Origin of the sequence: Klebsiella sp. NPDC088457, from assembly GCF_044900465.1 — a bacterium.
Taxonomy (GTDB): domain Bacteria; phylum Pseudomonadota; class Gammaproteobacteria; order Enterobacterales; family Enterobacteriaceae; genus Klebsiella.
In genome coordinates this window covers 56,702-114,372 of record NZ_JBJDNH010000008.1, presented here as the reverse complement: position 1 = coordinate 114,372, position 57,671 = coordinate 56,702, and the positions used below count along the sequence as shown (strand labels likewise).

The following is a 57,671-nucleotide window of genomic DNA, read 5'->3' as shown; positions in this document are numbered from 1 at the left end:
CGCGCTTAGGGCTGGCGAAATAAACAAAAAACCCCGCCATCGCGGGGTTTTTCACATTAGTTACGTAATCGCGGTGCCTGCAGCTGCTGGCGAATCGTTCTGGCCAGCTCATCCATGGACGGCTGCTCCGGGTGTTCATCGCTGGCTTCGCTGCTCAGCTGCGCTTCTGCAAGATAAGTGTGGATCGGCTGGCCGTCCTCATCTTCCATGACCACATGATACCAGGGCGACGCCCGCAGTTCGTCATTGGCGGCAATTTCATCCTCTTCCGGTTCCGCGAGCGAGTATTCTGGATCGATATCAACGACCACGCCGAGGTAGCCCAACAGCGTATGGCGGACCTGCTGGCCGATACCGAATTTGCTGGCAATCATAGGCACCTCCTGGGAAACATATTACCTGCTATATGCGGGCAATGTTCCGCTTTTCAAGTTACATGATGCGACAGGCAAACCCTTTCAGATACAGCCCTTCCGGGTAGGTTGCAATCACCGGGTGATCGGCAGCCTGACGGAACTGTTCTATAAATTGTACATCACGTCCGGCATCAATTGCGGCATCGGCAATGATTTTCTGAAATAAATCGGTCGCCATTAAGCCAGAGCAGGAGAAGGTCAGCAGGATGCCGCCGGGATTCAGCAGCTGGATAGCCAACATATTGATGTCTTTATAGCCGCGGCAGGCGCCCATCAGCTGGCTCTTGTTCTCAACAAATTTCGGTGGATCCATGACGATAACATCGAACTTCTCCCCCTGATCGCGATATTTGCGCAGCAGTTTAAAAACATCGTCGCGGACAAATTCGGCTTTCGACAGATCCAGTTTATTCAGCTCAACGTTTTGTCTGGCGACGTCCAGCGCTTCCTGCGACGTATCGACGCTGATGACCTGGCGGCAGCCGCCGATCAATGCAGAGACGGCGAAACCGCCGGTATAGGAGAAGCAGTTCAGTACCCGTTTGTCGGCAACGTAGCGGCGGGTCGCCAGGCGGCTATCGCGCTGGTCGAGGTAGTAACCGGTTTTGTGACCGCCCTGAATATCGACCAACAGCTGCATGCCGTGTTCGGCGATCGGCAGCAGCGCCGGCGGCAGTTCGCCGGTAACCAGGCCCTGCGCCAGCTCCAGACCTTCTTTTTTACGTACCGCGACATCGCTGCGATCGTAAATGGAGCAGGCCGGGAACAGGGTTTGTAGTGCGCTGACGATGGCTGCGCGCTGGTACTCGGCCCCGGCGCTCAGCAGCTGCAGCACGAAAAAGTTGCCAAAACGGTCAATCGTCACCCCCGGAAGCCCGTCGGACTCACCGGCAATCAGGCGGTAGCTGTCAAGACCGTCGCGCGCCGCCAGCCATTCACGCCAGCTCTGCGCCTGTTGCAGGCGGCGCTCGAAAAAGGCGTTGTCGATAGCTTCGTGACGATCGAAGCTCCAGACGCGCGCGCGAATCTGTGAAGAGGGTGACCAGGCGCCGCGGGCCAGCCATTTCCCCTGAGAATCAACGATGTCGATGGTTTCACCGGAGCGGGCTTTCCCTTCCAGACGGGCGACGGCGCCGGAGAAAATCCAGGGGTGACGACGCAGCAGAGATTTCTCGCGTCCTTTGGTTAACACTAAGCGGGGATAAATGGAGTCTGTCATGGGGCTACCTTTAAGCAACGGGAATGTCGGCACCGAAAAATGGCGCGTAGGTTAGCACAAGTGACCGGCGCAAGCATCATTCCGCCTGCGTCGGCGGGTGAGCGTTTCGGCACAAAACGCAGGCGCTTCGGCACAATAAAAACCTGCGCTCGATCTTACAGTGTTTCCTCACCCAACGGAGGAAAATACGATGAAAACAGGATCCTGGTTAGCGGCTATCATGATGGCGATGAGCGGTACCGGCGCGGCGGCTGCACCGTTTCGCGTCACCAGTAGCGACATGCGTGAAGGTGGCACTCTGGCGATAGCACAGCGGTTTAACGGTTTTGGCTGCAGCGGCGACAATATCTCACCGCAGCTGGCCTGGGAAAATGCGCCGCCGGGAACCCGGAGTTTTGCGGTGACCGCTTATGACCCGGATGCCCCCAGCGGCAGCGGCTGGTGGCACTGGACGGTAGTCAATATCCCGCCAGCGGTTTCTCAGCTGGCGGCTGGTGCCGGGGATAAAAATAGCGCTACACTGCCTGTCGGCGCGGTTCAGGGGCGGAATGATTTCGGCTATGCGGGATTCGGCGGAGCGTGCCCACCTGCCGGGGACAAGCCTCACCGTTACCGCTTTACGGTGTGGGCGCTGGATACGCCAGCATTACCGATAGATGCCCAGGCCAGCGGCGCGTTAGTTGGCTTTCAGCTGCACGGCCATGCCATCGCCAGCGCGCAGCTGACGGCGATGGCGGGGCGCTAAACGACCTCAAGAGAACGAAGATGCGGAACATTCATTTTCATCACAGCGCGTTATCGGCGGCAGAAATTACCTCCCGACGATTATATAAACTGCATCGCGTCAGGCTGTTTTCACCGGCGCTGTGTCGGGTTAATCGCGGGAGTAAGATTATCGTACAGGGCGTCAGCCAGATGCTGGCGACGCCACAGCAGCTGATCATTCTGCCCGCTGACGTCGAACTGGAAGTGATTAATCAGCCTGATAGCGGGATGTTTTGTTCCGATCTGCTTTCGCTGACGGCAGACCTGCTGGCGGATTTTAAAACCCGCTACATGAGCGAGCCGCAGCCCGGCCGCCTGACTTCATTATGTGCGCCGATAACCCCTGAGCTGGCGTTTATGTGGCAAAACGTGTTGCAGACGGTTCGCGGCGGATTATCGGCGGCGATGCAGCAGCATCAGACGATGGGGTTACTGCTGGCGTTACAGCAGGCAGGGTACGCCGGGCCGCTGTTGAGTGAAAGACAGCAGGATCTGACTGGTCAGGTCCGGCAGATTATTATGCTGTCGCCCGCCGAAACGTGGAGCGTTTCCCGGGTGGCGAAGATGTTGTTTGTGGGGGAGTCGACGCTACGCCGTCGTTTACGTCAGGAGTCGCAAAGCTTTCGCCAGATCGTCGAAGAGGTGCGCATGGCTCATGCACTAGGTCAGCTGCAATCGACGTCGCTGCCGATAGGCGAGATCGCTCTCAACAGCGGCTATCAGTCCGGTTCTCGATTCAGCGCGCGTTTTCGTCAGCACTATGGTCTGCTGCCGAAGCATGTACGTTGACGAGAATTTGCTATTCTCAGCGTAAGGGGTTGCCCGGAAAGGGGGGAATATGGCGACAGTATGCACAATGGCATGGGTTTATGGTTCCGTGCAGGGCGTTGGGTTTCGCTACTCGACGCAGCGGGAAGCGCTACGTTTGGGGCTGACGGGTTACGCGCGTAATCTTGATGATGGTAGCGTGGAGGTGCTGGCCTGCGGAGAGGAGGAGCCGGTCGCGGCGTTAGTGGCCTGGCTGAAGGCCGGCGGACCGCGCAGCGCGCGGGTTGACAGGGTGAATACCGAGCCCCATCAACCCAGCAGAGAGTGGCAAAAGTTTGCCATTCTTTATTAGATGCACTTTACCGGTTTAGGCAGGCCGGCAATTTTTGTCGCCTGCTTCGCCGGGCCTTTCGGGAACAGGCGGTAGAGATAGCGACTGTTGCCTTTCTCTTCGCCAAACTTGCTCGCCATCGCCTTCACCAGCATACGGATCGCCGGCGAGGTGTTGAATTCCAGATAAAAGTCGCGCACAAAGCGCACCACTTCCCAGTGTTCAACGGAAAGGGTAATCCCTTCCTGCCCGGCGATGACCGCGGCCATTGCTTCGCTCCACTGGGTGGTATCCTTCAGATAGCCTTCGCTATCGGTCTCTATTTCGTTGCCTTCAAAGATAAACATAATTCGTCACATACCGCTCAAACTGGCGGCAGTGTAGCAAAAAATAAGGCCCCGCATAAGCAGGGCCTGAGAAGAACAGGAGAGCGGTTAGTCTCTGCTGGCGAAGCCAAGGATGCTCAGCAGGCTGACGAAGATGTTGTACAGCGATACGTACAGGCTCACCGTTGCACGGATGTAGTTCGTTTCACCGCCGCGGATGATGTTGCTGGTTTCAAACAGGATAGCGCCTGAAGAAATCAGGATAAACACCGCGCTGATCGCCAGATGCAGAGCCGGCAGTTGCAGGAAAATGTTCGCCACCATACCGATCAGCACCACCACTACGCCCGCCATCAGCATACCGCCGAGGAAGGACATATCTTTACGTGTGGTCAGCACATAGGCCGAGCAGCAAAAGAACACCAGAGCGGTCCCCCCCAGCGCCAGACCGATCAGATCGCCCATCCCCGCTGACAGGTAAGCGTTGAGCATCGGCCCGAGGATATAGCCCAGGAAGCCGGTAAAGGCGAACGCCGCCAGAATGCCGGTCGGTTTATTCGCCAGTTTGTAAGTCAGGAACATCAGACCATACATACCGACCAGGGTCAGAATCAGTCCCGGAGAGGGCAGCATCAGTACCGTGCTTGCCGTTGCCGTAATGGCGGAAAATGCCAGCGTCAGACTGAGCAGGAAATAGGTGTTCCGCAGCACTTTGTGCGTGCTGAGCAGCGATGAACGGTCACGCGACGACGTAATAATACGATCCATGAGTCACTCTCTTATGACAGATGTAATTAATAATGAAGCATAAAAAAACCACGCCTGAAGCCATAGGGCTTTTACCCATCTTTACGTAGACCTCAAGGTAATGATGCAGCATATTATTCTAATAAATGATGGTAAGGCGGTGTGTTTGTGCGTTTAGCGTCAGGAACCAGATCGGAATCTGATAGGTTACTGAAAAATATTGCGTTATCGCCATTCTGTGGCTAAGTGTGGAGAGGGTACAAATGAAGTGTAACAAAGGCAAGGGATATGAAATTACAAAAATACAATCACCTCACACGCGCATTACTGGCCATCGGGTTACTCGGTACGACGTTCACGGCTTTCGCCGCGCAGGTGCCGCCGGGAACGGTGCTGGCAGAGAAGCAGGAACTGGTCAGAAATAACGGCAGCGAACCGGCATCTCTGGATCCGCATAAAGTGGAGAGCGATGTTGAGTTCAATATCATCAGCGATCTCTTCGAGGGGCTGGTCAGCGTCTCGCCGCAGGGCGAAATTCAGCCGCGGCTGGCGGAGAAGTGGGAAAATAAAGATAACACCGTCTGGACGTTCCATTTACGCCCCGGGGCGACCTGGTCAGACGGGACCGCCATCACCGCGCGGGATATTGTCTGGAGCTGGCAACGTCTGGTTTCCCCGCTAACCGCATCGCCTTATGCCAGCTACCCGGGCAATATGCATATCGTCAATGCGCAGGATATTGCGCAGGGCAAAAAAGCGCCGGAGACGCTGGGTGCCAGGGCTATCGATGACAGCACCTTTGAAGTGACATTAACCCAGCCGAACGCGGCGTTTTTAGCGATGCTGGTGCACCCTTCGCTGGTCCCGATTGATAAAGTGCTGGTGACCCACTTTGGCGAGCAGTGGACCAAACCGGAACATATTGTCACCAGCGGGGCGTATAAACTTTCCGCATGGGTGGTCAACGAGCGGATTGTGGCCGAACGTAACCCGCGCTACTGGGATAATGCTCATACCGTCATCAATAAAGTGACCTGGCTGCCGATTCATTCGGAAGCGGCTGACGTTAACCGCTATAAAGCCGGTGAAATCGACATCGTTTATACGGTGCCGATTAACCAGTTCGCTCAGCTCAAAAAGACCATGGGCGATCAGCTGAACGTTTCGCCGCAGCTGGCGACCTACTATTACGAGTTCAATACCACCAGAGCGCCCTTTAACGATCCGCGGGTCCGACTGGCGCTGAATATGGCGCTGGATAAAGACATCATCGCTGAAAAAGTGCTGGGGCAGGGGCAGCGTCCGGCGTGGTTGATCAGCCAGCCTGATATTGGCGGCGTAAAACTGCAAAATCCAGATTATGCCAGCTGGCCGCGCGATAGACGTATAGCCGAGGCCAAAAAGCTGCTGAGCGAAGCCGGGTACAGCGACAGTCATCCGCTGGTATTCAATCTGCTGTATAACACGTCGGAATCACATCAGCGGGTGGCGATTGCCGTCAGTTCGATGTGGAAGAAAAACCTCGGCGTAGAGGCGAAGCTGCAGAATCAAGAGTGGAAGACGATGCTCGATACCATGCATACGCATAATTTTGATGCGGTGCGCTACGCGTGGATTGCTGATTATGACGATGCCGCCACCTTCCTGAATAACTTCCGCACCGGCGATAGTGAAAACACCAGCCAGTACAGCAACCCGGCCTATGATGAAGCGTTAAAAAGCGCGGCTAAGGCGCCGGATGTTGTTACCCGTGGCCAGTTCTATCAGCAGGCCGAGGATCTGCTGGGGAAAGATGTCCCGGCGGTGCCGGTTTATCATTATGTTCGTACCCACCTGGTGAAGCCGTGGGTGGGAGGATTTACGCCGGATAAGCTGGGCTACTATTTCACGAAAGATATGTACATCAAAAAACATTAACCATCACCCGCCCGATTGGCGTTGATTTTTTACGCAAACTGCCTGTATTTCAGACGAATAACGCATTTTTGGTTGATTTTAAGGCAGTTGAACAAAATCGGGCTTTACAGGCTACGCCGAGGTGTTTATAGTGCGCCCCATACCGGAAGCGTGGCCGAGCGGTTGAAGGCACCGGTCTTGAAAACCGGCGACCCGAAAGGGTTCTAGAGTTCGAATCTCTACGCTTCCGCCAAATAAAAGAAGGGGTTACCGAAAGGTAGCCCCTTTTTGCTTTTTGTCGTTTAACCCATGAGCTAACGTAATCTGCAGGTGTAGTAAAGCCGCTACCTTGACAGGGGATTATGTTCCGTCGGTCGATAGTTCATTCCCGGGAAAAAAACCTCTTCACTTGCGACTTCCCTCCCGCGGTGGTATCTCCTGGCTATTGCCAGCGTTCATCCACTGGTTATTTCCCGGTTCTTTTCCCCTCATCTCCGTATTTAATGTGAAACTTATCACAAAATGAATACGCCGATTTTTTGGCAAAATACACACTTTTTAAAAAATAGAGCCTGACAAAAAAGATAAATAAAAACATATGGTTAAAAAATTTGGCTTTAAAAACGCTCTAAATATTAGTGATTATGATCACAATTTTTTATGTATTTTTAACCTGTCAATAACCTTTTGAGCCCTGAAATCTCACAAATATGTGATGGGGTTCAAAAAAAATAATATGCCCACTATTAGAATCGATTTCACCTTAAGAGCTGAGTAAATAACCTGAGGGCACCATGAAAATTGGTTTGGTAATTAGTGGTGGCGACGTCAGCGGCATGAATAATTTTCTTTTTCAGATCAATCGAATGACTGAAACAGAAATTGTTATTTTTGATAGTGGTATTAATGGTTTGATCGGCAACTGTGCCAAGGAAATATCAACCAGAGATTTAGTCGATTTTTCAATCTCCGCCGTGCCGTTAGTTTCTTCCGGCAGAAAAGAGGATAAATGCAGAAAATCTGACTACGAAAAAATAGTTAAAAATATTCGTAGTAAAAAACTGGATTGTCTGATTATGGGAGGCGGCGATGGTTCATTTCAGTTTCTAAAGAATCTGAGTGGCTACGGTATAAATTGTTACGGAATCGGTATGACGATTGATAATGATATTGCCGGTAACAGTTATACAGTGGGGTTTTCTACCGCCTGTGAACAGGTTATTGCTGAGGTCGCCAAACTACGTAATACCGGGCGCGGGCTGCCGGGGCGTGTATTTATGATTGAGCTGCTAGGGGGATACTGCGGCGAACTGACGCTTCAGGCCGCGCTGAAAAGTAATGCCGATATTGCCTTAATTCCTGAAGCCATATGGGATATCGACGAGCTGGCCAGTCGTATTAAATGTAAAATAAAACAGCAGAATAGCGTGATAATCCTCTGCTCAGAAGGCTACACCAAAGAATATACCCCAGGATTCCAGGGGGCGATTGATACTATGATTGGCAAAATCGAGCACAAGATTGGTATTCGTATCAGAAAAACGATTTTAGGATATGGTTTAAGAAGCGGGATGCCAACCGGCGAGGAAATTATTGAAGGTGCAATATTAGCTGAAGAAGTGGTGAGATGTATCAACAGCGGTCTGACTAATAAAATCATAGTTATTAATAACAACAATAGAGCGATTCCGCTCGATCTTGAAGATTCTGAAAGACGTTTAGTAGATCAAGAAAGCGACATCTACAAACTGGCTAAACTAACTCAACTTATCTGAGGTATTTAAAATGCTTAAAGTACTCTGCGTATGTGGCTGTGGCCTTGGCTCAAGTTTTGCTATTGAGATGAGCGCGAAAGCAGTATTAAAGAAGTTACAGATTGATGCCGATATCGATCATACGACGGTTTCTGAAGCATCATCTTTTAAATATGATTTCATTCTTACACAAAAAATGTTTGCCGATATTTTAAATGCCGACGCCAGCGAGGAACAAAAGAAAAAAGTTATCATATTAAATAAACTGACGGATAAGAATGAGATAGAAGAAAAAATCCTTGCTTATATGAAAAACAAGTAATCGTGAGGTGTTACATGGACGCTATTATTCATTTTATAGTCAAAGATTTTTTAGGGCAGGCTTCGATACTGATTGCGCTTATTGCAATGCTGGGTCTGATCTTACAGAAAAAATCGCTCGGGAAAACGGTTGAAGGGACCTTTAAAACCCTGCTTGGCTTCCTGATCATGATGGCCGGGATCAATATCATCGTCGAGGCGCTGACCTTCCTCAATGATATCTTCACCCAAGGCTTTGGTATGAAGGGGTATATCACCGACGTCGCTGCGATTGCCGGGGTGGCTAACCGTGAGCTGGGCTCGGAAGTCGCGCTTACACTGCTGGTCATTTTTGCCGTTAACATCCTTATCGCCCGTATTACACCGTTTAAATATATCTTCCTGACCGGTCAGGCTCTGCTGTGGATGGCAACCATTGGTACCGTCATTGGTTATAAAGCCGGGTTAAGTGGGGCCTCTCTGATTCTAACCGGTGGAATCTTTGGCGGCATCATGGCGGTGCTGATGCCGGCAATCGCGCAGCCTATCGTGCGTAAGATCACTGATTCGGATGATATTGCATTGGGACACTTCTGCACCATTGGCTATCTGGTGCAGGCGGCAGTGGCCAAAGTGGTCGGTAAGAACTCCCACTCAACCGAAGATCTGCAACTGCCTGATAACTTTAAGTTCCTGCAGGATACCTACCTGTCGATGGCGGTGATTATGGTGCCGATGTATATCATTCCTGCAATCTTCGCCGGTTCGGGTTATATCGCGCAGTTCGCCGGGGATACTAACTACATTATGTACTCCTTTATGCAGTCAATGCAGTTTGTTGCCGGTGTATTCGTGCTGTACAGCGGTGTACGTTTACTGCTGAACGAACTGGTACCAGCCTTCCGTGGTATTGCCATGCGCCTGGTGCCGAATGCCAAACCCGCTCTGGACTGCCCGGTACTGTTCCCCTACGCGCCAAACGCGGTCATCGTTGGCTTTCTCGCCACTACCGTGGGGTCAATTATCGGCATGATCGTCTTTCCGATGTTCGGTCTGGCGATGATCCTGCCCGGCCTGTTAACCAACTTCTTCGCCGGAGGGGCTGCCGGGGTGTTTGGTAACGCGATGGGTGGCAGAAAAGGGGCCATTATCGGCGGCGTGGTACACGGGTTATTTATCACCCTGCTGCCCGCCATTCTGGTGCCGCTGTTGGAGTCCTTCGGCTTTAAAGGTGTGACCTTCAGCGACTCTGATGTCATCAGTACGGGGCTGGTATTAGGCCATGCTTTCCAGAATGACTGGTCATTCGTCATCGGCTTTATTGTCTTCGTCGTCCTAATTGTCTGGTTTGCTAACAGAAAACTGAGCAAGTAATCGTTAATTAAATTAACTGATATCCCCCGGCAGAAATAACGTAGTAACGCACCAGGAGGCAATATGTTTTCATCATTAAAAAAACTCTTTAATTCAGGTAAGGTGCAGGGGAATACCCATGACGCTGAGGCCGAGAAAGTCAAGCTTGAGTTATCACAGTTAGAAGCCGCACTGGCTGAAAACCCGGCGGATAATGCAACGCAAAAACTGTTAATGGTGAAATATAACCAGGCCATCAAAATTTACGCTGCCAGCAAGGACTACAGAAATTGTGTTGATGATGTTTTCGTTAAAATTGACGAATTAAGGAACACTATCCGCAAAAATATATGAGGTTGTATGAGTATTAAAGACTTTCTCTCGGAGAACCATTGTATTCAGGTCAGCATTGAAGTTCATTCATGGCATGAGATAATTGAAATAGTGGCGCAGCCATTAATTACCGGCGGGTTTGTCACCCGTGATTATCCCACCGCGGTAATTAATAATACGGAGGAATTTGGTGCCTATTACGTCTTTGATGAAGGTATTGCTATTCCTCACGCAAGACCAGAGTGTGGGGTAATAAAGAACTGTTTCAGTATGGCAACGTTAAAAGTACCGATATCAATTCATGGCAGCTCGCCGGTAGATATTGTGGTGATGTTTGCTGGGGTCGACAGCAATACCCATATTACCGAAGGCATTGCCTCGATAGTGGAACTGCTGGAAGATGAGACGACATTAGCGCAAATCAGAAACGCTACCTCTGTAGATGAAATACTGAGGTTATTATGAGGAAACTGATTTTAGTGAATGGTATTCCCGCGTCAGGGAAAAGCTCGGTGGCAAAAAATATTTCTCTGCATTTTAATGCGCCAGTGTTGAGTATCGATGAAATTAAAGAGCCCTTTATGCTTCAGTTTGCCGATATTATTGACCGACCATTAAATCGTAAGCTCGGGTATGCCGCATATGAAGCTATGTTCAGGATTGTCAGGAGCGCGCCGGAAAATTCGCTGTTTATATTAGATGCCTGGTTTGGTTTTCGCGACAGGTCAGTTCTTGAAGAATACCTTGCGATGGCTGGATGCCAGAGTGTTATTGAAATATGGAATAAGATCTCGGCGGAAAATGTGGCTGAGCGCTATAAATCACGGTGCTCCTGTCGGGTGAAGGGGCATCCGGGAGAAGAGTATATTCCGGAATTAATGCGACTGGCTGAGAAAGCACAGCCAATGGCGTTAAGTGATGTCTATATCGTTGACCAGAATAACCTCAGCGATGGCCACGATCTGATGACATGGATTGGCCAGCGTCTGCACTGCAATTAATTTTAATACTGTTAATCTCCTATAAGAGGGTATATATGATGAATATAATGACTACCGCTGAGCGTCGCGGCTATCAAATGATTTGCGATGCTACAGGTTCAATGATGGTTGTCGCCTGCGATCAGCGCGGAGGAATGCGGACGTTATTAGCGGCAACCCCTGAAGCGCAAAAAGAGATCAGTAACGAAACGCTGGGTAAAACGAAATATGATATTACCCGCTATCTTGCCTCTGAAGCGGGCTGTGTATTAGTCGACCCTCTCTGTGCCGTACCGGGAATTGTCGATGAAGGCGTACTGCCACGTAATACCGGTCTGCTGGTCGGCCTGGATGCGTCCGGCTGGGAAACCTCAGAGCAGGGATATCGCATCTCTACGATGGTGGAAGGGATTAATGCGCGCAAAGTTCGCGAACTGGGCGCTACCGGCGGGAAAATTATGATCTACCTGCGTTCCGATATACCGGATGCCAATACCGCCAACCTTGCGACGCTGAGGGAGGTCATTGCCGACTTCGCGCGTGAAGACCTGCTACTGGTCGTGGAGTTCCTGACCTACCCGTTGGAAAATGAAAGTAAGGAAGAATACCAGCGTAGAATTCCGCAGCTGATTCAGGATGGCTGTAAGCTATGCATTGAGTGCGGTTCAAAGGTACTGAAAATCCCTTATCCGGGAACGGAAGAAGCTTGCGCAGCGGTGACGGAAATCTGTGGCGATATTCCGTGGGCGGTACTGTCTGCCGGAGTCGACCATGCCACCTTCCTGAACCAGGTAGAGATCTCCCTGCGCAACGGCGCATCCGGAGTGATTGCCGGACGCTCGCTTTGGAAAGACTGCATTTCTCTTGACCGTGATGTTTCAAAAGAGAAACTGTCTTCAATAGCGGTTTCCCGTCTGCGCGATATCCAGCAACTGCTGGTCAAATACAGAAAGCAGGTACAGGCTGCTTAAATCTTAGTCTGTGCGGTCGCCTGCCGCCACCGGCGGCGACCGGATCCTAACGGGAAAAATAAAGATGGCCAGAGCACCTGAACTGGTAATATTTGACTGTGATGGCGTGCTGATTGATTCCGAGATTATTGGTATCAATCTGACTCTGCGGCTGCTGGAAAGCCACGGAGTGACGATGGGGTTTCACGAGTTTGCCAGCGAGTTCAGCGGACTTTCATGGGACGAGCTGATCGATAAGGTTCGCGATCGGCAGGGCGTTGCCGTGCCGGCTTCGATCAACGGTACGTTCTATGCGTTGTTGCAGGAGGAGTTTGCACAAAAATTGACGCGAACCGACGGTACATTGGAGGTTCTCCGTTCGCTGGACTTTCCAAAATGCATCTGCTCCAACTCCTCCAGCAGCCAGATTGACTATGCGTTGACCCTGGTTGGCCTGAAGCCGCTTTTTCCTGGCGGCGTTTTTTCCGCCGTCGATTTAGGGCCTGGACGCGCCAAACCCCAGCCTGATATATACCTGCATGCTGCAAGAGTGATGAATGCGGCCCCAGAAAATACGCTGGTGATTGAAGATTCCGTCCATGGGGTAACCGCAGCCAGCAGGGCGGGCATGGCGGTTATTGGCTACATTGGGGGGGCGCATACTTATCCTTTGCATGGTGAAAAACTGCGGGCGGCCGGCGCAGGGGTAATTATTCAGTCGATGTATCAGCTCCCGGCGGAAATTGCCCGCTTTATCAGCCAGCGCGATATCCGCTGAGTGGGGTTTAATGAACGGACAATTCACGTCACGTTGGCGCGGATCTTACATCACCCACCGTGGTTTTTAGCGACTTTCGCTAATGCTTCAGGAATAAGTACATCCATTTTACTTTCCAGTTGTTCATAGGCCTGCCGCGGTTTTCCGTAAGGGTCCGGTAAATCGGCATGCTGTCCCTGGGCATACTCGGTTAACGTGAAGACATGATCCCGCGCCTGAGGATATTCAGCCAGAATCTTCTCTTTATGCGCGGCGGTCATCGTTAATACGACCTGTGAGTCTTTAATATCGTCGGCCGTCAGCTGCTTTGCTCTGTGCGCGGAAACATCAATACCGCGTTCTTTTAATACGGCGACGGTGCCTGCCTCAGGCTGGGTTTCCTGGGGATTAACCTTCACGCCCCTCGACTGAACATGGATATTAAGATGTTCAGCCTGAATAAGATGAGAGGCTAACGCTTCGGCCATTGGGCTACGACCGGTATTGCCCGTACAGACGAAGGTGACCAGGGGGGCAGCGGCAAAGGAAAGGGTACTGAACAGCGAAAGCCCTGCTGCAAAAAACATGCTAATTTTTTTCATATTCATCCCAGGTAAAATCAATTAAAAGAGCACGGAATAAAAAGCGGCCTTATAACATCTGCCTGCGATTAATATCATATCGTTATAAAAAAGATAAAAGATCGGTAACGTATAGTTGATGCTTTGTTTATGACTTTTTCTTATTTCTCTGCCGTGTCACTTCATCGCCATAACATCGCGGATTCCCGGCGAGAGTTTCAGATTAGGCATACTTTGACATGTTTCGCCCATCGTCCACGATATCCAGAAGCATTGTCAGGCGATCGGCTTGATCCACGGTGAAAAACGCTACCGCGCACGCCTGGATGGGAATCTCATGTTGATTATAGGCGACGGACATCTTAACTTACCCCAACGTAAAGATTGTCATCTGACGATTGTGCACACCGTGCATTTTCATCTGCATCCGTTTGAGCGTTCCAGGAGAACATGTGGCAAAAACAGTTGAACAGCAGGGAACCCAGTACGAGTTGCTGAAATCTATTGCCGAGGGCATTGCGGCCCTTTTCTTCCCGAGCGTGGAAGTGGTTATTCATAATGTGACTACCGGTAAGGTGGCCTACATTGCGAATAACCTCTCCAGACGGAAACCGGGCGATGATGCTGGCCTGGAAGAGATGGAAATGAGCAGCCTTGAACGGCTGACCGGACCTTACGAAAAGCTCAACTGGGATGGTAAAAAGATGCGTTCTGTCAGTATTGCCGCAGGTCGCGAGGGCCATACCGATTATCTTCTATGTATCAATCTGAGCACGGCCATTTTTGAAGAAGCCAAAAATGCTCTGGAACTCTTTCTTTCTGCCTCCCGACTGAGGCCCCAGCCCGCCGAGTTGTTCAAAGATGACTGGCAGGAAAAGATCAATACATTCCTGCATGACTGGATACGTCAGCAAAATACCACGCTGGCGTTACTGACCAGAGAGCAAAAGAAGCGTTTAGTTATCGCTTTACACCACGAAGGGGCGTTCAGGGCGAAGAATGCGGCTGACTATATTGCCAGCGTGCTCTCTCTGGGCAGAACGACCGTCTATAAATATCTTCGTGAACTGAAAAAGTCATAATCCGCCTGCAACGACCCCGTTAAATCCCTTTCACCCTGACAATCTCCATAGGGATTTCTTATTCCTCCCGGCGACTGGTTTTTGTCAGAGGCCCGCTAATTTTTATTTAATTCAAATTATTCAATGGCTTGATGTTTATTTTCGCCAGTATTTATGTTTAATCCGGGCGGCAGTCTGCCTCTGCTATGCCGGGTTTATACATTGTAAACAATTTGTGCATAGTGTACTTTTTAGTTCATGTAGTGCGAATTTTCACCATCGCCAGCCAGACTGGCCAGCTGGATACGCTATGAAACCTGTCGGAATTCCCGTTGTTAGCGCCGAAAAAACGGCGCAGATACTTCCCCGGATTGATGTTGTCGGCACGCTGCGTCAGGCGTTTATCGGTCTGGCCAGGGGCGCCGTGGTGCAACCGGCACAAAACGTGGTGCTGTTGCCCGATAACCAGGGGGATTTCATCAACTACCTGGCGGTGGATATGACCAGCAAGGTGCTGGGTGCAAAAATATCCCCATATCTTGTCACTGCCGGCAGACCGATTATCACCGCCTGGACACTGCTGATGTCGACAGAAACCGGTATGCCGCTGATGCTGTGCGACGCCTCGCTGCTGACTATTGAGCGAACGGCGGCCACGACGGCGCTGGCGATAGATTATCTTGCGCCGCAGACTGCAAAGAAACTGACGCTGATCGGCACCGGTCCCGTTGGCCTGGCCCACCTGCGGCAGGTCGTAAACCTCAGGCAATGGGAGGCGATCGGGATCTATAGCCGTAAATCCTCCCTGGAAGCGGATGCGTTAGCCGCGGATTTGGCACTCCCCGCCGGGCGTATCAGCGTGCACACGTCGCTGGATGAGGCGGTACAGGATACCGATGTTCTGATGCTATGCACCTCTTCCGCCACGCCGGTGATTGACCCATCGCAATTGACCAGACCTTGCCTGATTACCTCGATCGGCACCAATGCGCCGGGGGCGCACGAGGTCCCACCTGAATCGCTAGCCGGCATGGAGGTCTACTGTGATTACCGGCAAATCACCCCTTTGCAGGCCGGGGAAATGGTGCTGGCGGCGTCCGCTGCGGGCTGGAACCACAACGACATCAAAGGCGACCTGGCAGAACTGTGCAGTGGCGCCTGCGAGAAACCCACTTTTCGGCAGCATGTCTTCTTTCGCTCGGTTGGGCTGGGTCTGGAAGACGTCGCGATTGCCTGTCAGCTGATGAACAACCTACAAGCTCAGGATAAATAAGATGCAAATAAGAACTTTTGGCGTAGAGCAGTGGATGAATGAGTGGGAAACGCGCTGTGAATATAACCTGGCGGAGACCTGCGTTGAATCGCTAACGATGCGGGAACTGCTGGCCATGAGCGGCAGAACCGAGGATGTGCTGCGCGATATGCTCGATATCAAAATGACGTACGGGGAGATAACCGGTTCCAGCCGTCTGCGCGGCATCATTTCTCAGCAATATGAGAAGCAATCTGCGGAGAATATCCTGATGACCCACGGCGCGATTGGCGCCAACGCGCTGGTCTATGAAACCCTGGTTGAGGCGGGGGATACGGTAATTTCCGTTTTGCCCACCTATCAGCAGCATTATTCCATCCCCGCCAGCTATGGCGCCGAAGTGAAAATTCTCCCCCTCCGGGAAGAAAATCACTTTCTCCCCGATCTGAACGAACTGCGCGGGCTGGTTGATCATAAGACCCGTCTGATTGCCATCAACAATCCGAATAATCCGACTGGCGCGTTGATGGATGCTGCTTTCCTGCGGCAGATTGTTGACATCGCGCGTGAAGCCGGCGCCTGGCTGCTGTGCGATGAGGTCTACCGCGGCACCAATCAGCGCGGCGATGGTTATACCGCGGCCGTGGCCGATCTCTATGAAAAAGGCATCAGCACCGCCAGCATGTCAAAAGCCTATTCGCTGGCCGGATTACGTCTGGGCTGGATCGCCGGGCCTGTTGAGCTGCTAAAAGCCGTTGAAGTTCATCGTGATTACAACACGATCAGCGTGGGGATCCTGGACGATTATTTTGCTTCTCTCGCGCTGGAAAATCGCGACCAGATTCTGGCGCGCAATCAGAAAATGCTGCGCGAGAACCTTGAGATCCTCGATCGGTGGGTACAATCCGAGCCTTATATTAGCTATATCAAACCCGATGCTGGCACCACGGCGTTACTGAAATATGATTTGCCGCTCAGCTCGCGGGAATTCTGTATCAGCCTGCTGGAAAGATATGGGGTCATGTTCACCCCGGGCGACGCCATGGATATGGAAGGCTATCTGCGAATCGGTTTCGCCAATAATCAACAGATATTGCAAAAAGGCTTATCGCGGGTCTCTGCATTTATTAAAGAAATAGCGCAAGAACGTGCCGGAGAGTAAAGGCGCATCGCTGAAATAACCCTTACACAGCAAACCGTCATGCTCATTGATTTAAAATGAGCATAATCTGGAGTGATGGTATGAAAAGAATTTTAGCTTTAGGTGTTATGTGTTGCTCATTATCGTCGATGGCCGCAGTCACGGAGCAGATTCGCTATGGTGTGGAACCCAATTACGCGCCTTTCGAATATAAAACTCAGGACGGTAAACTGGCTGGGTTTGATATTGATATCGGGCATGCGCTTTGTGAAAAAATGAAGATTCAATGTTCGTGGGTGGAAGTGCCTTTTGATGCGCTGATCGCCGCTCTGGATGCGAAAAAATTCGATGTGATTAACTCTGATTTTAGCGCGACGGCGAAACGGGCGCAGATCATCAATTTTTCGCATATGTTGTACGATGTTTCTCGTCGGCTGGTGGCGCGCAACGGAAGCAATTTACAGCCGACGCCGGCGTCGCTGCGCGGGAAAACCATCGGCGTGACTCAGGGCACCATTGAAGAAATCTTTATCAAGAAGCACTGGGTTCCTCAAGGGGTTAATATTCAGGTGTATCAAAATCAGGATCTGGCCTATGCCGATCTGGTGAACGGCCGCGTGGATGCGTTACTTCAGGGCACCCAGTCGGCGGAAACGGCGCTGCTGAGCCGGCCGCAGGGCAAGGACTTTGGCTTCTCAGGCCCGCCGGTAATCGATGAAGAGACGCTGGGCAAAGGGGTATCCTTAGGCTTCCGTAAGGAGGATACCGCGCTGCTGCAGCGTTTTAATCAGGCGATTGCTGAACTGCACGCCGACGGCACGATCGAAAAAATCAGCCGTAACTATTTCAAGGAAGGGGTGATTTTCTTCCCTCATAATAAGGTCGATGGCGATGCAACCCACTAAATATACCCCGGTGTTACAGGAAATAGCCCGTGAGGTCCGGCCGATCGTATTGCGCTATTTCAGAAGCGAACTGTCGGTAGAGATCAAAGAGGATAACAGCCCGGTTACCGAAGCGGATAAACGCGTTGAGATAAAAATCCGCGAAATTGTCGCGCGTCATTTCCCGCAGGATGCGATCTGCGGTGAAGAGTTTGGCGGCGAACCCGGCGACGCCGCGACCTGGATAATCGATCCGGTCGATGGCACTAAGGCTTTTGTCTGCGGCTTTCCCCTGTTTGGCACGCTAACCGGAATAATGAAAAATAGCCGTATGGTCGCGGGAATGATCTCTGTTCCGGTCACCGATGAGCTGTGGCTGGCTGAAGAGTCAGGCGCCACCACGCTGAATGGTGTGGCGGTACAAACCAGCCGCTGTCGGTCGCTTAGCGCAGCGAGGATATGCACCACCTCACCCGATGATTTTGCTGCCGCGGCCTGGCCGTATTATCAACGGTTAGCCGCCGCCTGCCAGATGCAGCGCATGGGGGGAGGGTGTTATGCTCACGCGATGCTGGCCAGCGGTCATGCCGATTTGGTGGTGGAATATGGTCTGGGCCCCTGGGATTTCTTACCGTTGATACCGGTGGTCGAAGGGGCGGGGGGAATTATCAGCGACTGGGCCGGGCAGCCGCTGAACTTTCATTCCCGCGGCGATGTGCTGGTCAGCGCCAATGCCGAACTGCATGCCTCAGCGCTGAATTATTTACGTGAGTACCGCTATTAATACCTGCCATCCGCCAACCAGCGGGGCTGACGATGAACAAACAGCTTAAGCCTGTTCGCCGGTTAAAACCGCACAATAACCGGCATTTCACGATAAGCATGCTATCCCGGGTCATATTCTGTGGGCCAAATGAGGAGCGGCAGGCGCCGGTTAATTGCCGGCTTTAATGCACACTATCACTTTTGTGTGCTAAAAGGGTAAGGCGGCTTTTCATCAAAAGGAAAGAGTATGGTTACTCAAAAACTGGTTGAAACCTACATGTTAGTTAGCGATCAACAATCACGGGTAAAGTACGAAGTTTTTGCAGGTGATGAGGATCTCTACGCGCTAGTGACGGTTTTCGGGGATGACCCCGATGTTCATATCGTCGGATATGACTCCTTAACGCTGAGTGATTCGGAAGATATTCGATCGCAGATTGAAGAACACTTTGCGGCCACCTACCCGTAACGCGGCACGCCTTGATGGTCAGGCTCGTCGCCAGCCGTCGACAAGCCCCGCTGCTGCGGGGCTTTTTTACGCCCTTTATGCCCAGGTGATTTGTCCGGTATTGAGGTTGGCGCCGTTCAGTTCATCGCGGCAGAAGCGTCAATGGGTAACGCGAAACCGAACACGTCAGCTGGGGTTTATACGCTGCCGGCAGGCAGTGGAACGAAGCAGAAACGAACATACAACGGTAAACTGGCTGAAGTTAATGATGCGGTAAAAGTAATGGATGCCGCTATTGCGGAAGAGAACCGTAATGGAAATATCCACCGTATGGTTGTTATATGGCAAGTGCTTATGCCGTAGCGGTGTCGGTTTTCGAAGGAACAGCGTAACTGATGGTGTCGTGGCTGATTAACGAGACCGGTAATAAAATGACTTCAGACCGATATATGATTGTCTGCGTCTTAATTTAATTGCAGACGATCGGTTTCTTTGAAGATACGGGTGATAAAACGCTGGGATAAGACAGGAATGTATATTGTCTAGCTACTTCCTTATATTGTCTGTGGTCTTATATGTCAATATAGAATAAATATTCATTGATAAAAAAGCCGAATTTTTTAATCCGGATTAGAAAATGAAGTCACCGATAGTCTACTTTAATTGAAAAAACTGAACTGATGATATTTAAACATTCTGTTCAAATCAGCTTTTCTGCTCTAAACGACGACCCGGTGGCTGAGGCAAAACAATATCTTGTTGCACGGAATGGACGATACCGCCCTATAGCAGGCAGGATGAACATCATAGGATCCGACCTGTCCTGATGGCACCATGTTCGTCCCTGGCCCATATACCCCAACATCAAGGGGGAGCGATCCTTACGGCATCCCCGGATGTTGAACTGCACCCGGCGCTCGTAGTTCGGAATCCATCAGGATACTGCAGGCATACTCTGAAACCGCCATCACAGATTCCTTATTTACATCCCCTCACTACTATCCTCATTAACTCATTGTTTATTAATATTTATTATGTCTGGACAACAGAGTCTTAGGACAAGGGGTTCCCATTTTGTTTCGTGACTCATCTCTCATTTTATTCATTTTTCGGATTGTCACGCTTGATAACCTGGTGGTGAAGTGTAGTTTAAATCATAACTTCACAAATAATCGTGAAGAAGAAAAGTACATCACAAACTAGTTTTGAAGGATCCACCCTCATGTCGGAATTGAAATTTGCCACGCGTTTAAACTCTTTTGCCTCAGGGGCGAACCTCTATTGGCCGGATCTTCAGGGAAAACCCTCTGTGCTGCAGATGATTGCCCGCGCCGGTAAGGTAAAAGGGTTAACCCATCTTGATTTGAACTATCCGCAACACATCACGACTGATATTCAAACGCTGCGCCTGGCCATTGAAGATGCAGGACTAGCGGTCAACGGTATGCAAATGCGCTGGGATGCACCGCAATTTAAAATCGGGGCATTTACTAACCCTAATCCGCAGATCCGCCGCGAAGCCATTGAGTTGACAAAACGCGGAATTGATGCCGGGCGCGAATTTGGATCACGCCTGATGACGCTGTGGATGGGGCAGGATGGCTATGATTACTGCTTCCAGGCCGATTACAAAAAAATCTGGGACGATGCGGTGAGCGCAGTCCGTGAAATTGCCGAATATGCGCCGGACGTCGATATCAGTATCGAATACAAACCGAATGAGCCGCGTGCTTACAGTATTTTCCCCAATGCCACGACATGCTTACTGGCGGTAGAAGAAGCTGGCTGTCCGAATCTGGGGATCACGCTTGATTTTGCTCACGTGCTGTTTGCCAATGAAATTCCAGCTTACGCTGCGGCGATGGTAGCGCGCCGTTCACGTCTGCTGGGGCTTGATCTCAATGACGGTTGGGGAAAACGTGACGATGGGTTGATGGTGGGCTCGGTCAACCCACGTGCCACGCTGGAATTTCTCTGGCAGATGCAGCGCGATGGTTATCAGGGGGCCTATTACTTTGACACTTTCCCGGATGCCAGTGGTCTGGATCCGGTTCGTGAAGCTGAAATCAACATTGCGACTGTTACCCGTCTACTGAAACTTTGTGAACAACTGAATGGCAATGATGAACTGGCAGCGGCCATCAGCCGCCAGGACGCAGTTGCCTCTCAGTGGATAGTTAATGACATTATGCTGGCCAGATAGCGCAAAGAATTAGCAAAAATTAAAAATGTACCCTGATGCGAAAATTAAAGGCTGAAAAATGAAAAAGCTCATACTCTCTGTACTCGCCTCTTCTTTACTGTGCTCGATGGCTTACGCCGCTGATTTAGCCCCGCTGAAATCGGATACTGAACCGGATCGCACAGACTGGACGCAACTCAGCAGCAAATATGGCCCTATGCCGAAAGTCGACAGCAAACTTAAAATTGGCGGCGTATCGAAAACGCTGACCAATGAATACTGGCGTTCACTCGGCGAAGGTTATCAGAACGTCGGTAAAAAATATGGCTTCACCGTAGCTTACCAGGCTGCCGCAAATGAAGACGATCAACTGGGTCAGTTATCAATAGCGGAAACGCTTATCTCCCAGGGATTTAACGGGCTGCTGGTATCACCTCAGACTGATATCAACCTCGAACCCGCTCTGGAAAGTGCCACCAGCAAAAAAATTCCGGTGGTCAATGTTAACGATGCGGTGATGCCAAATGCACCGTATTACGTCGGGAACGTGCAGAAAGATAACGGTGTGCGGGTGGCGAAATGGTTCATCGAACATCATCCGCAGGGCGGTAAAGTTGCAGTGATCGAGGGGCAGCCTGGTGTCTATGCCGCTGGCCAGCGAACCAGCGGTTTCAAAGAGACGCTACAGGTCAACGGCAAGTTCAATATTGTTGCCAGCGTACCGGCGAACTGGAGTCGTGAACAGGCGTTTAATGCGGCCTCAACAATCTTGCAGCAGCATCCCGATCTGATTGGTTTTTACGCAAATAACGACACCATGGCGTTGGGCGTGGTGGAAGCGGTTCGTTCGCTGAATAAAGCCGGGCAGGTGGCCGTATTTGGTACCGATGGTATCTCAGATGCCTATGCCTCGATTAAACGTGGCGAACTGACGGGCACGGTGGACAGCTTCCCGATACTGACGGGGGAAGTCGCAATGGAAGTTATGCTGCGCCTGATTGATGGTCAGAAAATTTCCCGTGTGGTCTCTACGCCTCAGGCTTTGATCACGAAAGATAACGCGGATGCTTTTTCGACCAAAGATAACGATAAGCTGCGTCAGCTGCTGGCTCAACAGTAAGTCAGGCGGAGGGTGTATGGAACAGTATCGCTTAACGATGCGTGGGATAAGTAAGACATACGGTAATGCGGCGGCATTACAGGACGTGGACTTTTCGGTCAAAGCTGGAGAGGTTCATGCCCTGATTGGTGAAAACGGCGCAGGAAAATCCACGCTGTTAAATATTCTTTCAGGCGTACGAGAGGCCGATAGCGGCGAGATTAGCGTGAACGGACAGCCCGTTCAGATGAAGAATCCGCTCAGCGCTCGTCATGCGGGTATTGCCATGATTCACCAGGAATTACAGCATGTTCCGGAACTCTCCGTTGCGCAGAATATGTTTCTTGGCCGGCCGCTTACCAAAGCAAAAGGCCTATGGGTGGATAAACACGCTCAGCTGGAAAGAGCGAAGCTGATTCTCAAACAGCTGGATCCGACAATTGATCCCAATGAGCCGATCAAGAACCTGAAAGTCTCACAGCAGCAGATCGTGGAGATTGCTCGCGCCATGCTGGACGATGCAAAAATCATCGCCATGGACGAGCCGACATCCAGTCTGACGCCGAGAGAGTTTGACCGGCTGGCCGAACTGATTTCGGATCTGAAGTCTATGGGGGTATCGCTTATCTATGTTTCTCATAAGATGAACGAAATTTTCAAAGTCTGCGACCGGGCCACCATTATGCGGGATGGCAGGCAGGTTGGGGTGGTGAATATTTGTGATGAGGATGAAGAGAGCATCGTCTCAAAGATGGTCGGGCGCAAGATTGAGAAACTTGAGCACAACTCTTATGTGACCGAGCGTGAAGTTCTTCGCGTTGAGAATCTCTCTCGTGGTGGCGCTGTGCGCGATGCCAGTTTCACCGTCCGTGCCGGTGAGGTGCTCGGTATTGCGGGTCTGGTCGGAGCCGGGCGTACGGAACTGATGAAACTGATTGCCGGTATTGATAAACGTAGCAGCGGCAACGTGTTTGTTAACGGTAAGGCCGTACGCAATCATAACGTCAGTGCCGCCATCAGCTCAGGTATCGGCCTGGTGCCTGAAGACCGCAAGAAAGAAGGGATTATTAAAGAACGTGCGGTGAAGATGAATATGGCGCTGCCTTCAATGCGTAACTTCACCATTTCGGGAATGATCAGTAAAGTTAAGCTTAACCAGGTTGCGCATGAAGTGATGAGCGATTTGAAGCTACGACCACTGAATATTGATAAAACGATTGGCACATTAAGTGGAGGTAATCAGCAGAAAGTTATTATTGGACGCTGGGTTGCCGCAGATGCTCAGGTTTTTCTGTTTGATGAGCCAACCCGGGGAATTGATATCGGGGCAAAATCAGAAATTTATAATCTGATAGAAAAACTGGCCCGTTCAGGCAAAGCGATTGTTGTTGTCTCTTCAGAGATGACAGAGATTATTCGTATTTCAGACCGCGTACTGGTTATGCGTGAAGGGAAGATTACTAAGGAACTGAAGGGTGATGCTATCACGGAAGATAATATTGCACGCTTTGCCATTAAAGATGTCGAAGAGACCATTTGACTTTGTTATCCGTATTAATTTGAAAGGCCATAATCATGATTTTACAAAGTAATTCCCGGCCCGAAAAGCTTCGTGCGCTGCCGTTTAAATTTAACCTTCGCGATGCTGGAACCTTAATTGGTTTGCTTATTATCATTATTACGTTTTCTTTTTTATCACCGGTGTTTTTCACTATCCCTAATTTGCTGAATATTTTACAACAATCATCCATTAACGCATTAATTGCGCTCGGGATGACCCTGGTAATTATCTCCGGAGGTATCGATCTTTCGGTTGGTCCGACCGCTGCATTATCGGCGGTTTTAGGGGCAACCATGATGGTAGCGGGAGTCCCCGTGCCGTTGGCCATTCTGGCAACGCTGGGTATAGGGGCTATCTGCGGCGTCTTTAGCGGTTCGCTGGTTGCCTATGCTGGATTGCAACCCTTCATTGTTACCCTCGGGGGGCTGTCGTTGTTCCGTGCTATCGCGCTGATTTATACCGGCGGCAATCCGGTATTTGGTATCCCAATGGAATTCCGTAGCCTGATTAACAGTGAAATTTTTGGCATTCCAACGCCTATCGTTATTGTTGCCGTTATTGCTCTGGTGCTGTGGACCGTTATGAATAAAACTCCGTTAGGAGAATATATTCTGGCCGTCGGCGGCAATGAAGAAGCTGCTCGCGTTGCCGGCGTGCCGGTGAAAAGAACCAAAGTCACGGTATTTGTTATCTCAGGCACTCTTGCGTCTCTGGCTTCCCTTATCCTGATTGGCCGACTAGGTGCGGCAGAGCCGACGATTGGTAACCTGTGGGAGCTGGACGCCATTGCCGCTGCGGCTATTGGCGGCGCGTCTCTGATGGGAGGGAAAGGTAGCGTAGTAGGTACAATTATCGGCGCAATCATTCTTGGTGCGCTACGTAATGGCCTGACGTTACTTAATATCCAGGCTTTTTACCAATTGCTTGCGACTGGTCTTATTATTATCATAGCGATGTTGATTGACAGAGCGACCAGAGGCAAGTAATGAAGCAGGATCCACGAGCCATTGGTGCTCAAATACGTATGCGACTGCCCCAGCTGACACCTTTAGAACGCCGTGTCGTTGAGGCTATCATTGCCCGAACGGACATTACTGAGCAGACCTCGTTAAAGGAAATTGCCCAGGAAAATAATGTTTCAGAAGCAATGATTGTCAAAATTGCCAAAAAGCTTAACTTTTCGGGATTCAGGAATTTCAGAACCGGTTTGATTTATTACAACCAGTCTGAAGTGGCAAGTTTACATGCGGAAATTGAGCCCGGTGACTCATCGGAACAATTGTTGTCAAAAGTATTCAGAACCTCTATTCAGGCTATTGAAGAAACGATGTCAATACTGGATATTGCTGAATTTGACCGCGCTGCGGATATTATATTTAAGGCACGTCATATTGATTTATATGCAGTTGGGGGGTCGGCTACAGTAGCACGGGACTTATCGCATAAGTTATTAAAGATTGGTATAAAATCGACAGTATATGACGATGCCCATATTATGTTGATGTCCGCCGCAGTGTTGTCAGACGACGATGCTGTACTGGCAATCAGCCATTCCGGTGCGACGCGTGCCGTTAACGACCCGGTAAAACTGGCGGCTCGTAATGGGGCCAAAGTGATTGCGATTACGAATTATGCCGAATCGCCTATTGCGCGTAATGCGCATGTGGTACTCAATTCAACTTCTCAGGGATCGCATTTGTTAGGGGAAAACGCCGCGTCACGCATTGCCCAACTGAATATTCTGGATGCATTGTTTGTGGCTATTGCCAAGAAAGATCTGAAGCAGGCGGAGAAGAATTTGATGAAAACCCAGCATGCGGTTCAGGACCTGCGGGAATATTAACCATGAGTAAAATTGTTGTAGCGGGGAGCCTTCATTACGACATTATGCTGGATGCGCACCATCGTCCGGAGAAAGGGGAAACGGTAATAGGCTCAGGCTGCGCTTACAAATTTGGCGGTAAGGGAGGAAATCAGGCCATTTCAGCCGCCAGAGCGGGCGCTGCTGTCGCGTTTATTGGCGCGGTGGGAGCAGATGCACAAGGACAATTTTTGCTGCAGACGCTGCGTGATGCCGGAGTGGACACCGGGGCTGTCGTGGAAATTAGCGGTGCCCCTTCGGGAATGAGCGTCGCTATCTCCGATGCTGATGGGGACTATGGCGCGGTTGTTGTCTCGAATGCGAATCAACGTATTCCGGCAGGACTCTTTCAGCAGGAGAGCGTCTGGCAGGATGCCAGGATGCTGGTATTGCAAAATGAGGTTCCGGAAACGATCAATCTCTGTGCTGCAGCGGAAGCTAAAAAACGTGATATTCCCGTATGCATTAATGCTGCCCCGGCAAGAGAACTGAGTTCTGAACTGGAAAATTGTATCAGTTTGCTGGTGGTCAATGGCATCGAAGCGCGTGATATGAGTGGCATTACGGTGAGCGATTTATCCTCAGCTCTTCGGGCGGCAGAATTATTGGCCAGGCGCTTCCCCCGGGTGGTTGTCACCGCGGGCGAACATGGTGTGGCGTTTTGTGAAGCAGATCAAACCGGGCGGACTTTACCGGCCAGGAAGGTCAAACTGGTGAGTACGCATGGCGCTGGTGATTGCTTTATGGGGGTATTGTGCACCAGCCTGATGAGAGGGGAAAACTTTGAAGAGGCAGTATCTAACGCGAACGAGGCGGCAGCAAGGCATGTCTCCCAGTCTCAGGCATAGATAGATTCATTGTAATGAAAACAGAGGAGGGAGATTTCCCCCTCTGTTTTCATCTCAGGATCTGAAACATTATTCCTGTATCAAGATATAATCGCAGGAGTTAGTGGTATTAACTCACCAGCAACTCCCCTGTGCGCCCCGCATCCTGTCCGGCAAGCCGCACGACCAGCCCCCCTGCGCTGGCGAATCTATCCCAATGGCGCGCATAGACGATGCCGCCAAACCTCGCGACCAGCGGCGTGAGCCGGTCGGTAAGCGGGTCAAGGATCTCGGCAACTACCTCTCCAGCCTTGACCTGTGCTCCCAGCGGGCAACGATACAGAATGACCCCCGAATGCGGAGCGTGCAGGTATTCGCACCCCGCCAGCGGAGTAGCCGCATTGATCAGGGGGGGAGGAGGACTGGCTTCGCCGGCAATATATCCCCCGGCGATTAAGGCCTGAATAATGGCATCCGCATCTTTTGCCGCCTGCTCTGATGACACATCGCGTACGCCGCGAAGTTCTACGGTTACAGGCAACAAACCGCGCGGCAGAGGATACGTCTCTCCAAAGCGTTCCTTTAGCGTCAGCCAGGGCTCGCAGCAGGCTTCATCAAAAGGTTCGCCTCCGGAAATTTGCGCCAGCAGCTGGACCTCGCTCCCCAGCCAGCGGGCCAGAGGTTCGATATCAGGCCAGGCGTGCGGCATCGTATAAAGATGCGCCAGCGCCTCCCAGTCGCAATGCAAATCGATCATTAAGTCCGCCTGGCTTGCCATGCGCATGAGGATAAAACGCTGAGCGTCCAGTTCGGTTTTTGGCGCGCTATCCCGGTAATACCGCTCGATAGCGTCGCGGATAAGGCGTTTGTTTTCCGCCTCATTGGGGGTAAGACGACCGGTAAGCGCTTTAACCAGCTCTGCGCCCAGCATGGGGAATTTACGGTTAAAGTCCTGACCGCTGGCGGTGTGAAAACGGCCCAGATGCGAGCCGTGCCAGTGTTGCCCGAGGGCCAGTGGGTTAGCCACCGGCACCAGGGTGAACGCCGCTTTCAACTTTCCGTCGTTTTCCAGCTCAATGAAGCGCTGTTTAAGATGCCAGGCGGTCGCGATGCCGGGTATCTCGTCGCCGTGAAGGGCGGCCTGGATATAAACCTGTTTTTCGTTCTCCCCGCCAAAATGGTAGCTGATGATTTCACGCTGGGTTCCCAGCGTGGCGCTAAGCAGGGGATGGTGTTGTTGTTGCATGGCGTAAACTCAATTCCTGATTCGGCGCTACTGCTGAATGGAAATATCGGTAGCAAAGTACTTCTTCTGAATGCGATCGAAGGTGCCGTTCTTTTTGATTTCCGCAAAGGCGTTATCCAGCGCGGTTTTCAGCTCTTCATCACCTTTGCGCAGGCCGATTGCCGTTCCCGGGCCGATAATCGGATCCTCAACGATGGGGCCGGCCAGCTCAAAGTCTTGCCCTTGCGGTTGTTTCAGAAAGCCGATGGCGGCCTGGGCGGCATCGGTGAATACGGCATCCAGACGGCCGGACACTAAATCGCTCTCCACCTGCGCCTGATCGCCATACGCAGTAACCGTCACACCAAACGGCTCCCATTTCGCTTTTGCATAACGCTCCTGAACCGTACCTTGCTCAACGCCGACGGTTTTTCCTTTCAGCGAACCGGCCTCCGGTAACAGGCCTGTGCCTTTACGGGCGAGCAGCTGCGCATGGGTATCGTAGAGCGGAACGGTAAAATCGATCTGCTTCAGTCGCTCTTCAGTGATCCCCATATCGGAGAGAATCGCATCGAACTTGCGCCCTTTCAGGGCAGGGATCATGCTGTCAAATTGACTTTCCACCCACACGCAGCGGGCCTGAATTTGCGCGCAGAGCGCGTTACCCAGATCGATATCGAAACCGACTAATTTACCTTGCGAAGTTTTGGATTCAAACGGGGGGTAGGTGGGGTCAACGGCGAAGCGAATCTGTTCAATTTTTGCCTGAGCGCCAAATGCGCAACCGGCCAGGATCGCCATCGTCAGGGTCTTACGGAAACGTGTGGAGAGTGTTGTTGTCGTCATAATATCTTCTTGTATTGTGATGTTGTCACTTGCAGAGTACCTGCGGTTACTCCCGTTGACAATTCGCAATGCCGCCTGAAATGGCGATCTGTGTGTCGGCTGGCGGCGAAAACTATGTCTCCCCGTGGCTGGCGCTCACGGTAGAGAGGGGCAATTATTGCCTTCTTTGGCGGCGTCGAAGGCGACCTGATGAAGCTATAAAAAGGTATTAGGGTTGAGCTGCGCCGATGGTACGACGACGCTACGCGAACATATACATTTTGTTCACGCCGGGCGGAAAATCCTCGCCCGGGAGAAAAAATAATCGCCGGCGGGCCGCGAGCAATGACAGCGGCCGTATCTTACGCGCAGGCATCTCGACGGCAGGATCACGCGTCGCGCGATCCCAGCAGCGCCCGCAGGGCATGCTCCAGCTGGCGGGCATTGTCCTCCACCGCGATCCATTCAGGCTGCAGCATGTCACCCTCCGTGGCGGCGGACTGAGGCCGCGTTCCCATACTGGCCTGCGGGTCATCTGCCGTGAGCGCGACGACGGCGGATTGCCTGGCCAGCACCATGCAGCTGTCCGATAACCACTGGCAATATGCCATGACTGCGGCGGGCGGCGGCGTGTGCGTGTGCGAGGTGGCCCGACCGAGGCTCTCCGCCAGCAGGAGCGCCGTGGCATAGGCGCGTACGGCATGGCGATCGTAACGGCGCGTGACCAGCGCGAGCCGGCCGGCATTGAGCCGACCGCGCAGCGACCAGCGTTTGCTGACCTGCGCTTCGGTCACCGCGGCGCGCAGGGCCGCCAGAGACCCTTGCGCCTGCGACAGGTGGCCCAGCGCCGCCTCAGCGGCCTCGCCGCTTTGCGCCTCGCAGGCCCTGAGCACCCGATCCAGGCCATTGCCGATCTGACGCAAGAAGTCAGAGGTGGCCCGTCCGATATCCTTGAACGGATTCGACGTAAACAGCACCTGGCTGAACAATAGCCCTACCGCGGCCCCCAGCAGGACGTCCAGCAAACGCGTGCCGCCGGCGGTATCCGGCCCCATGGCGAGGACCAGCGCCACCGACACGCCGGCCTGGATTGGCACCACCGGCGCCGGGCCGATGACGGCGCCCAGCAGAATCGCAAAGAACATGCCGACGCTCATACGCACCAGCGGGTGAGTATCGGGGAACTGCCACATCAGTTCTCCCATCACAATACCGAGCGTGCAGCCAATCACCAGGTTGCGGGCTTGTTTGAGGTGGCTGGGTAAGCCCGGGGCCAGACACACCACCGCGGTGACGATCGCAAACGTGGGATGCTCGTGCCCCCACAGCCATCCTGCCAGCACCCACGCCAGCACGCAGGCCAGTGCGGTGGCCAGCGCATCGCGCGCGGCCTGCCGGGCCCGTGAAGGCAACGTAGTGATAACCTGGCGCCAGGCCAGGCGTAGACGAACCAACCAATGCACCAGAGAACTCCTTAGCGACGATGGGTATGATGATTGCCCCGGTCGGGCAGGGGACTGACGATTGGGGCACCTCATGGCGCTGATAAAACGGCAGGCCGGACTTTGCCCCTGATAACGCCCTTTATACCCGGTCGTTATTTTATTTGTAAACGCTCAGGGGAGCTTCCCCTGGCGATTGGCCGCGCCGCGAAACGATGTTTTCACACTCTCCCCGCGCGGACCGAGGGACTATCACCGTGTCAGCCAGAATTCGCGCTGTAATGCCAGGGTCTCGTCTTCGATCTCCGCCACCGGTCCGACAAGCGAAATCGTTTTCTGCCCATGGCTGAAGATATAAGAAGCCGGAATGCTCATCGTCGGATTTTCCTGGTGGCTTCCCGTACAATCCAGCAGCTTTTCCTCGCTCATGCCGTACACCACTTTACCGATATTCGCCCAGTAAATCGTCCCGGCGCACATACAGCAAGGCTCGACCGCCGTATAGAGCGTGCATCGCCAGAGATATTCCGCGGGATAATTGCTGGCGGCAATGCGCGCCAGCGTCGATTCCGCATGGTTTACGGTATCAATGTTGCACTGCGTCAGCAGCACGGTGTCGCCATCAGGGGCGACCAGTACCGCGCCGAAGGGATGTCTACCCAGCGCGATAGCCCGGCGGCCCACCTCGTTGGATAACCTGAGAAACTGTATGTCGGTTGGGGTAATCAAAGCGATGTCTCCGTTTTGAGTGTGCGGCGATGAAGCAACGCATTGAGAAGAACTGCGGTGAAGCCGCCGATAAAAATTCCACTGTCCAGAAACAGTTTTACGGACGCCGGTAGCTGCTGAAAAAGCGCAGGGAATGCGACGGGAAGCACGCCGCTTGCAATAGACACCGAGACGATCAGGACATTTTTCTCATCGCCAAAATCGACGTTTTTGAGTTCCTGCACGCCCGCTGCCAGCGTCATGCCAAACATCAGCACGGCCACGCCACCGAGCACCGGATTCGGGATCATCGCGACGATAGCCCCGAGCTTAGGAAACAGCCCCAGCAATACCAGAATGAGACCCGCGGCGATCAGTACGCGTCGGCTGGTGACTTTGGTCAGCATGAGCAGGCCGGCATTTTGTGAGAAAGCGTTATAGGGGAAGCTGTTCAGGCAGCCGCCGACCATGGTGGAGAGCCCATCGGCGCGGATCGCATCTGCCAGGCGCTGTGATGTGGTCGGCTGTCCGATCAGCTTATCAATCAGTAAAATGTTGCCTGTGGTCTCGGTCATCACAATCAGCATCGACAGACACAGCACCAGGATTGGCGCGACAGCAAAATGCGGCAGACCAAAGGCGAAAGGCAGGCTGAAGCCAACCCAGGAGGCCCCGGTCACGGCACCGAAATGAGTTAAGCCGCACAGCCAGGCGCCCAGCGTCCCGGCCAGCAGCCCGAACAGGATACTGAAGTTGCGCATTACCCCGTGGGTATTGCAGTAGAACAGCAGGGTGACGGCGAGAGTGGCAAAACCGAGCAGTAAATTCTGCGGTTGGGCAAAGTCTGGCGCATGCGGATTACCGCCCCCCAGCCAAATTGCCGCTGCGGGCATCAGTGAAATGCCAATCAGGGTGATCACGCAGCCAATGACGATCGGTGGGAAAAAACGCACCAGGCGGCTAACACCGGGGCCACCAGCAGAGTGAACAGGCCGCAGGCAATAACCGAGCCGAAGATGGTGGCGATGCCGTATTGTTGCCCAATCATAATCATCGGCGCCAGTACGATAAAAGAGCATCCCTGAATCAGCGGTAAGCGACTGCCGAAACGGCCAATGCCCACCGCCTGCAGCAGCGTCGCCAGCCCCGAAGTGAGCAGGCAGGCATTGATTAGCGTAATGGTTTCGCTACTGCTCAGTTGCAGCACGGCCGCCAGAATCAACGGAACGGTGACCGTGCCGGCGTACATCACCAGCACGTGCTGGAGCCCAAGAGAAGCGATGCGTTTTATGGTCAGCGGGTTGGTCGTGCTCTGGTTTTCTAAAACGGTAGCCATGTGAATCCCCTGAAGAGTGCCCGAAGGAAGCGATGGCCAACTATATGTGGGTAAACGTGATATAAGTTAGTCAGCTGTTTTCAGTTTTTTTGAAATCTGGGGGGCTGAAGTGAAGTATTCATTGGAACAACTTATGGTATTCGAGCAGGTTGCGCGGTCCGGTTCGTTTTCTGCCGCCGCCCGGGCGCTGAAGCGTTCGCAGTCGTCGGTGAATATGGCAATGAGCAACCTTGAGGATGAATTCAATCTCCGGTTGTTCGAGCGTTCCCCCCGACAGATCACCCTGACCGGGGAGGGGACCGTATTACGTGAATACATCAAAACCGTCCTTGAGCAATGCAATGTGCTGGAGCAAAGAGTGGGGGCTTACAATGTTCAGACTGAAGCCTGCATTACGCTGGCGATTGAGGTGCCATACCCGACTATAGCCCCGGTTTTATATGAATTTGCTATGACATTTCCTCAGGTGGATATCCATATCCGCGAGCCCCATCAGGGGAATGTGACCGGTCTGGTGAGCCGAGGAGAAGTGGACGCCGGGATCGTGATCGCCCGCATGGTTGATAGCGACCGCCTCCAGTTTGTCCAGCTGGGAAAGGTCATTATGGTCCACGTTGTTAGCGCATCGCACCCGCTGGCGGGGCAGGGCCCGGTCTCTTTTGCGGATCTGCATCGCTGGCGGCATATTACCTTCGGCCCCCAGGAACAGCACATTGCCACCACGGAATATCTTGGCAGCCCGATGCTATGGCGCGTTGAGAGCTATAACGCCATGATTGCGGCTGCCATCGCGGGGCTGGGCCTCTCTGCCGCGTTTGTTCATTGGCAAAGAGCTCCATGAGGGCACGCTCGTTGAACTGCGCCAGCAGGAATATCCTCATACGGACTGGGTGGTTGGCGTGGATTTATTGTGGTCGAAAAAGAAGAGCGTCGGTAAATCCCTGAACTGGTTACGGGATCGTCTCATCCAGCACAAAATTTTCGAGCAGGATAATAGCGGTAATCGAACGACTTTATAATAAATGACGTGATATTAATGACTCATGGCTTTAATCATCAAGCCGTTAAAAGCGGGCTTCACTATCAGGGCTCGCAGGCATCATGACAGATCTCTTTTCAGACGCCGGATCCGAATGAGGCTGTATCACCGGCCAGGAGAAGAAATAACCCGCCTTAATATTAAGCCTATATTCTGACGAACGGCAAATAACGCTTGTCTCCTGGGCCTCTTGCTCATCCCTTTCTCGACGCCGGCAAATTCCCCTCATGTTGTTCTCGCTGAGGGGGGATTATTCCTAATATGCGCCTCTCAGTTCCATTAAACTCCGGCTATTGTTGCAAATGCTAATGGTATTGTTAATCATTATCATTAGTATTCGTTATTGGGATTTTATCTGGCAAGGTTATTACAGAGACCGCAAGGAAAGAGGGCGCGATTGATCAACGGAACTCTTTTCTCGCCGGCGAGCACAGGCTGACGCCATCAGGATGAGGCACCAGGTTTTGTCTTCAGGAATAACCGACACAGCAAAACTCGCCGATCGGTCTCTGCACCCGGCGGATGCGTACAGGGCCAGAACGGCGCCAGGCAGCACGGCACCGTTTCTGGTGGTTCGTGGACAATGACGCTCAGGCGTTACCGGTAGTCGGGACAGGGAAAGCCCGGTTCGCCAGGGAGGTCACCGGGACGCCGGCGTCCTCTCTCTGGCGAAACTCACTCTGACGCAGGCGCACAGGTCGGGCGGCGGCCTGATGAAAAATATATCGCCGCCCTGGCCGCAGAGCGACTGCGTCAACTTCCAGACTTCAGTTAGTCAAACGGAGAGGGATTTTCTCATGCGTATTCTGTTTGTGGGCCCACCTTTATATGGGCTGCTGTACCCGGTGTTGTCTCTTGCTCAGGCTTTTCGTGTCGATGGTCACGAAGTCCTGATCGCCAGCGGCGGGAAATTTGCTCAGAAAGCAGCAGAAGCGGGGCTGGTGGTGTTTGACGCCGCGCCGGGTTTTGATTCGGAAGCCGACTATCGCCGGCGGGAAGCGTTACGAAAGGAAAGCAACCTCGGTACTAAAATGGGCAACTTCTCTTTCTTCAGCGAAGAGATGGCCGATCAGCTGGTCGAGTTCGCCGGACACTGGCGGCCTGACCTGATTGTCTACCCCCCGCTGGGAGTCGTCGGGCCGTTAATTGCCGCAAAATATGGCATTCCGGTGGTGATGCAAACGGTGGGATTCGGGCACACCCCCTGGCACATCAAAGGGGTAACACGGTCGCTCACCGATGCTTACCGGCGCCACGGCGTCGACGCGCCGCCGCGGGATATGGCGTGGATCGACGTGACGCCGCCGAGCATGAGCATTGTGCAAAATGAGGGAGAGCCGATCATTTCCATGCAGTACGTTCCCTACAACGGGGGGGCCGTCTGGGAAGCGTGGTGGGACCGGACGCCAGATCGCCAACGCCTGCTGGTGAGTCTGGGTACCGTCAAACCGATGGTTGATGGCCTGGATCTGATTTCATGGGTCATGGATTCCGCCGGCGAGGTGGATGCCGAGATCATCCTGCATCTGTCAGCGAATGCGCGTTCTGATTTGCGCACACTGCCGCCAAATGTGCGCCTTGTCGACTGGATCCCAATGGGGGTCTTTCTCAACGGCGCCGACGGGTTCATTCACCACGGAGGGGCAGGCAACACCCTGACCGCCCTGCACGCCGGGATACCGCAGATCGTGTTTGGCCAGGGGGCCGATCGTCCGGTCAACGCCCGCGCCGTTGTGGAACGCGGGTGCGGAATCATTCCCGGCGACGGTGGGCTGACGAGCGGCATGATCAACGATTTCCTCGGCAACCGCGATCTTCGCGCCGCTTCCGCGGCGGTCGCCGCGGAGATGGCGGCGCAAGCTACGCCGTGTGAGGTGGTTAAAAACCTGATCGCCATGTTGCAACGCGGCTGATTGCTCTTTTTGATGCGATGCGTTAGGGCGATCGCGCCTGTCCTGCTCCTGCGATGGGGCTGCAGAAGCTCGCCCTGACGCGATGTTTAAACGGATCTTTCCGGCGGCGGTTCGTCGCCTGTGCTAATGGATCTCATTTATCGATGAAGGAGGCTTGATGCCTGCATCACACTCTCCCATGCCTGCCCGCTCCTGGATAGTTCGTCTTGCCGGCGTGTGTTGGGAACGTAAGAAACTGAGCCTTATTGTGGTGGTGGCCTCGGTGGCGACAATCGTTCTTGCCGCCTTGACGCCGCTGCTGACCCGCCAGGCGGTTAACGATGCGCTGGCGGGCGACCCGACCCAACTGCCATGGCTCGCCTGCGGCCTGCTGCTGATTGCGTTTTTGGACTTCGTCGGCAACTACGTGCGCCGCGGATACGCCGGAGAACTCTCTCTTTGGGTTCAGCATACCCTGCGTGGAAGGGCCTTCGACAGCATCCAGAAACTGGACGGCGCCGGGCAGGATGCCCTGCGCACCGGACAGGTGATTTCGCGTACCAACAGCGATCTGCAGCAGATGCATACCCTGCTGCAGATGTGTCCTGTTCCACTCGCGGTGTTCACTTACTACGTCGCCGGTATCGCGGTGATGCTATGGATGTCGCCGGCGATGACGCTGATCGTCGTCGGCGTACTGACCTCTCTGGCCGTTACCGCGCTACGCGCGCGTCGCCGAGTTTTTGCCCAGACGGGGCTAGCCTCTGACAGACTGGCCCACCTGACGGAACATATGCGCGAGGTTCTGACCCAGATCTCGGTGGTTAAGTCATGCGTGGCGGAACTGCGCGAGACGCGCTGGCTGGATAGCCAGTCGCGGCAGATGGTTCGCGTACGCATCGGCGCTGCCATCTCCCAGGCGATGCCGGGCGCCACCATGCTGGCGCTGCCGGTGGTGGGGCAAATCGTGCTGCTCTGTTTCGGCGGATGGTCGGTGATGAACGGCCGCATCGACCTGGGAACGTTTGTTGCTTTCGCCAGCTTCCTGGCGATGCTAACCGGGCCAACCCGTGTGCTGGCTTCATTTCTGGTCATCGCGCAGCGCACGCAGGCTTCGGTAGAACGCGTTTTCTCCCTGATCGACACCCGGTCGCAGATGGCGGACGGGACGCAGTCTGTGAGCGGGCAGGTCGTCGGACTGGAGCTGGAGCAGGTTGGTTTCCACTATGGCGGCGGCGCGGGTGTTCTGCAGGATGTCTCATTTTCCCTGCGCGCCGGCGAGACGGTGGCGGTGGTGGGCGCGTCAGGTTCGGGCAAATCAACGCTGCTGATGCTGCTCGCGCGCTTTTACGATACCACCGCCGGAAACGTGTGGCTTAATACCACGGAGGGGCGGCAGAATCTTCGCGATCTCAAACTGGCAGAGCTGCGCCGCGCTGTTGGCGTCGTGTTTGAGGACGCTTTTCTGTTTGCCGGGACGGTGGCGGAGAATATTGCCTACGGTCATCCGCAGGCGACGGACGAAGACATCCGCCGCGCCGCCGACGCGGCCGGGGCGACCGCGTTTATCTCCGCATTACCGCAGGGGTTTAAAACCCGCCTCAGCGAGCGCGGCACCAATCTCTCCGGTGGGCAGAGGCAGCGTATTGCGCTGGCCAGGGCGTTAATCTCTGCGCCGGGCGTGCTGATTCTCGACGATACCACCTCGGCGGTTGATGCCGGCACCGAAGCGGAAATTAATACCGCACTGGGGCGCTATGCGGACGATCGGCATATGCTGCTGGTGATCGCACGTCGCCGTTCAACGTTGCAGCTGGCCCGCCAGATTGTGGTACTGGACAAAGGACGGGTGGTGGATATCGGTACGCAGGCGGAGCTTGCGGCTCGTTGCCAGACGTTTCGCGCGCTGATGTCAGGCGCGGGCGATTTTCTGGAGCCGCCCCCGGCTTCGCATGCCGAACTGTGGCCGTCAGCGCCCGCGGTGGACGTCAATGAGGCGCCAGAGATGCCGTCTGCCGGAGAGAAAGGCTTTGTGGCGCGCATGACCAGCGTGCCGGAGAACGCAGTGCAGCGGGCGCTGGCCGGTAAGGGGAAGCGGGTCGCGTCGCTATTGTCGCCCGTCGCATGGATGTTTGCTATTGCCGCATTGCTGATCGCCATTGATTCAGCGGCGGGCGTCGGCGTGCTGGTGCTCTTGCAGCGCGGCATTGATGCCGGCGTCGCCGCCGGAGATCTGTCCACGATCGGTATTTGCGCTTTGCTCGCGCTGTGTCTGGTGACCGTCAGCTGGTGTTGCTATGCCCTGCAGACGGTGTTTGCGGCGCGCGCGGCGGAATCGGTGCAGCATACGGTACGCTTACGCAGCTTCGGACATCTGCTGCGGCTTGCCCTGCCTTATCATGAGAAGAATGTCGATTCCCGTCTTACCCGTATGACGGTTGACGTCGACGCGCTTGCCCGGTTCCTGCAAAACGGACTCGCCGGCGCGGCAACCAGCCTGGTGACGATTGTCGCCATTGCGGCGGCGATGTTCTGGCTCGATCCGATCCTGGCCTTGACGGCATTAGGCGCGGTTCCGGTCGTTATTCTGGCAACGTGGATCTACCGTCGCCTGAGCTCCCCAGCCTATGCCCAGGCGCGTCTTGAGATCGGTAAAGTCAACAGTACGTTGCAGGAGAAGGTATCCGGACTGCGGGTCGTGCAGTCTCACGGTCAGCAGGCGCAGGAGTCGGCCAGGCTGCAAGCGCTGTCGGATCGCTTCCGCGCCACCCGTGTGCGGGCACAAAAGTACCTTGCCGTCTACTTCCCCTTCCTGACCTTTTGTACCGAGGCGTCCTACGCCGCCGTCCTGCTGGTGGGCGCTACCCGCGTCGCCGACGGCGAGATGACCGCCGGCGTGCTGGCGGCGTTCTTCCTGCTGCTGGGGCAGTTCTATGGTCCGGTACAGCAGCTGTCGGGTATTGTGGACTCCTGGCAGCAGGCGATGGCCAGCGGTAAACATATTGATGAGCTGCTGGCGACCGAGGGCGCGGAGTCGGTCGAGCCGTCAGCGACGCCGTCGATCAGCGGCGCGCTTCATCTGGAGTCGGTGACGTTCCGCTATCCCGGCGGTGAGCGTCCCGCGCTGGATAAACTCACCCTTGCGATCCCGGAAGGCACGGTGGTGGCGGTGGTGGGGCGCAGTGGCGCGGGCAAGTCCACCCTGATCAAGCTGATTGCCGGGCTCTATGCGCCCACCGGTGGCCGGATCCGCGTCGGCGAACGCGGCGTCGATGAGATGTCGCTGGCTGATTACCGCGCCCAGGTGGGGCTGGTCGATCAGGATGTGGCGTTGTTTAGCGGCGATATCGCGGAGAATATCCGCTATGCGCGGCCGACGAGCAGCGATGGCGAGGTGGAAAACGCCGCGCGGCGGGCCGGTCTGTTTGACATCGTTCGTTCGCTGCCGCAGGGATTCCGGACGCCGGTCAATAACGGCGGCGCCGATCTGTCGGCGGGTCAGCGCCAGCTCATCGCGTTAGCCCGCGCTCAGCTGGTCAATGCGCACGTTCTGCTGCTTGATGAAGCCACGTCCCGGCTGGACCGGGCTAGCGAAGAGACGTTAATGACCTCGTTGTCCGAAGGCGCCCGCGCCGAAGGGCGAACGGCGCTGGTGGTGGCACATCGCCTCACCACCGCGCGCCGCTGCGACCGGATTGCCGTCCTCGATAAGGGGCGCATTGCTGAATACGGCACGCACGATGAACTGATCGCGGCGGATGGTCTCTACGCACGTCTGTGGCATGATAGCGTTGGTCGCGACGGCATGGGCGGCCCGGCGTGCGAAACCGCGGGGGAAATGGTGGGATAAGCGTTCCGCACGGAGCGATAATTCCGCCACCTTAGGCATCAATAAACCAGGGTGACCGTTCTCTGAACGGCCACCCTGGTGCACAGAACAACACACCTTTTGAATGATAGGGAATGCTGAAAATGAGACACACCCCGCCCGTCGCGCCAGCGGATGTTGGTACCGCCGCCGCTTTTCTTAGGCAGCTGGCCGAGGGCTCCCCACTGGACGTCTCTCAGTTCTGGCGCGACGTTGACGCGATGAATATGCCGCTGGTCACGGAGGTGGCCGGCGATCGCAATGCCCGCGAGGTGACTTTTCTGTGGCGCGCGGAGAGGCCGTTACAGGGGGTTTACGTGCGCCTGAACCGCGTGACGGATAAGTCCGACGTTGATAAAGGCCTCATGCGCCGCCTGCCGTCCAGCGATATCTGGATCTTAACCCTGCGCCTGCCGGCGACCTACTGCGGATCATATACGATCGTTGAAATTCCGCAGGGGACCCCGGCCGACGCGCTTTCCCAGCTGGGAGGGCGCTTCTCGCTGCTCTCCGGGCAGGCCGACCCGCTGAATAAGACGCCGGGGATTAACGTGCGAGGCGTCGAGCGGGAGTCCGTACTGGCCCTTGACCAGGCGCCGGCGCAAGATGAATGGGCGCGGGGGCCGCATTGTTTTTCCGGCAGCCTGAGCGTTTCCCAGCGCGCTATCGCCGGACGGAAGCGCCGCGTACGCCTATATCTACCGGATGTTCCCGCAGCCCAGCCTCTTGGCATGCTGGTACTGCCGGATGGCGAAACCTGGTTCGATCACGTCGGCGTGGCGCCGGCGATTGACGCCGCGATTAACAATGGCCGCATTCCTCCCGTGGCGGTACTCGGCGTGGATAACGTGGATGAGCGCGATCGTACCGAAATCCTCGGTGGACGCCGCGAGCTGGTGCTCGACATTGCCTGCCGCCTGCTGCCTGAGGTTATGGCGGAACAGGCGCATCGCTGTTGGGCGGGCCGTTCGCAGACCGTTCTGGCGGGGCAGAGCCTGGGCGGCGTGACCGCGTTGATGGCGGCCCGTCATGCGGCGGATACCTTCGGCCTGGTACTGTGTCACTCTCCATCGATGTGGTGGACGCCGGACGGCAGCGGTCGTCCTTTTCTGTTTTCCTCCAGCGATACCTCCTGGGTGAGCGAACATCTGCTCTCCGCGCCTCCGCAGACGGTGCGCGTTAGGCTATGCGTCGGATCCTTAGAGGGCTCGACGGTTCCGCACGTGCAGCAACTGCACCAGCGGCTGCTTGCCGCGGGCGTCGATAGCCGCTGCGCCATTTATACCGGCGGTCATGATTATGCATGGTGGCGGGGCGCCCTCATCGACGGCCTGGCCCTGCTGTCGTCGTAAGGGGTTCCGCGGACCCTGACAGGTCACGCAACAGAATGGTGTATTCCCGGAAGCGGGCTGAGTGAGGATTAGCCTGTCGTGATGGCAGAAGGGCGGCGGCAGGGGAGACCCGTCCGCCGCCTTATCTGTCACGCTATGCTGTTATCAGAAGTGCAGTCCCACCTGCATATAGTAGGTACGCCCGGGTTCGTTATAGGTATTTGCCCCGGCGCCCCACAGCCAGGCGCCCGTGGTGGCGTTGCCGGTACTCTGGGCGTTGCCTTCGCGGAAGTGGCGCTTGTCGAACAGGTTATCGATCCCCGCCGTCACGTCGAGGTTCTTCGTCACGGCATAGGTTGCGCTCATCCCCACCAGCGCATAAGGCGATACCTGACGGGTTTCGCTGCCTGACGTTGGAACTCCCTGATAATTATATTTTTTCGGTTTCTGCCGACCGTACCATGTCAACATCCCCTGCACCGACAGATCGTTGGTGGCCTGCCACTCCAGCGTCGAGTTGATGGTGTATTTGGGAATCACCGACAGGTAATCGCCGTTCTGCTTGTTTTTGTTCTCGATAATATAGGTGAAGTTGTTGTTCATCTTCAGCGTGTCGGTGATCGGGAAGTTGAAGGTTCCTTCCAGCCCCTGTACGACCGCTTTGGGCACATTTTCCCATTGATAGATATTGGCGGTGCCGTTGTTGGTTGTTGGCGTGTAGCCGGCTTCAACCTTGTCATGATAGTCGTTACGGTACCAGGTCAACCCGGCCTGCACGTCGTCATGGTTGTATTCAATGCCGATCTCTTTATTGACGCTGGTTTCCGCTTTCAGGTCGTTATTACCCTGCAGGTAGCAGGCGCCGCCGCCGTAGCAGCCCTGGCCTTTACTGTAGAGCAGGTAGTTAGGGTTGGTCTGATACAGGTTTGGCGCTTTCCACGCCCGGGCGATGCCGAGCTTCAGCGTGAAGTCGCTGCCCAGCTCCTGGGAGAGGTTCAGCGCCGGGCTCCAGTTACTGCCGCTGATGTTCTGGTGGTTGAAGCGGATGCCTGGGGTCAGGCGGGTCGTGTCGGTCAGCTCGATGTTATCTTCGGCGAAGATGCCATAAATATCGGCTGAGCTGTATTTGCTCCGATCGGTGTCGGCAATCCCGGGAACCGAGCCGCCGCCGCTGGTGGATTCGGTATTCGATGCGGGATCTTTCATCGCCTGGTGGTTAAACTCCGCGCCGAGGGTCAGAGTCTGGTTGACCCACAGATCAAGCGGGATATTCACATCCGAGTGCAGGTTGGTGTCATACAGCGTAATGGTCGAAAACCCTTCATTGGCAGGGCTGAAAATCCCCGCGATACCGCCGGAAAGGCCCTCGTTGAGTCGGGTATTACGCGTTTTTTCAAACTGCACGTAGTTATTGGTGGTGACGCCGCTGTCCCAGGCGCCGGTATATTTCAGGTTAAGGGTCTGGCGGTAGAGAACGTTGGTTTCTTTGCCGTAATATTTTTTCACCAGCGCATTGCTGTTGGTGTTTTGCGTGTCACCGGCGTAGAGGTTGCCCTGGCGACTGTAGCCCGCCCCCAGCTCCAGCGCCTGCATTGGCATAAATTCCCAGCGCAGAACCGAATTGATGTCCTTATTGATAAAGCCTTCACGGCCGGAAGGATAGGTACCGGCGTAAGTCCCGGTACGCGGAGTCGTATGGCTTTCGTTGATATCCTGGGCATCGGCCTGGGTTTTATTCCAGTTACCGTAGAGGCGCAGGGTCAGGTTATCGGCCAGCGCGCCGCTTAAGCTGCCGTTGTAGCGTTTGGTGCTGCCTTCAGATTTATGCTGCGGAACGTTGTAATAGGTGTTGAAGCTGCCGTGCCATTCGTCCGTGGCGGGCTTAGTGATGATATTCACCACTCCGCCCATTGCGCCGCTGCCGTACATTGCTGCAGCCGGGCCGCGAATGACCTCGATGCGCTCGATCATTTCCGGCGGCACCCAGTTGGTATCGCCGCGGGTATCGCGTTCATCGCTCCAGCCGTAGCGCACCGAGTTGCGGCTGGAGACCGGCATGCCGTCAACCAGGATCAGAGTATTTTCGGGGCCCATGCCGCGGATATCAATCTGGCGGTTATTTCCGCGCTGCCCGCTATTTGAGTTACCCGTGAGGTTAACGCCCGGCATGGTGCGGATAATTTCAGCGACGTCGCGCTGAATGGGGTGTTTTTTGATGGCCTCGCTATCAATGATGGAGACCCCCGGCGCCTGCAGCGTTTGCTCTTTGGCCGTTACGACCATGGTTTCGTCATTATTTTGGCTTTTGTCGCGGAGAACCTGTTTTTCATCAGGGTGACTGCCGTTTGGTTGTGCTGCTTTCTGGTCCGTCGCTGTATTGGCTTCATCTGCCTGTACCGCAGGAATTGCCAGACACCCCGCGATGAGCGATCCCAAAAGCGAGTATTTAAATGTATTTTTTATCATAATATTAACCACTTGCCATTGTTAAGAAAAAAAAGACGCGCAAATAATTTATTGGCAATGGTTATCATTTGCAACAAATTAATGATAATCATTATCGCTTGATTGGCGGGAGAGTGCGGAGATTTTCCGCAACCGGGTATTTAACAGATAAAAATCTGCCTGATATTTAAAGAAAATTAGCAGAGCTGCACCGGTGCAGAACAGGGAAGAGGAGATGAAACACCGCGTCCTGCATGTTGCATCAGGTTTGCTGCATAAGCTGTTCTGGCATACAGGCAATCTGCGGCAGCGGGGGGCATCCGTGCAGCCAGAATTGGGCCTGGATAAACGCGATCGCTACGATCGGCATATATCGCATGGGGCTGGCATTTCTCTAATGCTCTGAACCATCCTCAGAAATGCACTCAGAGGAAGGTCGCCAGGGATTTGTAACGTTTACAGGAGAGAAGTGGTTTACATTGCGGGTACCGTCAATGATCTGGATGACTCACGCCGATAATTCAGCATGAATGCTTCGACTTCTATCGCATCGTCGGCGTGAGGCGCCTTAGAGGATGAGTAAGAGGCGCTGATGATGAACGCCATACCGAGCCTGCCAGGTTCATAACTTATGATTGCTTAATGAGAATGATATTGAAGCCTTCCCACCGCTGCTACCAGTCAGTTCTCGCTCAATAACTTCGTTCTGATGTTTTAATACCCCTCTTTTGCGAAGGAGAACCTGAATCTGTTAATAGCTCAGGTAACCAGGCATGTTTTATTTATGTCACCCCTCATTGTTGTGGATGTATAAAAACCAGGCATGTTGTGGACGTTAAAACATGTATTTTCAAGCTGTGTTTTAATTGGCTTACCCTACCAAATATGGGGGTGTGATGTCAGGGGATGATTTTTTGGGATTATTCTCATTTTATGTAAATGGATATTTCTGACTGGGGTGTTGATTAATTTTAAATTAATTAATGGCCAATTAAGTGTTAATAATCAATGGTTTGAAAATTGATTATGATGGCAATAGTTGTTTGTTTAAATCGGGTTGAGGCAGCGGCTTCGCGCGCCGGGGAATCCATTAATGAGATAAATCCTAAATGTTGTTGCGCTGTAATGGAATTGTGTTCTCGATCTATTTGTTGAGTTGAATTGACCGTCTCGTTCTGTAAAATTGTGTGGCGATAGTTAATGAAATGTAATGGTTGACAGGGGCTTTGTACGCAAAGACTCGTGCGGTAGCCATGTCTGTTGCCAGCAAAAATGACCTTTTGCCTTCGGTGGATAAGGATATTAAAACGACCTGTTGGCCGCTAAAAATATCTTTATATAATAATAGAGTTGCGATGGAAAAGCAGATGAAAATGCGAATGTTTGTAGCCGCCATAATTGCGGTCGGCCTGGCTGGGTGTGAAGCTCCGCCGAAGCCACAAATTACCGATGATACAATTGAAACGAGCCAGATTAATGGCGTGACGCTAACCCACCGACATATCGTTGTGCCGCCGACTGAATTCACGCCGATTAACGCTGCATATCGTGCGCTATATTCCGCCGCGGTTATGAGTCGTCCAGGATATGGCGGGAAAGTGATTGTTCAGTTAGTTCCAGGCGCAAACTATATTGCCCTCGGTCAGGCGGAAGGCTCATGGATTGCATTGGCTAATGATGGTCAGACCGATCTTATCGGCTATGCTCCGGCCAATGCCGTCGTGAAAAGTGAGCTCTATGATAAAACCATAAACGAGCAGTCAAAGCGCCCAAAAGCGCGCAAGAAAGCGACCTGCGTGAACGTTGATGGTAATACCAAAGCCTGTAAAAACGGCAATAATGGTACCTGGATTCTGGATTAATCCCGCCTTTACGAGCGACACCGTATGAACAATAACTCTTATTTTCGCCGGGGCTTTCTGGCGTTTTATTGGTTTATTTTTGCATTGATTAGTGGTTGTGGCTCGTCTTCACACAGCGACCCCGCCCGATACAATCTTCGATTTCAGGCCCACCCGCAAATTAACAGTTCTGCGCCGTTGAAGGTCAGAGTGTTATTGCTGAAATCTGATGCTGAATTCATGTCCTCAGATTTCTACTCCTTACAGAATAACGCGCAGACGGTACTGGCTGCCAACCTGCTTAATAGTGATGAGTTTTTCCTGATGCCGGGGCAGCTATCCAGGACCCTGAGCGGGCAAAATTCGTCAGAGGTGCGTTATATCGGGGTTATGGCGGAATACCAGTCTTTAGATGGTAAAAAGTGGCGCATATCCCTCCCCCTTCCCGATCCGGGTGAAACACCTTTCTGGCAGTTCTGGAAACTGTCGACGAATGAACTGCAGGCAAGTCTTTATCTTGACGTAAATGGGATCCGCGTCGTCAAGCAATAACGCGAGTTCTTACAGGAAATTAGCATGAATAAAGCAGAAAAAGTGGTCTGGACAGAAGGTATGTTTTTACGTCCGCATCACTTCCAGCGGGCGGAAAGCTACCTGCAAAACCACATTCGCGAGTGGGGCGGCCTGCAGCGGGCTTACCTTTGGGGCTTTCTCGATTTTGAGCTGGATGAAGCCATGTTACGCCAGGGATGCGTCGCGCTGAGCTCTGCCAGCGGTCTGTTACCTGACGGAACGTTCTTCCAGTTCCGCGACAGTCGCCAGGGACCGAAGCCATTGACGGTCGCGGATAATACTGCCGGTGAAAAAGTGGTTCTGGCGCTACCGGTGCGCCGCAGCGGACGTGAAGAGGTTATCTTCAGCGAAGAAAAGGATTCGCTGGCGCGTTTTCTCGCCTTCGAGCAGGAGGTGGCGGACGATAATGCGCTCTCCGTCGGTGACGCTACCGTACAATTTGGCCGTCAGCGTCTGCAACTGATGCTGGAGAAGGATTTAACGGCTGAATGGACCGCGATTGGCGTCGCCTTTATTGTTGAAAAACGCAATGACAATCATGTTCGTCTGGACAATGGCTATATCGCGCCCATGCTAAACGGCACGAATCATCCGCTACTCTACGGCATGGTTAACGATCTGCACGGTCTGCTGGCCCAACGCAGCCAGCAAATCGCCGGTCGTCTGCGCCAGCCCGGGCGGTTTAATACCTCGGAGTTAATTGAATTTACCTTGCTGTCGCTGGTGAACCGTCATCTGGGACACCTCGCACATCTTAAAAACCTGCCGCTGATTCACCCCGAAGCACTGTGGAATAGCTGGCTACCCTTTGCGAGCGAACTGGCGACCTGGACCGCCCAGAGAACGCTGGAAGGGACATTACCGGTGTATGACCACGACGATCTGGCGAGTTGTTTCGGCAAGCTGGTGCTGCTGTTGCGTCAGGGGCTATCGATGGTGATGGAAGAAAATGCGATTCAGCTACCGCTGACCGAACGTTCACATGGCCTGAATATCGCCACCGTTCCGGATACCAGCATGGTGCGTGAGTTCGGCTTCGTCCTGGCGGTAAAAGCCAGCGTACCGGGAGAAATGCTGCAAACGCACTTCCCTGCGCAGATGAAAGTCGCACCGGTGACTAAAATTCGCGATCTGGTACAACTCCAGCTGCCTGGGCTGATGCTACGCGCGATGCCCGCCGCGCCGCCGCAAATTCCCTGGCACGCAGGTTATAACTACTTCGAGCTGGAGAAGGGGGGGGAGCTCTGGAGTGAAATGGAAAAATCAGGCGCTTTCGCTCTTCACCTTGCGGGTGAATTCCCGGGCCTTGATATGGAGTTTTGGGCTATCCGTAGTCCGACAGAATAATAAAGCGAGCGCTCATTATGCAGGAACAACAGGCCCCCGGTAGCAACCCCTCCGGTAGCGGAACAAGTGGCAATAATCCCCTGGTTGCGGCCGCCAACCCTTTGCTAAATGCGATACCACAAATCCGCCACTCCGTATCCCATGACGATCAGGCCGGGCTGCGTCAGCGGCTGATTGACGAAATCCGTCGTTTTGAAGTGCGATGTCAGCAGGCCGGATTGCCCTATGAAGTGATCGTTGGTGCTCGCTACTGCCTGTGTACCGCCCTGGATGAAGCGGCGGCCCTCACTCCGTGGGGAAGCCGCGGGGTGTGGTCCGGCGGCGGCCTGCTGGTGACCTTCCATAATGAAACCTGGGGCGGGGAAAAATTTTTCCAGCTGCTGGCGCGGCTGTCGCAGAACCCCCGCGAACACATCAATCTGCTGGAGCTCATCAACTACTGCCTGCTGCTCGGCTTTGAGGGGCGTTACCGGGTAATGGATAACGGCCGCACGCAGCTGGAAACCATTAAGCAGCGGCTGTGGCAGATGATCTGCGGCGTGCGCGGTAACTATGCGCCGCCGCTTTCCGTGCACGGTGAAGACCGGCCGGTACTACGCAAATTGTGGCGACCTGTCGTGCCGCTTTGGGCCTGCGTCGCCCTGGCCGGATTTGTCGCCTGCCTTTTTTACATCATTCTTAACTGGCGATTGGGTGACGGGACCAACCCGGTACTGGCGAAAATTTATCAAACCCCGCTCCCGGAAGCCTCTATCCAGCAGCCGGCGGAAAAACTACCGGCGGTGCTGAACCTGCGCGGCTTCTTGCGCCCTGAAATCGATGCAGGGCTGGTGGCGGTACGCGATGAAGCCGATCGCAGCGTGGTTATCCTGAAGGGCGATGGACTGTTCGCTTCCGCCTCGACGGTCGTACGCGATCGCCATGATAGGGTTATTGATCGCGTCGCGCAGGCAATGGATAACGTCAGCGGGCGAATACTGGTGGTGGGATACAGCGACAACGTGCCGATTCGCAGTGCGCGTTTTGCCTCCAACTATGAGCTCTCGCTGGAGCGTGCCCGCTCGGTACAGAAACAGCTGCAAAAACACCTATCGCAACCTGAGCGGGTGAAAGCCGAGGGGCGCGGTGAAATGAACCCGATTGTCCCCAACACGACCCCTGAGAACCGCGCCCGTAACCGCCGCGTGGAAATTACTCTGCTGGTGTCGCCAGATAACACCCAGGCTGAGCTGAACGGATTGCCCCAAGGAAATTAAGGATGCTGACACTTCTCCTTTCCATACTGACCAACCGACTGCTGTGGGGCTTCCTCGGCGCCACGGCTGTTGCGGCGGTAATCTGGATGATTGGACCGCTGCTGTCCATCGTCGATACCCGGCCGCTGGAATCTGAACAAAACCGCGCGATTACCATTGCGGTGGTCTACCTCCTCTGGGCGCAAAGCCATATTGTTCCACGCCTGTACAATGCCTGGCTCAATCGCAAACTGATGGACAATTTGCAGGAAGAGGGCAAACAGCCGGCATCTGGGGAGCCACAGCAGCGTCTGAACAGTGAGGATCAGATCCTCGCTGAACGGTTTGACGAAGCCGCGCAGATGCTGAAAAAAGCCCATTTCAGCAAAGCCGGCAGTAGCCATGCGCAATGGACCCAGCGTTTCAGCACCCAATATCTTTATCAGCTTCCGTGGTATGTGATTATCGGCGCCTCCGGCTCCGGGAAAACGACCGCACTGGCCAATTCAGGGCTGCAGTTCCCGCTGGCCGACCGCTTTGGTAAAACGGCGCTGCGCGGAATTGGCGGCACTCGTCACTGCGACTGGTGGTTTACGAACGAAGCCGTTTTGCTGGATACCGCCGGGCGTTACACCACCCAGGAGAGCGAGCAGGCTCAGGATGCCGCTGAATGGCTGAAATTTATCGGGCTGCTGCGCAAATATCGCCGTCGCCAGCCAATCAATGGTGTGGTGGTGACGATCAGTATTTCCGACCTGCTGAGCCAGTCAACAGAAGCATCGCGGCAGCAGGCGGTCAACCTGCGCCTGCGCCTGTCGGAGCTGCATGAGCAGCTTGGGATCCGCTTCCCGGTATATGTACTGGTGACCAAGGCGGATCTCTTAAAAGGCTTCCGCGCCTGGTTTGCCGGCTACGATAAGGCGCAACGCGATCAGATTTGGGGGTTCACCTTTCCCTGGGAGCAGGCAAAACTGGCCGACTTCGATCTGATGGGCAGCTTTGCGCAGGAGTTTTCTTTGTTGCAACAGCGGCTGGAGGCCGGCCTGCCGGAAACCATGCTGAAAGAGCATGATGCAAAAACCCGTGCCGAAGCGTGGCTGTTCCCGCAGGAGTTTGCCGCCTTGCGTCCGTTGCTGGCTGACTATCTGAGTACCGTTTTTGCGCGGTCCAATTTCGAAACGGAATTCTCCCCGCGCGGCATCTATTTCGCCAGCGGGACGCAGGAGGGGCTGCCGTTCGACCGGGTGATGGGCGAACTTAATCGCTCGCTCTCACTACCCGAGGCGAATGAGAACGACAGCTGGGATTCGGTCAGCAAAGAGGCACCGATCCCCGGCGGGAAAGGGCAGAGCTACTTTATCAAGAATCTGCTGCAGAACGTGATCTTCCAGGAGGCGGGTATTGCCGGGCAAAACCGCTGGTGGGCCCTGCGCAACCGGGCGTTAATCTGGTCCGGGTATGCGGTATTGGCCGCACTGCTGGTGATTCTTTGCGGCCTGTGGTTAACCAGCTATGGCAAAAACAAAGCCTATCTGCAGGAGGTGCAAGCTAAGGTCCCTCCGCTGGAGCAGCAAAGTAAACAGCTGCAGTATCCTGGCCAGAACGACCTGTTTGCGATGCTACCTCTGCTCAACGGGCTGATTGCGCTTCCGCAAAGCGCCGGGTTTGATGTTAACGATCCGCCGCTCACCCGTCGTATGGGGCTGTATCGCGGCTATGACGTTAGCGACGCTGCGCAGACGCTTTATCAGAAAGCCTTGCAACAAATGCTGCTGCCTCAAGTCGCAATGCGCATAACCACCTGGCTGCGTAATGACAACGGCAGCGATGTGGAATACAGCTATGAGGCGTTGAAAGCCTATCAGATGCTGTATCAACCCAAACAGTATGACGGGAAGTTCCTGCTTTCCTGGATCATGCTGAACCTGCAGCGCAATTTACCGCAGAACATCACCCAGGCGCAGCTACGCCAGCTTGAAGGGCACCTGGCTCAGTTGCTGGAGCCGCAGATACAGTCTTCGCCGTACGCAAAAGACGATGCTCTGGTCGCCAGGGAGCGCGCGCTCATTAACCAGCAGCCTTTATCGACCCGCGTTTACGGGCGGCTCAAGCGGCTGCTGGAACATGACGACAATCTTAAACCGATCTCTCTGGCCACTCTCGGCGGCCCGCAAAGCGAACTGGTGTTCTCGCGTAAAAGCGGGAAATCTGTCAGCGACGGCGTGCCGGGGCTGTATACCCCGGATGGCTACTGGAAGGTATTCAATCAGCAAATCGATAACGTCACCAGCGCCCTGCACGATGATGATGCATGGGTACTGGGCGCCACGACGGCACAGGAAGATAAGCCACAGACCGACAATGCGGTCCGCCAGCTGTATATCCGCGATTTTATTGCCAACTGGGATAGCTTCCTTGCCGATATTCAGCTTAATAACAGCGCCGATCTGTCGTCGCGGATTAATACTGCTCGTCTGCTTTCAGCCAGCAATTCGCCGTTACGCCGTCTGGTGATCAACCTGAGTCAGGTATTGACGCTGTCGCGAGCGGAGCCGGATGCCGGGCAGGGGGCAAAAGAAGAGACGGGGAACCGGGCAACCCGTACCCTTGAAGCGCTGTTCCGCAACGATGACAACCGTTCAGCGCAAGGCGCCGCTATGGCCCAGACGCCGGAGCAGCTGGTTACCGAACATTATGCGCCCCTGATCGAACTGGCTCAGCCGCTGGAAAAAGGCAGCAAAACTATCGTGTTTGATGACTTTCTCAAGCAGGTGGATGAGCTGTATCGCTACCTGACCGCGGTGCAGGATGCGGCTAATAGCGGAATGCAACCGCCGGGCGGCGAGGCGATCGGTCGCTTACAGGCCAGCGCCGGGCGTCTGCCGGGCGGGTTACAAACGATGTTCAGTAAGATGGCGGTCGGTGCCAGCAGCGATACGCAGCGCCGCGATCTCGACAACGTCCGCAAGCGTATTAATGTTGAAGTCGGCGGCTTTTGCCGTCAGGCGATTGCCGGTCGCTATCCGCTGGTGCGCAACGCCAGCAGTGAAGTGACGCCGGATGACCTGGCCCGGATGTTCGCGCCGGGTACCGGGATGATGGACACCTTCTTCCGGGACAATCTGACCAACAAAGTGGATACCACTCAGGCCAACTGGCGCTTTATGCCGGGTATTGACGGGAAAACGTTGCCGGGAAGCGAAGGGTTGCTGCGTCCGTTCCAGCAGGCCCAGTCGATTCGCGACGCGTTTTTTGCCAACGGTGCGACCACGCCGTCATTCAAAGTGACCGTACGCACCATCAGGATGGATAACCGCATTCTTAACCTGACCCTGGATGTCGACGGCCAGCAGCTGCGCTACAGCCATGGCCCGCAGGCGGTGCAGATGATGAGCTGGCCTGGCCCTGGGGGGACCAACCAGGTGCGGATGCAGCTCGGCCTTGCCGATGGCACCACCTCGACGCTGGTAACCGGCGGTGCCTGGGCGCTTAACCGTTTCTTTGATAAAGCACGTACTGCGCCGGGCAGCAGCAGTTTAAGCCGTCAGGCGACGTTCAACGTTGATGGCTACGCGGTCACGCTGGAATTTGCGCCGAACAGCATTCGCAATCCGTTCCAGCTTCCACGTTTCTCATGTCCATAACCGCAAGGAAAGCCGAATGACGAACTCCCCTGCGATGAGCTGGTACGGAAAATTACCCAGTGCCGGCGATTTTTTACAACGTCGCTTCCCGGACATCCTGGTTCGCCAGTGGTCGCAATGGTTCCAGGTTGGCCTGCTGGCCTGGCAACAGGAGCAGCAGCGTAGCGGTAAGCGGCAGTTCAGCAACGCGCCGGTATGGAATTTCATCGTACCGCCGATGCTGAGCGGGCAAATGGTTCAGATGGGTTGTCTGATCCCTGGCCGTGACAGAGTGGGGCGCCAGTATCCGATCTGTGCGCAGATAGCCTTTAATCCGCTGTCCTGGTCACCACAAATACTGGCGCAGGCCGGGGGATGGTATCAGCTGGTTGGACGTATTTTGCTCCATGCCGTCCGCAATGGTTTCTCCGCCGAGCAGTTGGATCAGGCGCTGCTGGCCATTCCGGCTCCGCGAATGGTGTCCCCGGAACAGCGCTCGGAAATCCTGGATGTGATCGGCTATGAAACCGGTGACCAAAGCCCCCTTGGCTGGCAACAGGCGGCGGAATGTTTCGATCCGCAGCGACAGACCAGTTTCTGGTGGACCAACCGCGGAGACGGTTACCCGCTTTATACCCATGTTCACAGCGGAAACCTGACCGGGCAGCTGTTTACGCTGTTATTCGACCCCGCCGGTGGGGCAAGACCGGGGCGGCATGGTCTCTATCCGCCGATGTTTGAATAAGCAGGTATGCAATGAATATTGACGATTTTCTCGCTCCGGTATCGCCGGAGCAGCCCTGCGGGGACAATCTGGAATATGACGCCGATTTTCAGGCCATGGAACAGGCCAGCCAGGGGAAAGCCGAGCAGCAATTTGGCGACACCATTATTCCGGCCGAGCCGGCGGACTGGACCACGGTAGAAAAGCTGGCCGTTAGCCTGCTGGGGCGGACCAAAGATCTGCGCGTCATGCTGGCGTTAACCCACGCGTGGACCAAACGCCGGGGGCTGGCCGGCTACGCGGATGGCCTGCTGCTGGTGCAGCAGGCCCTGTCGCTCTACTGGCCGCAGATGTATCCGCTGCTGGAGGAGTTCGGCGAGACCGATCCCTTTTATCGTATCAACGCCCTGGCAGGAATGAGCGACAAATCTGAGCTGACCACCGCGCTGCGTAACGCCATGCTGTTGCGCAGCAACGGCGATGAGCTGACGCTGCGCGATGCGCAGGCGCTGCTGGATGGCAGTAAAACAGAATGCGCCGGTTATCCCGGCGGGCGTTCGCGATTGATTGATGAACTGGCGCGTGGCGGCCAGCCGGGAATTGAGGCCATCCTCGCCATTCATCAACGTCTGCAGACCATTCGTGAACTGCTGGTGGGCTATCTCAGCGAAAGCGGAGTCCCGGAAATGGAACAGTTGCAAAAGACCGTCGGCGTGGTCGCGAGCGCCTGCCAGGTGACTGACATCTCGGCCTTTCATTCCCCGCGTGAAGAGCCCGTTGTCAGTGAACAGGTCGTGACGCCTGGCGCATCAACGGCGCAGTCGGCTGTCGACTGGCGTAGCGCGCAAATCACGACCCGCGCTGAGGCCCAACTGATGCTGGAAAAGGCGAAGCAGTATTTCTCCCAACATGAACCCAGCCATCCTGCGCCCTTGATGATTGAGCGGGTTCAACGGCTAATTGAACTTGATTTTATGGACATTATTCGCGATCTGGCGCCGGACGGCGTCCATCAGCTGGAAAATATTTTTGGACGTCGCGACTGACGCGTCCAGGTATTATGGCGACAGGCATAAGGTCTGACGCTCAACCTTTACCGCGCATCTTCGATGGAGAACATCATGGCAATAAGTAAGAGTGGGCAGAAATTTATCGCACGTAACCGTGCCCCCCGCGTACAGATCGAGTACGACGTAGAGATTTATGGTGCGGAACGCAAAATCCAGCTTCCGTTTGTGATGGGCGTCATGGCCGATCTGGTCGGTAAACCGGTAGATAACCAGCCTTCTGTCGATGAGCGTAAGTTTCTGGATATCGATATCGATAACTTCGACGAACGCATGAAAGCCCTGAAGCCGCGCGTGGCGTTCCAGGTTGACAATACGCTGACCGACGAGGGCAAGCTGAACGTCGATCTGACCTTCGAGAGTATGGATGACTTTCTGCCGGATGCTATTGCCCGCAAGGTTGAGCCGCTGAACAAGCTGCTGGAAGCGCGAACTCAGCTCTCCAACCTGCTGACCTATATGGACGGTAAAAACGGTGCGGAAGAGCTGATTGCTAAAATTTTGCAGGATCCCACGCTGCTCAAATCCCTGAGCCAGATGCCGAAACAAGATGACAGCGCGAAAGGTAGCGAGGAGTAAGCGATGAGCAACCCGACTCAACAACATGAACACCAGTCCGGCCAGGCGTTCAGCCAGGATGAATTCAGCGCGCTGCTGAGTAAAGAGTTCCGCCCGAAGACTGACCAGGCGCGCTCGGCAGTGGAAAGCGCGGTAAAAACGTTGGCGCAACAGGCGCTGGAAAACACCGTGACGTTTTCCAACGACACCTACCGTACCATTCAGAATCTGATTGCCGGGATTGACGAGCAACTCTCCCGCCAGGTGAACCAGATTATCCATCACGACGAGTTCCAGAAGCTGGAAAGCGCATGGCGCGGGCTGAATTATCTGGTCAGCAACAGCGAAACCGATGAGATGCTCAAAATCCGTTTTATGAGCATCTCTAAACAGGAGCTGGGCCGTACCCTCAAGCGTTATAAAGGGGTGGGTTGGGATCAGAGTCCCATCTTCAAAAAAGTTTATGAGCAGGAGTATGGCCAGTTCGGTGGCGAACCGTTTGGCTGCATCGTCGGCGATTATTATTTCGATCATGGTCCGCAGGATGTGGAGCTGCTCGGCGAAATGGCACGCATTGGTTCGGCCGCTCACTGCCCGTTTATCACCGGTACCGCGCCGGGCGTCATGCAAATGGAGTCCTGGCAGGAGCTGGCGAATCCGCGCGATTTGACCAAAATTTTCCAGAACACCGAATACGCCGCCTGGCGTTCGCTGCGTGAATCGGAAGATGCCCGCTACCTGGGGTTGGTGATGCCGCGTTTCCTCTCCCGGCTGCCATACGGTATTCGCACTAATCCGGTGGATGGTTTTGATTTTGAAGAGCAGACCGACGGTGCGGATCATAACAACTACGCGTGGGCGAACTCTGCCTATGCGATGGCGGCCAATATCAACCGCTCGTTCAAAGAGTTTGGCTGGTGTACCTCTATTCGCGGCGTGGAATCCGGCGGTGCGGTGGAAAATCTGCCGTGTCATACCTTCCCGAGCGATGATGGCGGAGTCGATATGAAATGCCCGACGGAAATCGCCATCAGCGACCGTCGCGAAGCGGAGCTGGCGAAAAACGGTTTTATGCCACTGATTCATCGCAAAAACTCAGATTTCGCTGCCTTTATCGGCGCGCAGTCGCTGCAGAAACCGACGGAATACCACGACGCCGACGCCGCCGCTAACGCACGCCTGGCAGCCCGTCTGCCTTATCTGTTTGCCTGCTGCCGTTTCGCCCACTATCTGAAGTGTATCGTTCGCGACAAAATCGGTTCTTTCCGCGAACGCGACGATATGGAGCGTTGGCTGAATGACTGGGTGATGAACTACGTCGACGGCGATCCGGCGAACTCCTCGCAGGAGACTAAGGCGCGTAAACCGCTGGCCGCTGCGGAGGTCCAGGTCGCCGAGATTGAAGACAATCCGGGTTACTACACCGCCAAATTCTTCCTGCGCCCGCACTACCAGCTGGAAGGGCTGACGGTTTCCCTGCGTCTGGTGTCGAAGCTGCCGTCGCTGAAGACGAAAGATGCGTGATAACTGCCGCCGGGAGACCATGCCCGGCGCTGGCTTTATAGCATGGAAGTTTGAGGGGAAATATGATAGCGCGACCTTCGTTCGTTGCTGCCTGGGCGGCGGCGACACGTATTTACGATGCAAATGATTCTATCGGCAAAGTTAAGCAAGTTATCGGTGGCAAGGTAAGGCACAACTTCGAAATACCGGAAGAGAAGGGCGGGTGGTCAAACAGTTGCGCCGTTCGCATGAGTTATGTTCTGAATTATACCGGGCACTCCGTGCCGCGTATTTCAAATCTCACGGTATCCGGTGCTGATAACAAATGGTACTTCTACCGCGTAAAGGATGTCATTGCCTGGCTGACTCGTCAGTGGGGTAAACCTGACATGATCGTGAGTTATCCGTCTTTACCCGTTCAGCAATTGGCCAACAAAAAGGGCGTAATCCTGTTTGAGGTACAAGGCTGGAGTGACGCCGCGGGGCATGCCACATTCTGGAATGGTTTAACCTGTTCGGATCACTGTTATTTCAATGCGCCGGATACAAATTACACAACGACCAAAGCCAATTTTTGGGAGTTGCCATGAAAAAAATAATTGCTAGTCTGCTATTGCTTACCAGTTCAGCCTCGGTTTATGCAACTGACGATCCGGTGTTATTTTTAAAAAAACTCCCTTATAAGCAGGTCGTCAAAGACGTTGTTCTTTCTCGCTGCCTGGCGCAAGTCTCTGATGATAAAAGCCAGTTTTCTGTGGATGCTGCCCGTAGTGGTAATGCGTTACTGGAATGGGTGCCTTTCGATATTGATAATGGTAATGACAAAATTAATATCCTCATTGATAAATACAAAGGGGCAACCAATGCGTTTCATTCCGAGAGAAAACCAGCAGTACAAGGTGTGACCTTAAACTGTTTACGCCTTTATCACAGCGATGAGCTTAATGAACTGGTGCCACAATTAATTATTGGAAATCCTGAACACACCTGGATTCAGGATAACCCGAAAGAATAAAGACTTCACATTTCTTAATCTATTTAGAAAGGAGTGTCAAGACTGTCAAACGACATCAGTCGTTTGATTTGAGGCAGAGGTAAAATATGGATGGTTTTATTCAGCCCCATGCTTTCCTGTTTGCCATATAAGCGCTTTTTCGAAAGCAATAATTGTCATTAACGAAGAGTAGATATTATGGCTATTGATATGTTCCTGAAGATCGAGGGTGTTACCGGTGAATCGAAAGATTCTAATCACACCGGCTGGACTGATATTACCTCTTTTTCCTGGGGAGCTTCCCAGCCGGGTAATATGAGCGTTGGCGGCGGCGGCGGCGCGGGTAAAGTGAATTTTAACGATCTGCACGTGAACGCGCTGATTGATAAATCCACGACCGCTATCCTTAAGCACTGCTCCAGCGGAAAACACCTGACTAAACTTGAGCTCTCCGTGTGCAAAGCCGGTGGCCAGCAGGTTGAGTACGCGCGAATTACTCTGGAGGACGTGCTGGTGACCTCCGTGCAGTACACCGGTGCCGACAATGGCGATACCGTTGGTGTGACCTATGCTTTCCAGGCTGCGAAAGTCAAACAGCAGTACTGGGAACAGACTTCAGCAGGCGGTAAAGGTGCTGAAAGCAGCTCTGGCTGGAATATCAAAGAGAACAAAGAAGCATAATTGCTGGTCGGGCCAGGGATTTTCCCCGGCCCTTATCTGCCGGCAAGGAAGATAACATGGCAAGTTTGCAGGAGGGGGCGTTCGTCCTCTGACTATCGGTGAAATCGCGTTGGCACGATCTGTTTTCGGTGACGCAATAAAATACTCCGAAGTAAAAGTGCATAATAAAAGCTATCTAAATACCCGGCAATGTCACCAATGGCGCGGTATTCCATGGCAAGCCGGGGAATATGATGTTGCGCTTAAAGTGACGGGTAAAAACGAATCGATTCGCTACGCCGCTCGGTTTGTATTAGAAAAAAACACATCAGGGCAATTTAACATTTCACAGAGTGAATAGTATTTGTTACCCCCAAACGCCGCCGTTCTTATTTCGAGAGCGGCAGCGTTTGAGCGCTAATCATACCAGCAGGAATACGCTATGCGATTCACGATTATTTCGACCAAAGACGGTCACCAGCCGCCGCAGAGCAGCTGCGATTTTTATGCCCCGGGCGGCACTATTGGCCGCGGAAGCGACAATAATCTGGTGCTGCCGGATAACGACCGCGCCATTTCACGTCTGCAGGCGATTGTTCACGTGGCGGCCGACGGCGAATGCCGGATCACCAACCGCGGTAACGTCACCCGGGTGGTGCTCAACGATATCCCGCTGGAGCGCGGGCGCCAGGTTGAACTGCAGGGCGGCGATCTCCTCTCTATTGATGAATACCGGATTAAAGTGAGCGATCTGCTTCAGGACACCCGGCCGATGAGCCATATGGCCACTGGCGAACCGCCACAGGTGAACGCTCGTCCGGTTACAGAATCAACGCCGCAATCTGTGCGTGCCAGGACGGAGAGTACGCCGACGGCGG

At 54.1% G+C, this 57,671-nt stretch carries 53 protein-coding genes, 1 tRNA gene and 2 pseudogenes (2 of these 56 running past the window's edge); 45 read left to right on the top strand and 11 right to left on the bottom strand.

The genetic code is table 11. The annotated features are described in order from the left end of the window. Window positions 1–23, top strand: partial view of a CoA-binding protein gene (locus ACI2JR_RS07375; RefSeq protein ID WP_462478235.1) — the end only. The gene continues 391 nt to the left of window position 1, outside the view; 23 of the gene's 414 nt are visible here — the last part of the coding sequence; its start codon lies beyond the left edge, outside the window; it ends in the stop codon at window positions 21–23. Window positions 24–56: 33 nt separating this feature from the next. Here ACI2JR_RS07375 and hspQ read toward each other — a convergent pair whose 3' ends face one another. Both hspQ and rlmI read right to left on the bottom strand, forming a co-directional pair. Further along, window positions 57–374 carry a heat shock protein HspQ gene (gene hspQ / locus ACI2JR_RS07370; RefSeq protein ID WP_132727426.1) on the bottom strand — a complete coding sequence of 106 codons (318 nt, stop codon included), beginning with the start codon at window positions 372–374 and terminating at the stop codon, window positions 57–59. Between the two features lie 58 nt (window positions 375–432). Then, complete coding sequence (rlmI, locus tag ACI2JR_RS07365; RefSeq protein WP_132727423.1) at window positions 433–1,635, bottom strand: 23S rRNA (cytosine(1962)-C(5))-methyltransferase RlmI; 1,203 nt, start codon at window positions 1,633–1,635, stop codon at window positions 433–435. Window positions 1,636–1,825: 190 nt separating this feature from the next. Between rlmI and ACI2JR_RS07360 the strand changes: the two genes are divergently transcribed. The 3 genes from ACI2JR_RS07360 to yccX are packed head-to-tail and all read left to right on the top strand — an operon-like array spanning window position 1,826 to window position 3,520. Continuing rightward, window positions 1,826–2,380, top strand: a complete 555-nt coding sequence (locus ACI2JR_RS07360; protein ID WP_462478234.1) for a YbhB/YbcL family Raf kinase inhibitor-like protein — start codon at window positions 1,826–1,828, stop codon at window positions 2,378–2,380. Between the two features lie 20 nt (window positions 2,381–2,400). Further along, a complete protein-coding gene (locus tag ACI2JR_RS07355; RefSeq protein WP_462478233.1) occupies window positions 2,401–3,189 on the top strand; it encodes a helix-turn-helix transcriptional regulator in 789 nt (262 codons plus the stop codon). A 49-nt stretch (window positions 3,190–3,238) separates the two neighbouring features. After that, complete coding sequence (yccX, locus tag ACI2JR_RS07350) at window positions 3,239–3,520, top strand: acylphosphatase (protein ID WP_132727414.1); 282 nt, start codon at window positions 3,239–3,241, stop codon at window positions 3,518–3,520. Here yccX and tusE read toward each other — a convergent pair. Then, complete coding sequence (gene tusE, locus ACI2JR_RS07345; RefSeq protein ID WP_132727412.1) at window positions 3,517–3,846, bottom strand: sulfurtransferase TusE; 330 nt, start codon at window positions 3,844–3,846, stop codon at window positions 3,517–3,519. The genes yccX and tusE overlap by 4 nt on opposite strands. Window positions 3,847–3,933: 87 nt before the next feature. Continuing rightward, window positions 3,934–4,593: an FtsH protease modulator YccA gene (yccA, locus tag ACI2JR_RS07340; protein WP_004860189.1), complete on the bottom strand. Its 660-nt coding sequence runs from the start codon at window positions 4,591–4,593 to the stop codon at window positions 3,934–3,936. Window positions 4,594–4,860: 267 nt separating this feature from the next. On the opposite strand from yccA, the gene ACI2JR_RS07335 reads away from it, so the two are divergent. From ACI2JR_RS07335 to ACI2JR_RS07290, 10 genes are all read left to right on the top strand, one after another. Continuing rightward, window positions 4,861–6,489, top strand: coding sequence for an ABC transporter substrate-binding protein (locus ACI2JR_RS07335; protein ID WP_462478232.1), 1,629 nt, complete (start codon window positions 4,861–4,863; stop codon window positions 6,487–6,489). A gap of 144 nt (window positions 6,490–6,633) precedes the next feature. After that, window positions 6,634–6,721: transfer RNA gene (locus ACI2JR_RS07330), tRNA-Ser, on the top strand. Between the two features lie 541 nt (window positions 6,722–7,262). After that, window positions 7,263–8,243 (top strand): 6-phosphofructokinase, encoded by a 981-nt coding sequence (locus tag ACI2JR_RS07325; protein ID WP_462478231.1) that lies wholly within the window; start codon window positions 7,263–7,265, stop codon window positions 8,241–8,243. A 10-nt stretch (window positions 8,244–8,253) separates the two neighbouring features. Beyond that, a complete protein-coding gene (locus tag ACI2JR_RS07320; RefSeq protein WP_132727403.1) occupies window positions 8,254–8,544 on the top strand; it encodes a PTS sugar transporter subunit IIB in 291 nt (96 codons plus the stop codon). 14 nt (window positions 8,545–8,558) lie between these two features. Further along, window positions 8,559–9,896 carry a PTS sugar transporter subunit IIC gene (locus tag ACI2JR_RS07315; RefSeq protein ID WP_132727401.1) on the top strand — a complete coding sequence of 446 codons (1,338 nt, stop codon included), beginning with the start codon at window positions 8,559–8,561 and terminating at the stop codon, window positions 9,894–9,896. A gap of 63 nt (window positions 9,897–9,959) precedes the next feature. Continuing rightward, complete coding sequence (locus tag ACI2JR_RS07310) at window positions 9,960–10,229, top strand: hypothetical protein (RefSeq protein WP_462478230.1); 270 nt, start codon at window positions 9,960–9,962, stop codon at window positions 10,227–10,229. A 6-nt stretch (window positions 10,230–10,235) separates the two neighbouring features. Next, window positions 10,236–10,673, top strand: coding sequence for a PTS sugar transporter subunit IIA (locus ACI2JR_RS07305; protein WP_132727395.1), 438 nt, complete (start codon window positions 10,236–10,238; stop codon window positions 10,671–10,673). Further along, the gene (locus tag ACI2JR_RS07300) at window positions 10,670–11,209 is read left to right on the top strand and encodes an AAA family ATPase (RefSeq protein WP_132727393.1); all 540 of its coding nucleotides are present in this window, start codon (window positions 10,670–10,672) and stop codon (window positions 11,207–11,209) included. The genes ACI2JR_RS07305 and ACI2JR_RS07300 overlap by 4 nt, the downstream gene beginning before the upstream one ends. A 38-nt stretch (window positions 11,210–11,247) precedes the next feature. Further along, window positions 11,248–12,159, top strand: a complete 912-nt coding sequence (locus ACI2JR_RS07295; protein WP_132728120.1) for a tagatose-bisphosphate aldolase — start codon at window positions 11,248–11,250, stop codon at window positions 12,157–12,159. 64 nt (window positions 12,160–12,223) lie between these two features. Beyond that, entirely contained in the window at window positions 12,224–12,916 is a 693-nt protein-coding gene (locus tag ACI2JR_RS07290) for an HAD family hydrolase (protein ID WP_462478229.1), read from the top strand. Between the two features lie 50 nt (window positions 12,917–12,966). Here the strand turns inward: ACI2JR_RS07290 and ACI2JR_RS07285 are convergent, their stop codons facing one another. Next, on the bottom strand, window positions 12,967–13,503 hold the full coding sequence (locus ACI2JR_RS07285; protein WP_132727387.1) for a low molecular weight protein arginine phosphatase: 537 nt from the start codon (window positions 13,501–13,503) through the stop codon (window positions 12,967–12,969). Window positions 13,504–13,928: 425 nt separating this feature from the next. On the opposite strand from ACI2JR_RS07285, the gene ACI2JR_RS07280 reads away from it, so the two are divergent. The 13 genes from ACI2JR_RS07280 (at window position 13,929) to ACI2JR_RS07220 (ending at window position 26,578) form a co-directional block, all read left to right on the top strand. Then, a complete protein-coding gene (locus tag ACI2JR_RS07280) occupies window positions 13,929–14,558 on the top strand; it encodes a helix-turn-helix transcriptional regulator (protein WP_132727384.1) in 630 nt (209 codons plus the stop codon). A gap of 289 nt (window positions 14,559–14,847) precedes the next feature. Continuing rightward, window positions 14,848–15,810 carry an ornithine cyclodeaminase family protein gene (locus tag ACI2JR_RS07275; protein WP_462478228.1) on the top strand — a complete coding sequence of 321 codons (963 nt, stop codon included), beginning with the start codon at window positions 14,848–14,850 and terminating at the stop codon, window positions 15,808–15,810. 1 nt (window position 15,811) lies between these two features. Further along, window positions 15,812–16,951 carry an aminotransferase gene (locus tag ACI2JR_RS07270; RefSeq protein WP_462478227.1) on the top strand — a complete coding sequence of 380 codons (1,140 nt, stop codon included), beginning with the start codon at window positions 15,812–15,814 and terminating at the stop codon, window positions 16,949–16,951. An 80-nt stretch (window positions 16,952–17,031) separates the two neighbouring features. Continuing rightward, window positions 17,032–17,835, top strand: a complete 804-nt coding sequence (locus ACI2JR_RS07265; protein WP_207896611.1) for a transporter substrate-binding domain-containing protein — start codon at window positions 17,032–17,034, stop codon at window positions 17,833–17,835. Next, the gene (locus tag ACI2JR_RS07260) at window positions 17,822–18,598 is read left to right on the top strand and encodes an inositol monophosphatase family protein (RefSeq protein ID WP_165905659.1); all 777 of its coding nucleotides are present in this window, start codon (window positions 17,822–17,824) and stop codon (window positions 18,596–18,598) included. Before ACI2JR_RS07265 ends, ACI2JR_RS07260 begins: the two co-directional genes overlap by 14 nt. A gap of 228 nt (window positions 18,599–18,826) precedes the next feature. Next, the gene (locus ACI2JR_RS07255) at window positions 18,827–19,048 is read left to right on the top strand and encodes a DNA gyrase subunit B (protein ID WP_132727370.1); all 222 of its coding nucleotides are present in this window, start codon (window positions 18,827–18,829) and stop codon (window positions 19,046–19,048) included. Between the two features lie 141 nt (window positions 19,049–19,189). Further along, the gene (locus tag ACI2JR_RS07250; protein WP_462478226.1) at window positions 19,190–19,390 is read left to right on the top strand and encodes a hypothetical protein; all 201 of its coding nucleotides are present in this window, start codon (window positions 19,190–19,192) and stop codon (window positions 19,388–19,390) included. An 859-nt stretch (window positions 19,391–20,249) separates the two neighbouring features. After that, on the top strand, window positions 20,250–21,230 hold the full coding sequence (locus tag ACI2JR_RS07245; RefSeq protein WP_132727364.1) for a TIM barrel protein: 981 nt from the start codon (window positions 20,250–20,252) through the stop codon (window positions 21,228–21,230). A gap of 58 nt (window positions 21,231–21,288) precedes the next feature. Continuing rightward, entirely contained in the window at window positions 21,289–22,329 is a 1,041-nt protein-coding gene (locus ACI2JR_RS07240) for a substrate-binding domain-containing protein (RefSeq protein WP_462478225.1), read from the top strand. A gap of 16 nt (window positions 22,330–22,345) precedes the next feature. Beyond that, a complete protein-coding gene (locus tag ACI2JR_RS07235) occupies window positions 22,346–23,848 on the top strand; it encodes a sugar ABC transporter ATP-binding protein (protein ID WP_132727358.1) in 1,503 nt (500 codons plus the stop codon). 35 nt (window positions 23,849–23,883) lie between these two features. Beyond that, complete coding sequence (locus ACI2JR_RS07230; protein ID WP_132727355.1) at window positions 23,884–24,855, top strand: ABC transporter permease; 972 nt, start codon at window positions 23,884–23,886, stop codon at window positions 24,853–24,855. Beyond that, complete coding sequence (locus tag ACI2JR_RS07225; RefSeq protein WP_132727352.1) at window positions 24,855–25,712, top strand: MurR/RpiR family transcriptional regulator; 858 nt, start codon at window positions 24,855–24,857, stop codon at window positions 25,710–25,712. Before ACI2JR_RS07230 ends, ACI2JR_RS07225 begins: the two co-directional genes overlap by 1 nt. 2 nt (window positions 25,713–25,714) lie before the next feature. Beyond that, window positions 25,715–26,578, top strand: a complete 864-nt coding sequence (locus ACI2JR_RS07220; RefSeq protein WP_132727349.1) for a PfkB family carbohydrate kinase — start codon at window positions 25,715–25,717, stop codon at window positions 26,576–26,578. A 109-nt stretch (window positions 26,579–26,687) separates the two neighbouring features. Here the strand turns inward: ACI2JR_RS07220 and ACI2JR_RS07215 are convergent, their stop codons facing one another. From ACI2JR_RS07215 to ACI2JR_RS07195, 5 genes and pseudogenes are all read right to left on the bottom strand, one after another. Continuing rightward, window positions 26,688–27,803 (bottom strand): succinylglutamate desuccinylase/aspartoacylase family protein, encoded by a 1,116-nt coding sequence (locus ACI2JR_RS07215; RefSeq protein WP_132727346.1) that lies wholly within the window; start codon window positions 27,801–27,803, stop codon window positions 26,688–26,690. Between the two features lie 27 nt (window positions 27,804–27,830). Next, on the bottom strand, window positions 27,831–28,628 hold the full coding sequence (locus ACI2JR_RS07210) for an ABC transporter substrate-binding protein (RefSeq protein ID WP_462478224.1): 798 nt from the start codon (window positions 28,626–28,628) through the stop codon (window positions 27,831–27,833). Between the two features lie 368 nt (window positions 28,629–28,996). Beyond that, window positions 28,997–30,070, bottom strand: a complete 1,074-nt coding sequence (locus ACI2JR_RS07205) for an aromatic acid exporter family protein (protein ID WP_462478223.1) — start codon at window positions 30,068–30,070, stop codon at window positions 28,997–28,999. A 231-nt stretch (window positions 30,071–30,301) separates the two neighbouring features. Continuing rightward, the gene (locus ACI2JR_RS07200; RefSeq protein WP_132727337.1) at window positions 30,302–30,778 is read right to left on the bottom strand and encodes a nucleoside deaminase; all 477 of its coding nucleotides are present in this window, start codon (window positions 30,776–30,778) and stop codon (window positions 30,302–30,304) included. Next, window positions 30,775–32,006 (bottom strand): annotated as a pseudogene (locus ACI2JR_RS07195) (nucleobase:cation symporter-2 family protein). Before ACI2JR_RS07195 ends, ACI2JR_RS07200 begins: the two are co-directional and overlap by 4 nt. Window positions 32,007–32,214: 208 nt before the next feature. On the opposite strand from ACI2JR_RS07195, the gene ACI2JR_RS07190 reads away from it, so the two are divergent. From ACI2JR_RS07190 to ACI2JR_RS07175, 4 genes are all read left to right on the top strand, one after another. Beyond that, complete coding sequence (locus tag ACI2JR_RS07190) at window positions 32,215–32,934, top strand: LysR family transcriptional regulator (RefSeq protein ID WP_462478222.1); 720 nt, start codon at window positions 32,215–32,217, stop codon at window positions 32,932–32,934. A 995-nt stretch (window positions 32,935–33,929) separates the two neighbouring features. Further along, window positions 33,930–35,045 (top strand): salmochelin biosynthesis C-glycosyltransferase IroB, encoded by a 1,116-nt coding sequence (gene iroB / locus ACI2JR_RS07185; RefSeq protein WP_132727328.1) that lies wholly within the window; start codon window positions 33,930–33,932, stop codon window positions 35,043–35,045. 157 nt (window positions 35,046–35,202) lie between these two features. After that, window positions 35,203–38,874, top strand: coding sequence for a salmochelin/enterobactin export ABC transporter IroC (gene iroC, locus ACI2JR_RS07180; protein ID WP_462478221.1), 3,672 nt, complete (start codon window positions 35,203–35,205; stop codon window positions 38,872–38,874). Window positions 38,875–38,996: 122 nt separating this feature from the next. Next, on the top strand, window positions 38,997–40,244 hold the full coding sequence (locus tag ACI2JR_RS07175) for an alpha/beta hydrolase-fold protein (RefSeq protein WP_462478220.1): 1,248 nt from the start codon (window positions 38,997–38,999) through the stop codon (window positions 40,242–40,244). Between the two features lie 144 nt (window positions 40,245–40,388). On the opposite strand, the gene ACI2JR_RS07170 is transcribed toward ACI2JR_RS07175, so the two are convergent. Beyond that, window positions 40,389–42,689: a TonB-dependent siderophore receptor gene (locus tag ACI2JR_RS07170; RefSeq protein ID WP_132727319.1), complete on the bottom strand. Its 2,301-nt coding sequence runs from the start codon at window positions 42,687–42,689 to the stop codon at window positions 40,389–40,391. A gap of 1,346 nt (window positions 42,690–44,035) precedes the next feature. On the opposite strand from ACI2JR_RS07170, the gene ACI2JR_RS07165 reads away from it, so the two are divergent. The 14 genes and pseudogenes from ACI2JR_RS07165 to tagH form a co-directional block, all read left to right on the top strand. Then, window positions 44,036–44,530 carry an SH3 domain-containing protein gene (locus tag ACI2JR_RS07165; RefSeq protein WP_132728119.1) on the top strand — a complete coding sequence of 165 codons (495 nt, stop codon included), beginning with the start codon at window positions 44,036–44,038 and terminating at the stop codon, window positions 44,528–44,530. Between the two features lie 24 nt (window positions 44,531–44,554). Further along, window positions 44,555–45,061: a type VI secretion system lipoprotein TssJ gene (tssJ, locus tag ACI2JR_RS07160; RefSeq protein WP_132727317.1), complete on the top strand. Its 507-nt coding sequence runs from the start codon at window positions 44,555–44,557 to the stop codon at window positions 45,059–45,061. 24 nt (window positions 45,062–45,085) lie between these two features. Continuing rightward, window positions 45,086–46,429, top strand: a complete 1,344-nt coding sequence (gene tssK, locus ACI2JR_RS07155; RefSeq protein WP_132727315.1) for a type VI secretion system baseplate subunit TssK — start codon at window positions 45,086–45,088, stop codon at window positions 46,427–46,429. Window positions 46,430–46,446: 17 nt separating this feature from the next. Further along, the gene (locus tag ACI2JR_RS07150; RefSeq protein ID WP_462478219.1) at window positions 46,447–47,685 is read left to right on the top strand and encodes a DotU family type VI secretion system protein; all 1,239 of its coding nucleotides are present in this window, start codon (window positions 46,447–46,449) and stop codon (window positions 47,683–47,685) included. A gap of 2 nt (window positions 47,686–47,687) precedes the next feature. Continuing rightward, the gene (tssM, locus tag ACI2JR_RS07145) at window positions 47,688–51,308 is read left to right on the top strand and encodes a type VI secretion system membrane subunit TssM (protein ID WP_462478218.1); all 3,621 of its coding nucleotides are present in this window, start codon (window positions 47,688–47,690) and stop codon (window positions 51,306–51,308) included. 16 nt (window positions 51,309–51,324) lie between these two features. Then, entirely contained in the window at window positions 51,325–52,032 is a 708-nt protein-coding gene (gene tagF / locus ACI2JR_RS07140; protein ID WP_462478217.1) for a type VI secretion system-associated protein TagF, read from the top strand. Window positions 52,033–52,043: 11 nt separating this feature from the next. Beyond that, complete coding sequence (gene tssA, locus ACI2JR_RS07135) at window positions 52,044–53,057, top strand: type VI secretion system protein TssA (protein ID WP_462478216.1); 1,014 nt, start codon at window positions 52,044–52,046, stop codon at window positions 53,055–53,057. Window positions 53,058–53,132: 75 nt separating this feature from the next. Then, on the top strand, window positions 53,133–53,657 hold the full coding sequence (gene tssB, locus ACI2JR_RS07130; protein ID WP_132727301.1) for a type VI secretion system contractile sheath small subunit: 525 nt from the start codon (window positions 53,133–53,135) through the stop codon (window positions 53,655–53,657). A gap of 3 nt (window positions 53,658–53,660) precedes the next feature. After that, complete coding sequence (tssC, locus tag ACI2JR_RS07125) at window positions 53,661–55,160, top strand: type VI secretion system contractile sheath large subunit (protein WP_132727298.1); 1,500 nt, start codon at window positions 53,661–53,663, stop codon at window positions 55,158–55,160. Window positions 55,161–55,222: 62 nt separating this feature from the next. Next, on the top strand, window positions 55,223–55,729 hold the full coding sequence (locus tag ACI2JR_RS07120; RefSeq protein WP_132727295.1) for a type VI secretion system amidase effector protein Tae4: 507 nt from the start codon (window positions 55,223–55,225) through the stop codon (window positions 55,727–55,729). Then, a complete protein-coding gene (locus ACI2JR_RS07115) occupies window positions 55,726–56,154 on the top strand; it encodes a T6SS amidase immunity protein Tai4 family protein (RefSeq protein ID WP_132727292.1) in 429 nt (142 codons plus the stop codon). Before ACI2JR_RS07120 ends, ACI2JR_RS07115 begins: the two co-directional genes overlap by 4 nt. A 177-nt stretch (window positions 56,155–56,331) precedes the next feature. Beyond that, window positions 56,332–56,814, top strand: coding sequence for an Hcp family type VI secretion system effector (locus tag ACI2JR_RS07110; protein ID WP_132727289.1), 483 nt, complete (start codon window positions 56,332–56,334; stop codon window positions 56,812–56,814). A gap of 175 nt (window positions 56,815–56,989) precedes the next feature. Next, window positions 56,990–57,154 (top strand): annotated as a pseudogene (locus tag ACI2JR_RS07105) (lipoprotein); the annotation flags it as partial. An 81-nt stretch (window positions 57,155–57,235) separates the two neighbouring features. Further along, window positions 57,236–57,671, top strand: partial view of a type VI secretion system-associated FHA domain protein TagH gene (tagH, locus tag ACI2JR_RS07100; RefSeq protein ID WP_462478215.1) — the 5' portion only. Its footprint extends 1,358 nt past the window's final position; 436 of the gene's 1,794 nt are visible here — the first part of the coding sequence; it begins with the start codon at window positions 57,236–57,238; its stop codon lies off the right edge, out of view.

Excerpts from the sequence above, each read along its gene's own strand:
- hspQ (WP_132727426.1), bottom strand. The coding sequence starts at position 374 with ATGATTGCCAGCAAATTCGGTATCGGCCAGCAGGTCCGCCATACGCTG.
- rlmI (WP_132727423.1), bottom strand. The coding sequence starts at position 1,635 with ATGACAGACTCCATTTATCCCCGCTTAGTGTTAACCAAAGGACGCGAG.
- ACI2JR_RS07360 (WP_462478234.1), top strand. The coding sequence starts at position 1,826 with ATGAAAACAGGATCCTGGTTAGCGGCTATCATGATGGCGATGAGCGGT.
- ACI2JR_RS07355 (WP_462478233.1), top strand. The coding sequence starts at position 2,401 with ATGCGGAACATTCATTTTCATCACAGCGCGTTATCGGCGGCAGAAATT.
- yccX (WP_132727414.1), top strand. The coding sequence starts at position 3,239 with ATGGCGACAGTATGCACAATGGCATGGGTTTATGGTTCCGTGCAGGGC.
- tusE (WP_132727412.1), bottom strand. The coding sequence starts at position 3,846 with ATGTTTATCTTTGAAGGCAACGAAATAGAGACCGATAGCGAAGGCTAT.
- yccA (WP_004860189.1), bottom strand. The coding sequence starts at position 4,593 with ATGGATCGTATTATTACGTCGTCGCGTGACCGTTCATCGCTGCTCAGC.
- ACI2JR_RS07335 (WP_462478232.1), top strand. The coding sequence starts at position 4,861 with ATGAAATTACAAAAATACAATCACCTCACACGCGCATTACTGGCCATC.
- ACI2JR_RS07325 (WP_462478231.1), top strand. The coding sequence starts at position 7,263 with ATGAAAATTGGTTTGGTAATTAGTGGTGGCGACGTCAGCGGCATGAAT.
- ACI2JR_RS07320 (WP_132727403.1), top strand. The coding sequence starts at position 8,254 with ATGCTTAAAGTACTCTGCGTATGTGGCTGTGGCCTTGGCTCAAGTTTT.
- ACI2JR_RS07315 (WP_132727401.1), top strand. The coding sequence starts at position 8,559 with ATGGACGCTATTATTCATTTTATAGTCAAAGATTTTTTAGGGCAGGCT.
- ACI2JR_RS07310 (WP_462478230.1), top strand. The coding sequence starts at position 9,960 with ATGTTTTCATCATTAAAAAAACTCTTTAATTCAGGTAAGGTGCAGGGG.
- ACI2JR_RS07305 (WP_132727395.1), top strand. The coding sequence starts at position 10,236 with ATGAGTATTAAAGACTTTCTCTCGGAGAACCATTGTATTCAGGTCAGC.
- ACI2JR_RS07300 (WP_132727393.1), top strand. The coding sequence starts at position 10,670 with ATGAGGAAACTGATTTTAGTGAATGGTATTCCCGCGTCAGGGAAAAGC.
- ACI2JR_RS07295 (WP_132728120.1), top strand. The coding sequence starts at position 11,248 with ATGAATATAATGACTACCGCTGAGCGTCGCGGCTATCAAATGATTTGC.
- ACI2JR_RS07290 (WP_462478229.1), top strand. The coding sequence starts at position 12,224 with ATGGCCAGAGCACCTGAACTGGTAATATTTGACTGTGATGGCGTGCTG.
- ACI2JR_RS07285 (WP_132727387.1), bottom strand. The coding sequence starts at position 13,503 with ATGAATATGAAAAAAATTAGCATGTTTTTTGCAGCAGGGCTTTCGCTG.
- ACI2JR_RS07275 (WP_462478228.1), top strand. The coding sequence starts at position 14,848 with ATGAAACCTGTCGGAATTCCCGTTGTTAGCGCCGAAAAAACGGCGCAG.
- ACI2JR_RS07270 (WP_462478227.1), top strand. The coding sequence starts at position 15,812 with ATGCAAATAAGAACTTTTGGCGTAGAGCAGTGGATGAATGAGTGGGAA.
- ACI2JR_RS07265 (WP_207896611.1), top strand. The coding sequence starts at position 17,032 with ATGAAAAGAATTTTAGCTTTAGGTGTTATGTGTTGCTCATTATCGTCG.
- ACI2JR_RS07260 (WP_165905659.1), top strand. The coding sequence starts at position 17,822 with ATGCAACCCACTAAATATACCCCGGTGTTACAGGAAATAGCCCGTGAG.
- ACI2JR_RS07255 (WP_132727370.1), top strand. The coding sequence starts at position 18,827 with ATGGTTACTCAAAAACTGGTTGAAACCTACATGTTAGTTAGCGATCAA.
- ACI2JR_RS07250 (WP_462478226.1), top strand. The coding sequence starts at position 19,190 with ATGGGTAACGCGAAACCGAACACGTCAGCTGGGGTTTATACGCTGCCG.
- ACI2JR_RS07245 (WP_132727364.1), top strand. The coding sequence starts at position 20,250 with ATGTCGGAATTGAAATTTGCCACGCGTTTAAACTCTTTTGCCTCAGGG.
- ACI2JR_RS07240 (WP_462478225.1), top strand. The coding sequence starts at position 21,289 with ATGAAAAAGCTCATACTCTCTGTACTCGCCTCTTCTTTACTGTGCTCG.
- ACI2JR_RS07235 (WP_132727358.1), top strand. The coding sequence starts at position 22,346 with ATGGAACAGTATCGCTTAACGATGCGTGGGATAAGTAAGACATACGGT.
- ACI2JR_RS07230 (WP_132727355.1), top strand. The coding sequence starts at position 23,884 with ATGATTTTACAAAGTAATTCCCGGCCCGAAAAGCTTCGTGCGCTGCCG.
- ACI2JR_RS07225 (WP_132727352.1), top strand. The coding sequence starts at position 24,855 with ATGAAGCAGGATCCACGAGCCATTGGTGCTCAAATACGTATGCGACTG.
- ACI2JR_RS07220 (WP_132727349.1), top strand. The coding sequence starts at position 25,715 with ATGAGTAAAATTGTTGTAGCGGGGAGCCTTCATTACGACATTATGCTG.
- ACI2JR_RS07215 (WP_132727346.1), bottom strand. The coding sequence starts at position 27,803 with ATGCAACAACAACACCATCCCCTGCTTAGCGCCACGCTGGGAACCCAG.
- ACI2JR_RS07210 (WP_462478224.1), bottom strand. The coding sequence starts at position 28,628 with ATGACGACAACAACACTCTCCACACGTTTCCGTAAGACCCTGACGATG.
- iroB (WP_132727328.1), top strand. The coding sequence starts at position 33,930 with ATGCGTATTCTGTTTGTGGGCCCACCTTTATATGGGCTGCTGTACCCG.
- iroC (WP_462478221.1), top strand. The coding sequence starts at position 35,203 with ATGCCTGCATCACACTCTCCCATGCCTGCCCGCTCCTGGATAGTTCGT.
- ACI2JR_RS07175 (WP_462478220.1), top strand. The coding sequence starts at position 38,997 with ATGAGACACACCCCGCCCGTCGCGCCAGCGGATGTTGGTACCGCCGCC.
- ACI2JR_RS07170 (WP_132727319.1), bottom strand. The coding sequence starts at position 42,689 with ATGATAAAAAATACATTTAAATACTCGCTTTTGGGATCGCTCATCGCG.
- ACI2JR_RS07165 (WP_132728119.1), top strand. The coding sequence starts at position 44,036 with ATGAAAATGCGAATGTTTGTAGCCGCCATAATTGCGGTCGGCCTGGCT.
- tssJ (WP_132727317.1), top strand. The coding sequence starts at position 44,555 with ATGAACAATAACTCTTATTTTCGCCGGGGCTTTCTGGCGTTTTATTGG.
- tssK (WP_132727315.1), top strand. The coding sequence starts at position 45,086 with ATGAATAAAGCAGAAAAAGTGGTCTGGACAGAAGGTATGTTTTTACGT.
- ACI2JR_RS07150 (WP_462478219.1), top strand. The coding sequence starts at position 46,447 with ATGCAGGAACAACAGGCCCCCGGTAGCAACCCCTCCGGTAGCGGAACA.
- tssM (WP_462478218.1), top strand. The coding sequence starts at position 47,688 with ATGCTGACACTTCTCCTTTCCATACTGACCAACCGACTGCTGTGGGGC.
- tagF (WP_462478217.1), top strand. The coding sequence starts at position 51,325 with ATGACGAACTCCCCTGCGATGAGCTGGTACGGAAAATTACCCAGTGCC.
- tssA (WP_462478216.1), top strand. The coding sequence starts at position 52,044 with ATGAATATTGACGATTTTCTCGCTCCGGTATCGCCGGAGCAGCCCTGC.
- tssB (WP_132727301.1), top strand. The coding sequence starts at position 53,133 with ATGGCAATAAGTAAGAGTGGGCAGAAATTTATCGCACGTAACCGTGCC.
- tssC (WP_132727298.1), top strand. The coding sequence starts at position 53,661 with ATGAGCAACCCGACTCAACAACATGAACACCAGTCCGGCCAGGCGTTC.
- ACI2JR_RS07120 (WP_132727295.1), top strand. The coding sequence starts at position 55,223 with ATGATAGCGCGACCTTCGTTCGTTGCTGCCTGGGCGGCGGCGACACGT.
- ACI2JR_RS07115 (WP_132727292.1), top strand. The coding sequence starts at position 55,726 with ATGAAAAAAATAATTGCTAGTCTGCTATTGCTTACCAGTTCAGCCTCG.
- ACI2JR_RS07110 (WP_132727289.1), top strand. The coding sequence starts at position 56,332 with ATGGCTATTGATATGTTCCTGAAGATCGAGGGTGTTACCGGTGAATCG.